Source organism: Cupriavidus sp. IDO (assembly GCF_000812465.1).
Lineage (GTDB): Bacteria > Pseudomonadota > Gammaproteobacteria > Burkholderiales > Burkholderiaceae > Cupriavidus.
In genome coordinates this window covers 113009-169776 of record NZ_JWMA01000104.1, presented here as the reverse complement: position 1 = coordinate 169776, position 56768 = coordinate 113009, and the positions used below count along the sequence as shown (strand labels likewise).

Genomic DNA, 56768 nt, shown 5'->3' with positions numbered 1-56768 from the left:
GGCCCGCATACAGTACGTGACACCCGCTTAGCGGGCAAGTCCCCGTCAACGAGAAAGCCGGCAGATCGCCCGGTTCAGGAGCAGCCATGCAACAACAGGAACTCGTCGCCGCGCAATTCGGCGCCACCGCCAGCGCCTACCTCACCAGCGCCGTGCACGCCCAGGGCGCGGACCTGGAACACCTGAAGCAAGAGCTGGCGGCGCTGATTCCCGAAGCGAAGCGAGGCCAGAGCAGCGTGCTCGACCTGGGCTGCGGCGCCGGCCACGCCAGCTTTGCGGCGGCGACGGTGGCGGCGCAGGTCACGGCCTATGACCTGTCGGAAGACATGCTCGCCGTGGTCGCCGGCGCGGCCCGGGAGCGCGGACTGGCCAATATCCGCACCCAACAAGGCGCTGCGGAGGTGCTGCCGTTCGCCGACGCAAGCTTCTGCGCCGTGGTCTCGCGCATGAGTGCCCACCACTGGCGCGACGTGCCGGCTGCCCTGCGCGAAATCCGCCGCGTGCTCAAGCCCGGCGGCAAGCTGATCCTGATCGACATTGCCGGCGCGGAAGATCCGCTGCGCGATACCTGGCTGCAATCGGTCGAGTTGTTGCGCGATCCTTCACATGTGCGCGACTACACCGGTCCGGCCTGGCGGGCAATGCTCGAAGCCGCCGGTTTCGGGGCCGATCGCATTGCCGTGTCGCCGGTATGGCGAATCGGGATCGAATTCGAGAGCTGGGTCAGGCGGATGCGCACACCCGCGTTGGCGGTCGAAGCGATTCGCCATCTTTGGCAGGTGGCGCCGACCGAAGTGCGTGAGCACTATCGTGTGCAGGCCGATGGCAGCTTCGACCTGGAAGCACTGATGGTAACGGCCGGCTGACGGGAGGCTGACCGCTCAGGCCGCTGCGTCCATCATCGGCGGCTCGGCCCGGACGGTCAGCTTGCGTACCAGGTCCCAGACCGCTGCTGCCGCCGGCGACAGCGAGCGGTCCTCACGCCGCACCATGACAATGCGGCGTTCCTCGCACGGCACCAGCGGCCGCCACACCAGCGGCGACGCGGCCGGCAGCGGCAGGGAGAACGACGGCAGCACCGACGCCCCGATCCCCGCCTCCACCATCCCGAACACGCTGGCCGAGTGGCCGAGCTCCTGCACCACCTGCGGCACCACGCCGTGCCGGCCGAACACGCGGTCGATCAGCGGCCGGCTGCCCGAGGCAAAGTCCAGCAGCACCAGCCGCATGCCGTGCAGCGCCGCCCATGGCACCGACTCGGACTGCGCGAGCGGATGGTCGCGCCGGCACACGAAGCAGAACGGATCGGTTGCCAGCGCTTCGATGGTCAGTCCGTCCTGCACCAGCGGATCGATCAGCACGCCGAAGTCCACCGCGCCGGCCCGCACCTGCTCCAGGCCGTCGGCCTGCACGTTGTCGCGCACGGTCAGGCGGATTTCGGGGTATTGCGCCGCGCAGGCCGCCACGTACATCGGCATCAGGCGTGCCGAAATGGTAGGCGCGCCGGCTATCACCACGCGTCCGCGATAGCGCTCACCAAGCTGGCGGGTTTCCTCGAGCGTATCGTCCAGCTGGCCAAGCAGCCGTTCCAGCGCGGGCGCCAGCGCATGGCCTGCATCGGTCAGCACCACTTCGCGCGTGGTGCGGTCCAGCAGGCGCACGCCAAGTGCCTCTTCCAGCTCAGCAACACCACGGCTTACCGCCGGCTGTGTCAGCCCCACCACATCGGCGGCACGGCTGAAACCGCCGCTGCCGGCCACCGCCAGGAACACCCGCAACTGCCGGAGTGTGTAATTCATGCAACGATCAGATAAATGGATTCGATAAATGAATTTGCATTCTAGACCTGGGTAACGTCCAATACTAGGCAAAACCCTAACTAGCAGCAGTCATGTCTCGTATTCTTTCGAAACTCAAGAAGCTCTATGACCTGATCGACGGCTTTGTCCTGATCATGCTGACGGCCATCGGCATCGCCCTGATTGCCCCGGAAATCGGCTCGGGAAAAGGGCCACTGCACCTTGGCCTGGTCACCAGCCTGGGCGTAGCGCTGGTCTTTTTCCTGCACGGCGCGGCGCTGTCGCGCGACAAGCTGGTGGCAGGCGCGAAGCACTGGCGGCTGCACGTGTTCGTGCAGGCGTTCACTTACGTGGTGTTCCCCGTCATCGGCCTGCTGCTGATGCTGTCGCTGCACAACACATTGCCGCCCGATCTGCTGCTCGGCGTGTTCTACCTGTGCGCGCTCCCGTCGACGGTGTCCTCTTCTGTCGCGATGACCTCGATGGCGCGCGGCAACGTACCCGGCGCGATCTTCAACGCCACCATCTCCGGGCTGATCGGCATGGCCGTCACGCCGCTGCTGATGGGGCTGGTGATCAGCGCCAGCGGCGCCTCGATGCCGCTGGGCAAGGCCCTGACCGGCGTGGCCCTGCAACTGCTGCTGCCGTTCGCACTCGGCCAGCTGCTGCGCCCGCTGATCGGCAGCTGGCTGGCCAAGCGGAAGCAGGTCACCAACAAGATCGACCGCGGCGTGATCGTGCTGATCGTTTATTCGTCGTTCTGCGATGCGACTGCCGCCGGCCTGTGGCACCAATATCAGTGGCAGACCATCGGCGCGGTGATGGGCTTGTCCGCCATGCTGCTGTTCGTGGTGCTCGGCACGACCACCTTCACGGCGCGCCGCCTGCGCTTCTCGGTTGAAGACGAGATCACGGCCGTGTTCTGCGGCTCCAAGAAGAGCCTGGCCAATGGCATTCCGATGGCCAAGATCCTGTTCGCCGGGCATCCGGCGCTGGGGCTGCTGGTGTTGCCGCTGATGGTTTATCACCAGTTGCAGTTGATTGTGTGCTCGGTGATTGCGGCGCGTTATGCGAACCGAGATGCGCTGGTGGAGGATCGGGCGGCGGCTCGGGCCTGACTACCGCGCATCGCCAAGAAAAAACGCGTTCTTTTGGTTCTTCACCGATTTGTGGGGCTGGGGTCTTTGAAGGGGCTGCTGCTGGTGAGCCTGAGGTTAGTGGCTGCAGCTGGCTGCTGTCGAGGGTCGACGGTCTCAGGTTTCGCCCCTGAAGGGGCGACCTACTTTTGGGCGCCGTCAAAAAGGAGGTCGCCGGCTACGCCGGCGAAACAGCAGCGCTTCCAAGAACCAAACCCCGCAATCCAGCGAAGCACTTTTTTTCGGCCGCGTCCCTCAAACCGACGGATTCTTAGACAACGGCGGATTCCGCGCAAAATAAGCCCGAATCCCCCGCAGGATCGCATTGGCCAACTGCTCCTGATGCGCATCGTCATTCAGCTTGCGCTCTTCCTCAGGATTGCTGATAAACGCGGTCTCGATCAGGATCGACGGAATATCCGGCGCCTTCAGCACGGCAAACCCGGCCTGTTCCACGCTGCCCTTGTGCAGCCGGTTGACGCCGCCGATCTCCGACAGCACCGCCTTGCCGACCTGCAGGCTGTCGTTGATCTGCGCGGTGGTGGACAAGTCCAGCAGCACGCGCGCGACCTGCGCATCCTTGTTGCCCATATTGGCCCCGCCGATCAGGTCAGAGGCGTTTTCCTTGTTCGCGATCCAGCGCGCCGCGGTGCTGGACGCCCCGCGCTCCGACAGCGCGAACACTGACGCACCCTTTGCCTCCGGCGACAGGAAGGCATCGGCGTGGATCGACACGAACAGGTCGGCCTGCACGCGGCGCGCCTTCTGCACGCGCACGTTCAGCGGCACGAAGAAATCCGCATCGCGCGTCATCATTGCGCGCATGTTCGGCTGCGCATCGATCTTGGCGCGCAGGCGATGCGCGATCTGCAGCACCACATCCTTTTCGCGCGAGCCCGAGACACCGATCGCACCGGGATCTTCGCCGCCGTGGCCCGGGTCGATTGCTACCGTCAGCAGGCGACGCATCTTGAAAGGCCGTTCGGCAGTGGGATTATCCCGCGCGACCGGCGGCACGACCGGGGCATTGGGCGTCGGGATGACCGGGGTCGACGGCTTCGGCTTTGAGGCAACCACCGGCGGCACCGGCGCCGTGCTCGGCGGAATCTCGCCCTTCTCGTCGAACTTGCGGACCAGCGCACCGATGGCATCTTCCTCGGCGCCGGCCGGCGCACCCGCAATGTTGTCGGAGCCCGACGACGGCGCACTGGTGGCAAAGCGGCGCTGCTTCTCTTCGGTGTCGCGCACCAGCTTCCAGAGCGGATCGGGCGGGTTGACCGGGTAGAGGTCGAATACCAGGCGGTTGCGATACGCGCCGATCGGCGCCAGCGTGAACACCTGCGGTGCGACGTTTTCCTTCAGGTCGAACACCATGCGGACCACGCGCGGGCGGTTCTGGCCGACGCGCACGGTCTGGATATAGGGGTCGTTGGGGGTGATCTTGGCGACCAGCTCGCGCAGCGTGGGCGAGAGGTCGAGGCCGTCGATGTCCACCACCAGCCGGTCCGGGTCGCGGATCATCTGATGGACGGCGGCCAGTGGCGTATCGGATTCAATCGTGACGCGCGTGTAGTCTTCGGCCGGCCAGACTCGCACCGCCACGATGCCGGCGCCAAAGACGATCTGCGGCCCGGCGAGCGTCAGCACGGCAGTGCCGGCGCCCAGCTTCAGGCATTGCGCCATCCACTTGCGGCGTGCCTGCAGCACTCCGTCGGGTCCATCGGGGCGGTCGGTGGCGAGTCGCTTGATCAGCATGCGTTAAGCAGGGTAAGTCCAGTGGGAGTATAGGCGCGCAGCGTGGCGGTGCGCCGCTCGCCGGCCTCGTCGGGGCCGGCCATGTCCGATTGGAGCAACAGGTGCAGGTCGGGTTCCCCAAGCAGGCGGCCAGCCTTTTCCGGCCACTCGACCAGGTTGAAGGCCGGCTCGGCAAAGCAGTCGCGAAATCCGGCGTCGATCCATTCCTCGGGATCGGCAAAACGATAGAGGTCGAAATGATAGACGGTGAGCGCCGAGCCGTCGGCGCGGGCCACTTCGTAAGGCTCGCACAGCGTGTAGGTCGGGCTGCGGACCTTGCCGGCGTGACCCAGCGCGCGCAGGATCGCCCGCGACAGCGTGGTCTTGCCGGCGCCGAGATCGCCGGACAGCTGCAGGTGCACGGTGCGCGGCGGCATCGTGCGCACCGTGCCGGCCAGCGCGGCGCCAAGCCGCGCGGTGGCGGCTTCGTCAGGCAGCGTCAGGGTGCGTTCTTCAAGCAAGGGCATTGCGTACAATTCAGGGATGATCGACCGAGCAGCCGAAGCGCCAGCCGCCCCCACTCCCCGTTCCGCCGGCCGCTCCGCCGGCGCTTCCACCGGACCATCCGCGGCATCTTCCAGGCCGGAAACCGCCGCGCAAGCGGCAGGCCCGGCCCCGCTGGAGACGCTTGCGGCATCGATTCGTGAATGGGGCGCCGAGCTGGGTTTCAGCTCGGTGCGCATCGCCGATGTCGATCTCAGCCATGCCGAGCCGGGACTGATGGCGTGGCTGGCGCAGGGCTACCACGGCGACATGGATTATATGGCGAACCACGGCCCGCGGCGCGCCCGTCCGGCCGAACTGGTGCCCGGCACCGTGCGTGCCATCGTTGCCCGCATGCCCTACCTGCCAGCCGGCGGCGAGGCCAACTGGCGCCGCCACGAGCTGGCGCGGCTGGGGGACCCTGCCACGGCGGTGATTTCCCTCTATGCACGTGGCCGCGACTATCACAAGGTGCTGCGCAACCGGCTGCAGCAGCTGGCCAGCCGCATCGAGACGGCCATCGGCGTCTTCGGCTATCGCGTCTTCACCGATTCCGCACCGGTGATGGAAGTGGCGCTGGCGAGCCAGGGCGGACTGGGCTGGCGCGGCAAGCATACGCTGCTGCTCGATCGCGACGGTGGCTCGATGTTCTTCCTCGGCGAGATCCTGGTGGACATTCCGCTGCCCGCCGATCCGCCCGAGGCATCCCACTGCGGCAATTGCCACCGCTGCATCGACATCTGCCCGACCGGCGCCATCCTCGCACCTTACCGGCTCGACGCACGCCGTTGTATTTCTTACCTGACCATCGAGCACAAGGGCGCGATCCCCGTGGAATTTCGCGCACCGATGGGCAATCGCGTGTACGGCTGCGATGACTGCCAGCTGGCCTGCCCGTGGAACAAGTTCGCGCACCGCGCGACGGTGCCCGACTTCGACGTGCGCAATGGCTTCGATGCGCCGGACATGATCGGACTGTTCCTGTGGACCGAGGCCGAGTTCAACCAGCGTCTGGAAGGCAGCCCGATCCGCCGTATCGGCCATGAACGCTGGCTGCGCAACCTTGCCGTGGGGCTCGGCAACAGCCTGCGCACGGCCTTGTCAGGCACTAGGCCGGAAGATGCCGCGCTGGCCACCCGCATCCGCGAGGCGCTGGAAAGCCGCCGCGAGTCGGCCTCGCCGATGGTGCGCGAGCATATCGACTGGGCGCTCGCGCAGGGCACTATCCCTGACTCACAAGCGCCAGCCATAGAGGTGTCGTGACGATGGCCGCCACGGTCATCACCGAAATCGTCGCGGCCACCATCGGCCCGTTGCCGCCCATGCGCACCGCCAGGATGTAGGCGCTTGAAGCCGTCGGCAGCGAGGCATAGAGCACCACGATCTGGTACTGCAGTTCGGTCAGCGGCAGCAGCCGGCCCACCAGCCAGGCCAGGCAGGGCATGGCGAGCAGCTTGATGCCGCTCCACCACGCGACCGGTCCGACCGTGCCGGTCGCGCCGCTCATCTGCAGCCCGGCACCGACCGTCATCAGGCCCAGCGCGGTCGAGGCCGAGCCCAGCCGGTTTAGCGTCATCGCCACCACTTCGGGCGGGTGCAACCCGATCAGGTTGGTCAGCAGCCCGCCGGCCGTGGCCAGGATCAGCGGGTTGCGCGCCAGTTCGCGCCACAGCCGCGTTTCCCCATGCCGCGCCAGCGCCCAGACCGCCGCGACGTTGCACAGCGGCACCGTGCAGCCCACGATCACCGCCATCATTGCCAGCCCCTCGCTGCCACCCAGGCGCGAGGCCAGCGCCAGCCCGATGTAGGAATTGAAGCGGAACGCGGTCTGCAGGCCCGAGGCAAAGCTGATGTCGTCCGGCCGCAGCACCCATTTGACCGCGTAGCCGCCCACCATGCCGAATGCCATCACCAGCAGCGCCAGGCCGAGCATGGCCGAGGTCGAGGAGAAATCGAACACTGCGCTGTTGGTCGATTGCAGCAGCAGCGCGGGAAACAGCACGAAGTAGACCAGTCGCTCCACCCCTCCCCAGAAGGCGCGGTCAAAGGGGGAATAGCGCACCAGCAGCCAGCCGATCAGGATCAGGCTGAAGTCCGGCACCAGCAGGAGAGCAGATGACATCTTGTCTTTATTGTTCTATTGGCAACAGCGAGGGTCGCCGTGCATGTCGGGGATAACAATCGGCACGGCCGTGAGCAATCCCCCTGGCAGAGGGATTGGTGTGAAAAATGTGCAGATTAGGGCAGATACGGATAGGTATTTTTCCAGAATTGCGCGAGCATGGCATGCCAAGTTGTATGTCTGCCCTATGTTGCCCCGCCGTACCCCTTCCCGGTCGTCGTCCCCGTCGTTGTACGCGGACACCGCCCACCGCCTCCGTCACCAGCTCGCCACGCTGTGCATAAGCGTGACGCTGGGCGCGCTGTTGCCCGCGGCTGGCGCCAGCGTGATCGAGGGCATGCGGTTCGATGACGCGGCGCGCGTGGGCGGCAAGGAATTGCAGCTCAACGGCACCGGCCTGCGCGCCGGCCTCGTGCTGAAGGGTTACGTAGCCGCGCTGTACCTGCCCGAGAAAGCGCGCAACGCCACGGTGGTGCTGGGCACGTCCGGATCCAAGCGCCTGCAGCTGCGGATGCTGCGCGAAACCGACCCGGTGACGTTCGTCAAGGCCATGCAGAAGGGCATGCGCCAGAATCACAGCGAATTGCAGCTGCAGATGCTGTCCGCCCGCCTGGTGCAGCTCGAGCAGACCATGGACCAGGTCGGCACCGCCCACAAGGGCGACGTGATCAACATCGATTTCTCGCCGGACAGCGGCACCGTGGTCGCCATCAACGGCACCCCGCGCGGCCGTCCGATCCCCGGCGAGGATTTCTATCAGGCAGTGCTGCGCATCTTCCTTGGCGATAACCCGGTCGACCGAGACGTCAAGCGCGGCCTGCTAGGTGGATGAGGCTGTTTCAGAATGATTCTGGCGTCGTTGCGCGGCCTTGCCGTACTACTTGTACTGTCTGCGGCCGCGCGCCTAGCCAGAACCGCTTCGCTTCATTCTGAAACAGCCTCACAACTACTTTGACGTTGCCGGTGCGTGGCCGCCACCTGCGGCCATGCGACGGCGTTTCTGTTTCCGGGTCCCACCCCTGCCCGGACTTTCCTGACGGGAGACATGATCTCATGCAAGCTGGCAAAACCGCCCTGACCCTGGCCCTGGCTGCCGCGGCATCGTTCGCGCACGCGCAGAGCTTTCCCTCCAAGCCGATCCGGCTGATCATTCCGTTCGCCCCCGGCGGGACCACCGACATCGTCGGCCGCGGCGCCGCCGACCAGATGAGCCGCATTCTCGGCCAGCCGGTGGTGGTGGAAAACCGCGCCGGTGGCGGCGGCTCGATTGGCGCTGACGCCATCGCGAAGTCGGCCCCGGACGGCTACACCATCGGCATCTCGACGGTGTCGACCATGGCGGTGAACCCGGCGTGCAACCCGAAGCTGTCGTACGACCCGATCAAGGACTTCAAACCCATCACCAACCTGGCCAACGTGGCCAACGTGATCGCGGTCAATCCGAACTTCCCGGCCAAGAACTACAAGGAGTTCCTGACCGTGCTGAAGGCCAACCCGGGCAAGTATTCATACGCGTCGTCGGGCACCTGCGGCTTCGGCCATATGCTGGGCGAGCAGTTCAAGGTCTCGACCAAGACCTTCATGGTGCATATCCCCTACCGCGGCGCGGGCCCGGCGCTGAACGACGTGCTGGCCGGCCAGGTGCCGATCATGGTCGACAACCTGCCGTCATCGATGCCCTACATTAAGGCCGGCAAGCTGCGTCCGCTGGTGGTGGCCTGGAACAAGCGCCTCGACTCGCTGCCCGACGTGCCGACCTTCGGCGAAATGGGCCTGAAAGAGCCGAACGATCCGGCCTGGTACGGCCTGGTGGCACCGGCGGGTACGCCTGACGAAGTCATCAGGAAGCTGAACGAAGCAGCCGTGAAGGCACTGCAGGACAAGGACTTCCAGCAACGCCTGCGCACCGCCGGCGCCGAGCCGTCGGGCAACTCGCCGGCCCAGCATGCTGCGGAAATCAAGAAGGAATACGACAAGATGAAAACGCTGGTGAAGGTGCAGAACATCAAGCTTGAGCAATAAGCTTCACGCCTGAGAAGCCTGCAGGGGCCGCCGCGAGGCGGCCCTTTTTTGTGTCCGGGCACACCTCGAGCCAATCGGCGCCCGGGCGAGAAAAAGCACTAAAATCCAGACTTCGCCCCACCACAGCCGCCATGCCAGCCAATTTCGATGCCATCCTTTCCGCCCCGTTCGGCAAGATCGGCGTGCGCACGGACGGCGCGCTGATCCGGGAGATCCAGTACCTGCCCGAGAGCACGATGAGCCGCGCGCCGGAGAACGAGGTGACGCGCCTGCTCGCCGCGCAGCTCGACGCCTACTACGCCGATCCCGACGCGCGCTTCGACCTGCCGCTCGCGCCCGCCGGCACCGCATTCCAGCGCCAGGTCTGGCAGGCCATCTGCGCTGTCCCGCGCGGCGCGGTGACGACCTACGGCGCCATCGCCAAATCCCTGGACGCAATGCCGCGGGCCGTCGGCCAGGCGTGCGGCCAGAACTGCTTCCCGATCGTGATTCCCTGCCATCGCGTTATTTCCGCCAAAGGCATTGGCGGCTTCTCGCATCATGCCGAGGACGGCTTCTTCCTCGACGTGAAACGCTGGCTGCTGCGCCATGAGGGCGCGATGCTGATATGACCGGAATCAGGAAGACCGCCGCAAGCAAGGCGAAGACCACCCGCCCCGGGGCTCGCAAGGCGGCGTTGGACGAGGCAGACGCGCAAGCCGGGAGCGCCTCTGCTTCCGATCTGGCACTGGTCGGCCGGTTCTGCGACGCGCTGTGGCTCGAAGACGGCCTCTCGCGCAACACCATCGACGCCTACCAGCGCGACCTGTCGATGCTGGCGCGCTGGCTGCCCCATGCGGGACACGGCAACCTGCTGGCGGTCGACGACGGTGCGCTGTCAGCCTACTTTTCCGCGCGCCATGCCGAGACCCGGGCCTCGTCGGCCAACCGGCGGCTGGCCGTGTTCCGGCGCTTCTACCAGTGGGCGCTGCGCGAGCGCATGATCGAAGCCGATCCCTGCATCCTGCTGCGTCCCGCCAAGCAGCCGCCGCGCTTTCCGAAGACACTCAGCGAAGCCCAGGTGGAAGCGCTGCTGGAAGCGCCCGACACCGCCACGCCGCTTGGCCTGCGCGACCGCACCATGCTGGAGCTGATGTACGCGAGCGGCCTGCGCGTGTCCGAGCTGACCCAGATGAAGACCGTCGAGATCGGACTGAACGAGGGTGTGGCGCGCGTGGTCGGCGGCAAGGGCGACAAGGAACGGCTTGTGCCGTTCGGCGCGCAGGCCGGCGACTGGCTGCGCGAATACCTCGCCAAGGCACGCCCGGCCCTGCTCGCCGGCCGCGCCTGCGACGCCCTCTTCGTTACGCAGCGCGGCGAGGGCATGACGCGCCAGGCATTCTGGCACCTCATCAAGCGCCACGCGCGCGATGCCGATATTCACGCGCCGCTGTCGCCGCACACGCTGCGGCATGCGTTCGCCACGCACCTGCTCAATCACGGCGCCGACCTGCGCGTCGTGCAGCTGCTGCTTGGCCACGCCGACATCTCCACCACCCAGATCTACACGCACGTGGCCCGCGAGCGCCTGCGTGAGCTGCACCAGCATCATCATCCGCGCGGCTGACAGACGCGCACGCACCGACATGAGCAAATCGAAACACGTCTCCGAAACTCCGGCCACGCAGTTCCTGCGCAAGCAGGGGATCGCGTTCGGCGAGCACGCCTATGAATACGTCGACCACGGCGGCACCGGCGAATCGGCGCGCCAGCTTGGCGTGCCCGAGCACGACGTGGTCAAGACCCTGATCATGGAAGACGAGCGCGCCCAGCCGCTGGTGGTGCTGATGCATGGCGACTGCTCGGTCTCGACCAAGAACCTTGCGCGCCAGATCGGCTGCAAGAGCGTACAGCCCTGCAAGCCGGAAGTGGCGCAGCGCCACAGCGGCTACATGGTCGGTGGCACTTCGCCCTTCGGCACGCGCAAGCGCATGCCCGTGTACGTGGAATCGAGCGTGCTCGAACTCGAACGGATCTATATCAACGGCGGCCGGCGCGGCTATCTCATCAGCATCGACCCGAAGGCACTGCCGGCGCTGGTTGAAGCCAAGGCGGTGCAGTGCGCGCTGCCTGAGTAGCGAAGCCGTCGCAAGGGAATTGGGGAGTTTACGGACCGGACGAGGCCTAATCGGCAACCAAGCGAAGCCGCCGCCGCGATACAATCGCGCCAGCCCGAAAACACCCCACTCCACATGGCCAACCTGCTTTTTGCCCTCGCCGCCTACCTGATCGGTTCGATTTCCTTTGCCGTCGTTGTCAGCAAGCTGATGGGCCTGCCCGACCCGCACACCTACGGATCCGGCAATCCCGGCGCCACCAATGTGCTGCGCTCGGGCAACAAGAAGGCCGCCATCCTCACGCTGATCGGCGACGGGCTCAAGGGCTGGCTCGCGGTCTGGCTGGCAGGCCGCTTCGGGCCCGCCTATGGCATGGATGACACCGGCCTCGCCATGGTTGCGCTGGCCGTCTTCCTGGGTCACCTGTTCCCGGTCTTCCACCGCTTTGCCGGCGGCAAGGGGGTTGCCACCGCGGCGGGCATCCTGCTGGCGATCGATCCGATCCTGGGGCTGGCTACGCTGGCCACCTGGCTGATCATCGCGTTCTTCTTCCGCTACTCGTCGCTGGCAGCACTGGTCTCGGCCATCTTCGCGCCGTTCTTCTATGTGCTGATGTCAGGCATCGACGTCATGGCCGGCGCGATCTTCGTCATCAGCGTGCTGCTGATTGCGCGCCATCGCCAGAACATTGCCAAGCTGCTGGCGGGCAAGGAAAGCCGGATCGGGGAAAAGAAGAAGGTCTGAGCCGGCATGCGTGGCGCCGGCTCGATGTTGATGCGCTGATGTCGATGCGCCTGATTCGACGCGCCTGGTTCGACGCGCTTACGCCGCCTGCGCCATCGCACCGAACGGAAACACCATCTCTACCCGCAGGCCGCCTTCGTTCCGGTTGACCAGCGTCAGCTTCCCGCCGGCCTGCCTCACCAGGCGATCAACAATCGCGAGCCCCAGCCCCGAATGGGCGTTGCCGCCACGGGCCGGGTCCAATCGCACGAAGGGCATGGTCACGCGATCCATGTCGCCATCCGGAATGCCAGGCCCCTCGTCCTCCACCACCATCTGATAGCCCTCTGCCGTGCGCGACGTCGCCACGCACACCGGCGGCTCGCCATACGCATAGGCGTTGTCGACCAGGTTGCCGACGATGCGGTCCAGTTGCGTGGCAATCATCCGGAAGCCCTCGCCCGCTTCCAGCGACAAGACCACCTTGCGCTCCTGCTCGGCCAGCGACGCCGCCAGTTCGGAAACGCGCTTGTCCACCGGCACCGGCCGCGCGGTGGGCTCGCTGCTCTGCGCAAAGCTCAGGAATTGCTCGACGATGGCGGACATCGAATCGACATCGCGGGTGACACCCGCCGCCGCCTTGGGATCGGCCAGCATCTCGGCGCGCAGGCGCAGCCGCGCCAGCGGCGTCTTCAGGTCGTGCGCGATGCCGGCCAGCATGGTGTTGCGTTCCTGGTCGATGCGCGTGAGGTCGGCCATCATGCGGTTGAAGCGCACGATCAGCTGGCGCAGTTCATGCGGCCCCCGTTCGCGCAGCGGCGCCACCGGGTGCTGGCGCGAGAGCTGCTCGGCCGCGGCGGCCATGTCGCGTACCGGGCGCTGGATCTGCCATGCGATCAGCAAGGCAAAGATGATCGCCACGCCCACCACCAGCATCACGCCCGGCACCAGCCGGTTGTCCGGCGGCGGGTTGTGCACCCACAGGATCGGCATGGCGATCCAGTCGGCGCGGCTTGGCAGCTTGATCCACAGCCGCGGCGTGGTTTCGTCCTCGATGCGGATCTCGGTGCCTTGCGGCAGCCTGGCGGTGAACTGCTCGACCAGCCGCCGCGAACGGCCTTTCGGCGCCGTCGTGTGCTGTTCCGCAGAGGCCGAGCTGGCCACTTCGACCAGGCTGGGCAACCTGGCAGGTGGATGCGCATCCAGTGCGCGTTCAATGCTGCCGAGCTGGAACAGCATCTGCTCGACGGAGTAGTCCACCTGCTGCTGGCGGCGGTCCATGCGCAGGATTGCCAGCCACGAGAAATGGCTGATCACCAGCACGGCCGCGATCAGCAGCGCCATGCGGCCGAACAGGGTATCGATACGCAACTTCATATATATGGGAGTCTTGTCTGGCGGCCCTCGCGTGGCCAGTTGCAGCTTACTGCGGAATTTCCTCGGCTTCGTCCGGCACGAAGGTATAACCCCGGCCGCGCACCGTCTGGATATAGCGCGGGCGCTGCGCGTCCTCGTCGAGCAGGCGACGCAGGCGCCAGATCTGCACGTCGATGCCGCGGTCGCTGATGCCGCTGGCGGTGCCGTACATCAGCTCCACGATGCGCTCGCGCGACAGCACCTCGAGCGGATGCATCAGCAGCAGCTTGAGCAGCGCGAACTCGGTATCGCTGATCGACAGCGCACTCCCCGCGCGCAGCAGCGAGCGCTGACGGAAATTGACGCGGAACGGCCCGAAGGCAATCGACTCGCGATCCTCCGGCGCCGCCGCCGGCCGTGCCAGCTTGCGCCGCAGCACGGCATTGATGCGCGCCAGCAGTTCGCGCGGCGAAAATGGCTTGCCGAGATAATCGTCGGCGCCGATCTCCAGCCCGACGATGCGGTCGATCTCGTCACTGCGCGCCGTGAGCAGGATCACCGGGATGTCGTCGTTCTTGGCGCGCAGGTTGCGCAGCGCGGTCAGGCCGTCGACCTTCGGCATCATCAGGTCGAGCACGATCAGCGCCGGCCGCTCGCGCTCCAGTCGCGCCTGCAGGCCGTCGCCGTCATGCAGCACGGAAACCGCAAAGCCCTGCTGCGTCAGGTACTCGCGCAGCAGGTCGCGCAGTTCAGGATCGTCGTCGACGACAAGGATCTGGGTAGGCTGGTTCGTTCGCATAGGCACATGATAGTCAGGCCGGCCCGCCGGGAAGCCGAAACGGACTTACGGTTTTGTTTCCGGAGGTTACACCCAGCCCGCTGGTAATCCTCTGTAATAAATAAGGGTTCTCCCGTAACACGAGGGGCCGGCGCGGCACATTATCCTTGCCACATAGCATGACCGTCGTGCCGGGATGGCCCCGGCCCCACCGGCGCCATCCCCTGCGCCAACCCCTCTGCGCAAACGGCGAGTGCCGGTTTTGTTGCGGTACATTGCTGCATCCTCGCGTCCCAGCCCGTGCGAACACTGCCGGCGCGCCTTGCGCGCGCCGCCTCCAGGATTCCGGAAATGTCCAACCCCGAACAAGGCCAACAGCTTCCTTCCCCGCCCCCCTCCCCGCCCCCCCACGCACCCAAGGGTCCCGCCCCGTCGTCCCGGCGCAAGCTGATTGCCGCGGCGCTGATCGTGCTGCTGGCCGGCGGCGGCTGGTACTGGTACAGCCACCGCGACCCGGCGTCCGGTGCGAAGACGGCTGGCGGCAAGGCCGGCGGCGCCAGCGGACCCGGCGCGCAGGGCGGCCGTGGCGGTCCCGGCGGGCCGGGCGGGCCGGGCGCTGCGCGCGCCCCGGTGGTGGTGGCAACGGTCGCCAGGCGCAATATGGACGTCATCCTGAACGGACTGGGCAACGTCACGCCGGTCGCCAACGTCACAGTGCGCGTGCAGGTCTCCGGGCCGCTGCTCAAGGTGCTGTTCAAGGAAGGCCAGATGATCAAGGCCGGCGACGTGCTGGCAGAAATCGACCCGCGCCCGTTCCAGGCGGCGCTGGACCAGGCCGTCGGCCAGCTCGCGCGCGACCAGGCGCTGCTGCAGAATGCCCGGCTGGACCAGAAGCGCTACCGCACGCTGCTGCAGCAGGACTCCATTTCCAGCCAGCAGGTCGACACCCAGGACGCGCTGGTCCGCCAGTACGAGGGCGTGGTCAAGACCGACCAGGGCAATGTGGACAATGCACGGCTGCAGCTTGGCTACACGAAGATCGTCGCGCCCGTCTCGGGCCGAATTGGCCTGCGCCAGGTCGACCCGGGCAACATCGTCAACACCAGCGACACCAACGGCATCGCGCTGATCACGCAGATCCAGCCCATCGCGGTGCTCTACACCATCCCCGAGGACAACCTCCCGGCGGTGCTGAAGAAGCTCAATGCCGGCGAAAAGCTGTCCGTGCAGGCCTGGGACCGGCAGGTGCGCAACCAGCTGGGCGAAGGCACGCTGCTGACCACCGACAACCAGATCGACACCACCACCGGCACCGTCAAGCTCAAGGCCGTGTTCCCCAACGCCGACGGCATGCTGTTCCCCAACCAGTTCGTCAACGTGCGCACTCGCGTGGACACGATGGAAGACGCCACCGTGATTCCGGTGGCGGCCATCCAGCGCGGCCAGCAAGGCACTTTCGTCTACGTGGTCGATGACGCCAGCAAGGTAAAGGTCCAGGTCGTCACGCTGGGACCGGGCGACGGCAACCGCAACGCCGTGCTCAAGGGCCTGGAACCGGGCCAGCGCGTCGTGGTGGACGGCGCCGACCGGCTCAAGGAGGGCATGACCGTCGAGGCCGTGGACCCGGCGGCGCGCGCCGCCGCGCTGGTGCCGGCCAGCCAGCCGCGCGGCCGCGGCCGCCGGCGCGAGGGTGGCGGATGGGGCGGCGCCAGCGGCGCGCAGGGCGAACAAGGCGCCAGCGGGGCCGGTGCCCCGGGCGAACATCGCCGCAACCGCAATGCAGAAGCCAGCGGCGCGCAGGCGGCGCCAGCCAGCAGTGCCGACGGACAGGCGTCCCGCCGCCAGCAGTAAGGAACCGGCATGAACCCCTCTCGCCTCTTCATCGAGCGCCCGGTAGCCACGGCGCTGCTGATGCTGGCCATCCTGCTTTCCGGGCTGGTGGCCTATCGCCTGCTGCCGCTGTCCGCGCTGCCCGAGGTGGACTACCCGACCATCCAGGTCACCACGCTTTATCCGGGCGCAAGCCCGGACGTGATGACCTCGTCGGTGACGGCGCCGCTGGAGCGCCAGTTCGGCCAGATGCCGGGGCTCAAGCAGATGTCGTCGTCCTCGTCGGGCGGCGCCTCGGTGATCACGCTGCAGTTCGAGCTGACGCTCTCGCTCGACGTGGCCGAACAGGAAGTGCAGGCCGCCATCAACGCCGGCGGCAACCTGCTGCCGTCGGACCTGCCGATGCCGCCGGTCTACAGCAAGGTCAATCCGGCCGACGCGCCGATCATGACCATCGCGATGACGTCGGACACCATGCCGCTGCCCAAGCTGCAGGACATCGTCGATACGCGCGTGGCGCAGAAGATTTCGCAGATCCAGGGCGTGGGCCTGGTGACCATCAGCGGCGGCCAGCGGCCGGCCGTGCGCATCCAGGCCAACCCGACGGCACTGGCTGCGCTGGGCATGTCGATCGACGACCTGCGCACGGCCATCGGCGCGGCCAACGTCAACGGCGCCAAGGGCAGCTTCGACGGCCCGGCGCGCGCCTCCACCATCGACGCCAACGACCAGCTCAAGTCCGCCGACGAGTACCGGCAGATCATCGTCGCCTACCAGAACGGCGCGCCGATCCGCATCACCGATGTGGCGGATATCGTCGACGGCCCGGAAAACAGCCGCCTCGCCGCATGGGCCAATGCCAGGCCGGCCATCGTCCTGAACATCCAGCGCCAGCCCGGCGCCAACGTGATCGAGGTGGTGGACCGCATCAAGACGCTGCTGCCGCAGCTGCAGAATGCGCTGCCGGCTTCCGTGCACGTGCAGCTGCTGACCGACCGCACCACCACCATCCGCGCGTCGGTGCATGACGTGGAGTTCGAACTGCTGCTGGCGATCGCGCTGGTGGTGATGGTGATCTTCGTCTTCCTGCGCAACGTGCCCGCCACCATCATCCCGGGCGTGGCGGTGCCGCTGTCGCTGGTCGGCACCTTCGGCGTGATGTACCTGGCGGGCTTCTCGATCAACAACCTGACGCTGATGGCGCTGACCATCGCCACCGGTTTCGTGGTCGACGACGCCATCGTCATGATCGAGAACATCATGCGCTACATCGAGGACGGCGATTCCCCGATGGAGGCCGCGCTCAAGGGTTCGAAGCAGATCGGCTTCACCATCATCTCGCTGACGTTCTCGCTGGTGGCCGTGCTGATCCCGCTGCTGTTCATGGGCGATGTGGTCGGGCGCCTGTTCCGCGAGTTCGCCATCACGCTGGCGGTGTCGATCCTGATTTCTGCGGTGGTCTCGCTGACGCTTACGCCGATGATGTGCGCGCGCCTGCTCAAGCACGTGCCGGAAGAGGAGCAATCGCGCTTCCACCGCGCCTCCGGCCGCTTCTTCGACAACGTGATCCACCGCTACGGCGTCGCGCTCGACTGGGTGCTGGACCGGCAGGCGGCCACGCTGATCGTGGCGGTCGCCACGCTGGTGCTGACGGTGCTGCTCTACCTGGTGGTGCCCAAGGGCTTCTTCCCGGTGCAGGACACCGGCGTGATCCAGGGCATCACCGAGGCATCGCAGACCACCTCGTTCGCGGCCATGGGCCGCAAGCAGGAGGCCGTGGCCAAGGTGGTGATGGAAGACCCGGCGGTGGAAAGCCTCTCCTCCTTCATCGGTGTCGACGGCACCAACACCACGCTCAACGCCGGGCGCCTGCTGATCAACCTGAAGCCCAAGGGCGAGCGCGATTCGATCGACGTGGTCACGCAGCGGCTGCAGCAATCGGTGGAGAAGCTCGGCGGCGTGTCGCTGTACACGCAGCCGGTCCAGGACCTGACCATCGAAGACCGTGTGTCGCGCACGCAGTACCAGTTCACCGTCGAGGACCCGGATCCCGCCACGCTGGCGACCTGGGTGCCCCGGCTGGTGGAGCGCCTGAAGCAGGAGCCCGAGCTGCGCGACGTGGCCAGCGACCAGCAGAACAACGGCCTGCGCGCCTATGTCGAGATCGACCGGGACGCCGCCGCGCGCTTCGGCATCACCACCGCGGTGATCGACAGCGCGCTGTACAGCGCCTTCGGCCAGCGCCTGGTGTCCACCATCTTCACGCAGTCCAGCCAGTACCGCGTGGTGCTGGAAACGATGCCCGGCTTCCGCACCAGCCCGCAGTCGCTGGCGGAGCTGCGCCTGCCATCGTCGTCGGGCGGGCAGGTGCCGCTGGGCGCCTTTGCGCGCATCACCGAGCGCACCGGCCCGCTGGTGATCAACCACCAGGGCCAGTTCCCGGCCGCGACCATCTCGTTCAACCTGGCGCCGGGCGAATCGCTGGGCGCGGCGGTGGACAAGATCACCAAGGTGGAACAGGAGCTGGGGCTGCCGATCTCGATGCAGACCGAGTTCCAGGGTGCCGCGCTGGCGTTCCGCGCCTCGCTGTCCAACACGCTGTGGCTGATCCTGGCCGCAGTGGTGACGATGTATATCGTGCTGGGCGTGCTGTACGAAAGCACCATCCACCCGGTGACGATCCTGTCGACGCTGCCGTCGGCTGGTGTCGGCGCGCTGCTGGCGCTGCTGGTGGCGCAGCAGGACCTGGGCATCATCGCGATCATCGGCATCATCCTGCTGATCGGTATCGTCAAGAAGAACGCGATCATGATGATCGACTTCGCGCTCGAGGCCGAGCGCGAGGGCGGCATGGCGCCGCGCGATGCGATCTTCCAGGCCTGCCTGCTGCGCTTCCGCCCGATCCTGATGACGACCATGGCGGCCCTGCTGGCGGCGCTGCCGCTGATGCTGGGCACCGGCATCGGCTCCGAGCTGCGCCGCCCGCTGGGCGTGACGATGGTGGGGGGCCTGCTGGTCAGCCAGGTGCTGACGCTGTTCACCACGCCGGTGATCTACCTCGCCTTTGACCGTATTGCCTACCGCATCAAGGACTGGCGCAAGCGCCGCTTCGGCGATCCGGAAGAAGGCGGCACCGGCGACGAGCCGCCGCCACCCACGCTGCCGCAGGAGCCGGGGGCGCGATGAACCTCTCCGCCGCCTTCATCCACCGGCCGGTCGCGACCGCGCTGCTGACCATCGGCATCCTGCTGGCGGGCCTGGCCGCGCTGCGCCTGCTGCCGGTCTCGCCGCTGCCGCAGGTGGACTTCCCGACCATCTCGGTATCGGCTTCGCTGCCCGGCGCCAGCCCGGAAACCATGGCCGCCACCGTGGCCACGCCGCTGGAGCGCGCGCTCGGCACCATTGCCGGCGTGACGGAAATCACCTCCAGCAGCTCGCTGGGCTCGACGCGCGTCACGCTGCAGTTCGACCTGTCGCGCAATATCGACGGTGCGGCGCGCGACGTGCAGGCGGCCATCAACGCCTCGCGCGCCACGCTGCCCACCAGCCTGCCCAGCAACCCGACCTATCGCAAGGTCAACCCGGCCGATGCGCCGATCATGATCATCGGGCTGACTTCGCCGACCATGACGCGCGGCCAGCTCTATGACGCGGCCTCGACCATCCTCGCGCAGAAGCTGTCACAGGTGGAAGGCGTGGGCCAGGTCACCATCGGCGGCGCATCGCTGCCGGCGGTGCGGGTGGAGCTGAACCCGACGGCGCTCAACAAGTACGGCGTCTCACTGGAAGACGTGCGAAACACCATCAGCGCGACCAACGCCAACCGGCCGCTGGGCACGCTGGAGAACAACACCAATAACTGGCAGGTCTACGCCAACGACCAGGCGATGAAGGCGGAGGACTACATGCCGCTGATCATCCGCTACGCTACGCCGGGCACATTCTCGTCGGCCTCCGCGGGTGCGCTGATCGCCAGCACGGCGAACGCCACCGCCAGCGGCGGCGTCACCACCAAGGTCGTCAACGGCGTGACGGTGACCACGCTCACCACCAGCAGCGGCACCACCACGATCACCAGCGGCGCGACCGGCGGCAAGGGCGCTACCACCGGACCCGGCTCGTTTGCCGTGCCGGTGCGTCTGTCGGATGTGGCCAACGTGATCGATTCGGTGCAGGACATCCGCAACGCCGGTTCCGCCAATGGCAAGCCGTCGGTCCTGCTGGTGCTCAACCGCTCGCCCGGCGCCAACATCATCGAGACGGTCGACCGCGTCAACGAGATGCTGCCGAATCTGCAGAAGATGATTCCGGCCACCATTTCGATGGACGTGATGATGGACCGCACGCCCACCATCCGGGCCTCGCTGCGTGAAGTCGAGCACACGCTGATGATCTCGGTGGCGCTGGTGATCATGGTGGTGTTCCTGTTCCTGCGCAACGTGCGCGCCACCTTCATCCCCAGCGTGGCGGTGCCGGTTTCGCTGATCGGCACGTTCTCGGTGATGTACCTGGCGGGGTTCTCGCTGAACAACCTGTCGCTGATGGCGCTGACCATCGCCACCGGCTTCGTGGTGGACGATGCCATCGTGGTGCTCGAAAACATCTCGCGCCATATCGAGGAAGGCATGAAGCCGCTCGCGGCCGCGCTGCGCGGGGCGCGTGAAGTGGGCTTCACGGTGCTGTCGATGAGCCTGTCGCTGATTGCCGTGTTCATCCCGCTGCTGATGATGGGTGGCATCGTGGGACGCCTGTTCCAGGAGTTTGCGATCACGCTGTCGGTAGCCATCCTGGTCTCGCTGGTAGTGTCGCTGACCACCACGCCGATGATGTGCGCACGCTTGCTGCGCCCCATCGAGCCCGAGAAGGAAAGCCGCTTTTTCCGCGCCAGCGAACGCGTCTTCAAACGGCTGCACGACGGCTATGCCCGCACGCTGGATGTGGCGCTTCGCTACAGCGCGGTGGTGTGGCTGGTGCTGCTGGCCACCATCGCACTCAACGTCTGGCTGTACGTGATCGTGCCCAAGGGCTTCTTCCCGCAGCAGGACACCGGGCGACTGATCGGCTTTATCCGCGCCGACCAGGCGACCTCGTTCCAGGCCATGCGCGGCAAGCTCGACAGTTTTATCAAGATCGTCCAGTCCGATCCGGCCGTGGTCAATGTCACCGGATTCACCGGTGGCTCGCAGCGCAATACCGGGCAGATGTTCGTCACGCTCAAGCCGCTGACGGAGCGCAAGGAGACGGCCGACGCCATCATCGCGCGGCTGCGCGTGAAGCTGGCCAAGGAACCCGGTGCGAGCCTGTTCCTGCAATCGGTGCAGGACATCCGCGTGGGCGGCCGCCAGAGCAGCTCGCAGTACCAGTTCACGCTGCAGTCCGATGACCTCAATGTGTTGCGCGAGTGGGAGCCCAAGGTACGGGCCGCAATTTCCAACCTGAAGGGGCTGGAGGACGTCGATACCGACACCAACGACAAGGGCCTGCAGACCTCGGTCATCATCGACCGCGATACGGCGTCGAAGCTGGGTGTCACCGCGCAGCAGATCGATGCGGTGCTCAACGATGCCTTCGGCCAGCGGCTGGTGTCCACCATCTACCATCCGCTCAACCAGTACCGCGTGGTGATGGAGCTGAGCCCGGAATACCTGCAGGGGCCGCACGCGCTGCAGGATATCTACGTGGTCACCGGCAACGGCCGCCGCGTGCCGCTGTCGGCCTTTGCGAAGGTGGTGCCGACCAGCACGCCGCTGGGCGTCAACCACCAGGGGCAGTTCGCGGCGTCGACCATTTCGTTCAACCTGGCCGAGGGCTATTCGCTGTCGCAGGCGACCGATGCGGTCAAGGCGGAGATGGCGCGCATCGGCGTGCCGGAGACGCTCCAGGCCAATTTCCAGGGCGGCGCCAAGGCGTTCCAGGATTCGCTCAAGAGCCAGCCGATCCTGATCCTGGCGGCGCTGATCACGATCTACATCGTGCTGGGCGTGCTGTATGAGAGCTATGTGCACCCGCTGACGATCCTGTCGACGCTTCCCTCCGCCGGCGTCGGCGCGCTGCTGGCACTGCTGGCCACGAAGACCGATTTCAGCATCATTGCGCTGATCGGCGTGATCCTGCTGATCGGCATCGTAAAGAAGAACGCGATCATGATGATCGACTTCGCCATCGACGCCGAACGGCGCGAGGGCCTCTCGCCGCGTGATGCGATCCACCGCGCCTGCCTGCTGCGCTTCCGCCCGATCCTGATGACGACCATGGCTGCGCTGCTGGGCGCGGTGCCGCTGGCCATCGGCCATGGCGACGGCGCGGAGCTGCGCGCGCCGCTGGGCATTTCGATCGTCGGCGGCCTGGCGGTAAGCCAGCTGCTGACCCTGTACACCACACCGGTGGTCTACCTGACGCTGGACCGCTGGCGCCTGAAGGTCAAGGCATGGCGCCAGCGCCGCCGCGGCGCGCCCGGCCAGACAGCGAGCGGCCTAGAATCCTGATACACGACCATGAACGCTTTCTCCCGACTCCTTACCCTGGGCGCACCGATCCCGCTGGCGTGCGCGCTGCTGCTCGCCGGCTGCGCGGTCGGCCCCGACTACAAGCGGCCCGACGCGCCGGTCTCGGCCACCTTCAAGGAAGCCCCTGCCGACGCCGAGGCCTGGACCGGCGAGTGGAAGACCGCCGAGCCGCAGGACGCCAACGCGCGCGCGCAGTGGTGGCAACTGTTCGGCGACAGCCAGCTCGACGCGCTGATGTCGCAGGTGCAGGTCTCCAACCAGAACATCAAGGCGGCTGAAGCGCGCTACCGGCAGGCGCTGGCATCGCTGCAGGCTGCGCGTGCCGGCTTCTTCCCGACGCTCGACGCACAGGCCGGCGTGTCACGCGCACGCGGCGCCAGCGGCAATACGCTCAACGGACAGAGCGCCACGCTGTCTGCCAGCTGGGAAATCGACGTGTGGGGCCGCGTCCGCCGCCAGGTCGAAAGCAGCGAAGCGAGCGCACAAGCCAGCCAGGCCGACCTGGCGTCGACACTGCTGTCGACCCAATCCACGCTGGCGCAGAGCTATTTCCTGCTGCGCATCGCCGATGCACAGAAGGCGCTGCTCGATCGCACGGTGGCCGACTATGCCAGGTCCCTGCAACTGGTGCAGAACCAGTACAAGGCAGGCACCGCGCAACGCTCCGACGTGCTGCAGTCCGAAACGCAGCTCAAGAGCGCGCAGGCGCAGCAGATCGATATCCAGATCACGCGCTCGCAGCTTGAGCATGCCATTGCCATCCTGATCGGCAAGCCGCCGGCCGAAGTCGCGCTCGGCGAGACGGAATTCACCAACACGCTGCCGCGCGTGCCGGTGGCGGTGCCGTCGCAACTGCTCGAGCGCCGTCCCGATATCGGTGCCGCCGAGCGCCGCATGGCGGCGGCCAACGCGCAGATCGGCGTGGCGCAGGCGGCCTACTACCCCACCCTGTCGCTGTCAGCCAGCGGTGGCCTGACCGCCAGTACGCTGGCGCGCTGGATATCGCTGCCGGACCGCATCTGGTCGATCGGCGGCAGCCTGGCCGGCACGCTGTTCGACGGCGGCCTGCGCAGCGCAGTCAAGGCACAGGCGGTGGCAGCCTACGACGAGACCGTGGCCAGCTACCGGCAGACCGTGCTGACGGCCTTCCAGGAAGTCGAAGACAACCTCGCTTCGCAACGGCTGCTGGAGCAGGAAGCCACGGTGCAGAACGACGCGCTGCGTTCGGCGCGCGACGCGCTCGCGCTGGTCAACAACCGCTATCGCGCCGGCACGGCCAGCCTGCTCGACGTGCTGGTCGCACAAACCACGGCGTACACGGCAGAACGCACGGCGCTGACCATCACCGGCCGGCAGTACACGGCCAGCGTGGTGCTGGTGAAGGCGCTGGGCGGCGGATGGCATCCGGGTCCACTGACGCCGGAGGGCGGGGATACGCTGGGGCAGCGGTAGCTAGGACGCCGCAGGCGCCCGCGGCAGCGGCTGGCTGCGGATGCGCTCGCGCAGCCAGGTGGCGGCCTTGCCGAGCGGCCGCTGCTTGTGCCAGACGATTTCCATCGCCACCGGCCAGTCCTGGTCCTGGAACGCCAGCGGCGGCGACACCAGTTGCGCGGCCGCCGGCGAATTCGCCACCACGTGCCAGGGCACGAAGGCCCAGCCGAGCCTGCGCTTGATCAGCTCGACGATGACCCACTGGCTTTCCACCCACCAGACGTCGGCCGCCACGCGCAGGCGCATCTTCTCCTCGCTGTCGGTGCGGGTCGCCACCATCAGCTGGCGATAGCGCTTGAGCTCTTCCCAGTCCACCCGCTGCGCGGCCAGCGGATGGTCGGGCGCGCACAGGATCTGCATCGGCACCCAGCCGAGCGCGTGGAAGGCCAGCTCGGGCGGCAACACCTCCTGCCGCCACATGATGCCGAGATCCGCTCCGCCCTCGAGCACCAGCCGGCTCACGTCCTCCATCAGCGGGAACAGCAGCTCCAGCTCCACCGCGGGGAAGCGGCTGGAGAACTCCTCCAGCAGCATGCCGAGCGTTTCCTCGGGGTAAAGCTCGTCCACGGCCAGCACCAGCCGGGTTTCGACGCCCTCGCCCAGGCTCTTGGCCACGCCGCGGAAGTGCTCGCAGCGCTCCAGGATCACGCGCGCTTCCGCCAGCAGGCGCTCGCCGGCCGCAGTCGGGACTGGGTAGCGGCCGGAGCGGTCGAACAGCGCGTTGCCGAGATCGATTTCCAGGTTGGCCACGGCCGCGCTGACGACCGATTGCGCCTTGCCCAGCCGGCGCGCCGCCGCCGAAAAGGAGCCCGTCTCAGCGGCGGCGACGAAGGCCTGCAGTTGTTCCAGAGAGAGACTCATGATTGGTCTGGCCCTTTCGTCTATCTGTTTTGGCGATACTACCTAACTTGGCAATCCCTGCAAACCAGATAGACTCGGTCCCATCGTTTTGCCGTGCCCCCAAGGGCAATCAAGCAGGAGAATCCAATGCGCAACACCCGGGACCGTATCCGCCACGCCGTCGGCTTTGAAGTGATCGGGCTGCTGGCCTTCGCCCCGCTCGCGAGCTGGGTATTCGGCTACGAGCTGCACCAGATGGGCCTGATCGGCGCGGTCGCCTCGCTGATCGCCGCCGGCTGGAACTACGTGTACAACGTGATGTTCGACAAGGCCATGCTCCGGTTTACCGGCCAGCTGCGCAAATCGGTCTTCGTGCGCGTGCTGCACGCCATCCTGTTCGAACTGGGGCTGCTGATCGTCTTCCTGCCGTCGGTGGCGTGGTACCTCGATATCAGCCTGCTCGACGCCCTGATCATGGATATCGCCGTGGCCGGCTTCTACATGGTCTATGCGCTGATCTACAACTGGCTCTACGACATCGTCTTCCCCATCCCTGCGCTCAAGGCCGGGACCAAGCCAGAGAGCGGCACCGCGCTCGGCTGACGCGCCCCGTACACCACGCGGCCACCAACGGCCGCGGGTTTTTCCCGACGTCTTCGCGCCTTGCCGCGCCGGAACGGATTGTTATACTCAATAACAAATTCCGATTCGACCGGCAGGCGGCGCGCAGGTGCGTCCCGCAAGACTGGGGGAGACCACATGAAGATCGCAATCGCCGGCGGCGGCATCGGCGGCCTGACGCTGGCGCTGCTGTGCCACCGTCACGGCATCGAAACCGAAATCTGGGAAGCCAGCGAATCGCTGCGCCCGCTGGGCGTGGGCATCAACCTGCTGCCGCACGCCGTGCGCGAACTGTACGAGCTGGGGCTGCGCGATGCGCTGGCCGAGATCGCCGTCGAAACCTCATCACTGTCCTACTACAACAAGCTGGGCCAGCGCATCTGGCACGAGCCGCGCGGCCTGGCCGCCGGCTATGACTGGCCGCAGTTCTCGATCCATCGCGGCGAATTCCAGATGCTGCTGCACCGCACCGTGGTGGAACGGCTCGGCGCGGACCGGGTGCATACCGGGCATGCGTTCGAGACGGTGCTCGGCACCGGCGCACGCGCGGGCGAACCGGTCACCTTCCGGCTTCGCCGCCGGCACGACCAGGCAGAGGTGGAAGCCAGCGCCGACATCCTGGTCGGCGCCGACGGCATCCACTCGGCCGTGCGCCGGCATTTCTACCCGAGCGGCGACGCGCCGCGCTTCTCGCGCCGCATGCTGTGGCGTGCTGTCACCGAAGCACCGCCCTACCTCGACGGCCGCTCGATGTTCATGGCCGGCCACCAGGACCAGAAATTCGTCGCCTACCCGATCTCGGAGCCATTGCGCCGGCAAGGCCGCTCGCTGGTCAACTGGATCGCCGAGCTGCGCGTGCCGGACCATGTGTCCGACACGCCACCGCGCAGCGACTGGAACCGCCAGGTCGACAAATCTGTGTTCCGCGAAGCCTTCGCCGGCTGGCAATGGGACTGGATCGATATTCCGGGCCTGATCGACGGCGCCGAAGCCATCTACGAATTCCCGCTGGTCGACAAGGATCCGCTGCCGCGCTGGACTTTCGACCGGGTGACCCTGCTGGGCGACGCCGCGCATCCGATGTATCCGATCGGCTCCAACGGCAGCGCGCAGGCCATCCTCGATGCGCGCTACCTGGTCGACAGCCTGCTCGGCACCCGCGACAGCGCCTACGCGCTGCGCGAGTACGAAGCCGAACGCCTGCCGCGCACCGCCGGCATCGTGCTGCGCAACCGCATGAACGGGCCGGAGCAGGTCATGCAGCTGGCCGAGGAACGCGCGCCGCAGGGCTTCGCCGATATCGGCCAGGTGATTCCGCATGCGGAGCTCGAAGCGATTGCGCTGCGCTACAAGCAGCTGGCCGGCTTCGACCGGCAATCGCTGCAGCCGGCGCGGCGCTGACACTTCGCCAATACAAGAACAAGACAAAAAACGAATGAGAGGAGACAACATGAAGCCCCTGAATGCATCGCTCCGTAGCGTGGCAGCGGCGGTTCTGGCCTGTACCGCCGGCGCCGCACTGGCCGATGTCACGGTAGGCGTCAGCCTGTCCACCACCGGCCCCTCAGCCTCGCTCGGCATTCCGCAGAAGAACTCGATGCCGTACCTGCCCGAACGGATCGGCGGCGAGGCCGTCCGCTATATCGTGCTGGACGACGCCTCGGACCCGACCCAGGGCGCGAAGGTGGCGCGCCGCTTTGTCTCGGAAGAGAAGGTCGACATCATCCTCGGTTCGTCCGCCGTGGCACCTTCCATCGCGATCGCGGAAGTGGCGGACGAAACCCAGACCGTGCAGCTGGCGTTCTCGCCGATCGAGCTGAAGCCGGGACGCGGCGAGTGGACCTTCCGGCTCGCGCAGCCGGTGCGGCTGATGGCCGAGGCGGTGGCCACCACCGCGCGCGCCAACGGTGTCAGGACCATCGGCTTCATTGGCTTTGCCGACGCCTACGGTGAAACCTGGCTGAGGGAGTTCACCACTGCCGCTACCGCCAACGGCATCAGGCTGATCGCCACCGAGCGCTATGGCCGCGCCGACACCAGCGTGACCGCGCAGGCTATCAAGCTGATGGCTGCCAGGCCCGATGCGATCCTGATCGCGGGCGCCGGCACCGGTGCGGCGCTGCCGCATACCACGCTGCGCGAGCGCGGCTACACGGGGCCGGTCTATCACACGCACGGCGCGGCCACCAAGGACCTTATCCGCATCGGCGGGCGCGCGGTCAACGGCGCCATCCTGCCCGCAGGGCCTGTGATCGTGCCGGAGCAGCTGGCCGACGGCAATCCGGTGCGCAAGCCGGGGCTGGATTACGTGGGCCGCTACGAGAAGCAGTTCGGCGCCGAGAGCCGTACGCAGTTTGGCGCGCACGCATATGACGCCGGCCTGGTGCTGCAGCGGATCGTGCCGGTGGCGCTGAAATCGGGCAAACCCGGCACGCCGGCATTCCGCAAGGCGCTGCGCTCGGCGCTGGAAAGCGAGCGCGATATCGTCGTATCACATGGCGTGCTGAATTACAGCCCGCAGGATCACTATGGCTTTGACCAGCGTGGGCGCGTTATGCTGACGATTGAGAACGGCAACTGGAAATTGCTCAAATGAGTTCCGACGCCCCCGTCGTACCCCCTGCTCCGGCCCGCGCGGCCAACGGCGGAGGCACCCGGCGCAAGCCCCGCGACCCGCTTGCCCCCGATCCGGCCAGCGCCGGCGCGGGACTGGAAAGCGGTTTCGATCCGCATGTGCCGAATATCGACTACGGCGTGCTCGACAGCCTGATCGGCTACGCCATCCGGCGCGCCCAGATCCGCATCTACGAAGACTTCGTGGCGTCGCTCGCGCAGTGGCAGATCACGCCGCCGCGCTTTTCGGCGCTGGTGATCATCTCCCGCAATCCGCACCTGAAGCTGACCGAGCTGGCGCGTATCCTCGGTATCGCCCGCTCGGGCGCCGTGCTGCTGGTGGACGCCCTGCAGGAGATGAACCTGGTGGCACGCCGGCCGGCGGCTGGAGACCGCCGCGCCTACAGCCTGGTGCTGACAGCAGCGGGCCGGCGTACGCTGGAAGCTGCAACACAGGCCGTCATCCGGCACGATGCGCATGTCGGATCGGTCTTATCGGAAGACGAGCAGGCCACGCTGAAGGCGCTGCTGGCAAGGCTGGCACCGCCGCGCACGGACTAGGCGCGGCTGCATATTCGCGTCATCCGATTGACCCGGGCCATGCGTTAACATGGCCGCCATGCCAAAAAGAATCAGAATCACCCGAATTATCCGCAGCCTGCTGCCGCTCTGTGCAGCCGCCCTGCTGCTCGCCGCCGCTCCGCCCGCCGCAATCGCCAAACCGCCCGCGGCAAGGGCAGCCAAGGCTTCCGCCAGCGCCGATGCCGGCATTGTCCGTGCCGGCGTACCCGTCCAGGTTGCCGCCGCACTGCGCAAGGCCCATGTCCCCGCCTCGGCCGCCAGCTTCTACGTGATCAAGGTCGGGGCACCCGCGCCACGTGCCAGCTGGAATGCGCAGGCACCGATGAATCCGGCGTCGACCATGAAGCTGGTCACGACCTTTGCCGGGCTGCAGCTGCTGGGTCCCGACTACCGCTGGCAGACCTCGCTATACGCCGACAACCAGCCGGCCGGCGACGGCACCGTCAACGGCAATGTCTACCTGCGCGGACGCGGCGATCCCAAGCTGGTGCCGGAGGAGATGGCCAAGCTGGTGGCCAGCGCGCGCGTTGCCGGCGCCACCACCATCAACGGCGACCTGGTACTGGACCGCAGCTACTTTGCCGACGGGCTGGAGGGCAACGGCACCATCGACGGCGAAGTGCAGCGCGCCTACAACGTGAACCCCGACGCGCTGCTGTACGCCTTCAAGACGCTGTCGTTCACGTTCACGCCCGATCCGGCCAGCCAGACGGTATCCGTCGCGGTCACGCCGGCGCTGGCGCAACTGAAGCTGGACAACCGGCTGGCGCTGACCAACGGCCGCTGCGGCGACTGGCAGGCGCACGCCACCCCGAGCGTGGCCGCGCAGCCGGACGGCACCGTGCTGGCATCGTTCGCCGGCGACTACGCTGCCGACTGCGGCGAGCACGTGCTCAATATCGCCACGCTCTCGCATGCCGAATTCACCTGGGGCGGCTTCGTTGCCGAATGGCAGAACGCCGGGGGACGCTTCACGCACCTGCCGGCCCTGCGCAGTGGCAAGGTGCCGCGCGGCGCGGTGCTGCTGGCGCGGCATTACGGGCAGCCGCTGGGCGAGATCGTGCGCGACATCAACAAGTATTCGAATAACGTCATGGCGCGCCAGCTGTTCCTGACCATCGGCGCGGAGATCGACCGCAGCGGCCCGGCCAGCACCGAACGCTCGGCCCGCGTGGTGCAGCGCTGGCTGAGCCGCCAGGGACTGGACATGCCCGGACTGGTGCTCGACAACGGCTCGGGCCTGTCGCGCGAGGAGCGCATCAGCGCCTACGACATGGCGCGCCTGCTGCAGCAGGCACAGGCCAGCAGCGTTGGCCCGGCGCTGGTCGATTCGCTGCCCATCCTGGGCGTGGACGGCACGCTGCGCAACCGGCTCACGCGCGCCAACGCCGCCGGCAATGCCTACCTGAAGACCGGCACGCTGCAGGACGTGCGCGCGCTGGCCGGCTTTGTCGATTCGCTCAACGGCGAGCGCTACGTGGTGGTGAGCTATATCAACCACCCCAATGCATCGCAGGCGCAGGAAGCCCACGACGCGCTGATGCAGTGGGTGTATCGCGGCGCACCCTAAGAACCCGTTTCACAATGAAGAAGGGGCGCGAAAGCTGCTGCCGGGGGGGCGTAGGGCCAAACCAACGCTGCCAGCCATTTTGTTAAGCGCTCGCTTACCAGATGGCGATCCGCCCCTATAATGGCTGCTTGCCGCCGCCACAAGACGGCCGGCACATTCTCCCAGGCCCGATCCGGGCCTCGCATCGCCCCCGAGTCCACCGCTGACATGACATCCCGACAACCATCGGTCTGGTTGCGCTTCTGGCATCGCTTCGCACCCGCCGAACGCGCCGGCTTTATCGAAGGCGCACGCTACTTCGCCCCCTCCCTGCCCGCCGTGTTTTCCTGGGGCCTGGTGACGGGCGTGGCGATGAGCAAGTCGGTCATGACGGTACCCGAGGCCATCGGCATGTCGCTGCTGGTCTACGCCGGCTCGGCACAGCTGTCAGTGCTGCCGCTGTTCGCCGCCGGCCTGCCGCTGTGGACGATCTGGCTGACCGCGGCCATCGTCAACCTGCGCTTCGTCATCTTCAGCGCCGCGCTGCAGCCGCATTTCAGCTACATGCCGCTGCTGCGGCGCACGCTGCTGGGCTCGTTCAACGGCGACCTGCATTTCGTCTACTTCATGCAGCGCTACAGCGCGCCGGGCTACGAGCCGGGCAAGGAAGGCTATTTCTGGGGCATGGCGCTGACCAACTTCGCGATGTGGCAGGTCTCGTCGATCCTCGGCATCGTGCTCGCCAGCGTGTTCCCCGACAGCTGGGGCCTGGGCCTGGCCGGCACCATGGCGCTGATCCCGGTGATGATCGCGACCATCAATTCGCGCTCGACGCTGCTGGCGGTGGTGGTCTCGGCAATCCTGGCGTTGCTGTGCTTCGACCTGCCCTACCGCCTGAGCCTGGTCGTGGCCGTGGTGGGCGCCATCGCGGCCGGCATGGCCAGCGATGACCTGGCCGCGCGCGCCACGCTGCGCGGCATCCGGCGCCGCAAGATCGCCACGGCTACGGCGGCCGAAACGCGGCCGGGAGACCAGCCATGAGCCATCTCGAAATCTGGATCGCCCTGTTCGGCATGGCCGTGGTCACCATCGTGACGCGGGCGCTGTTCCTGATGGCCGGCGAGCACGTGACCGTGCCGGACCGCATCCAGCGCGCGTTGCGCTATGCGCCGGCCGCGGCGCTGGCCGCCATCATCCTACCGGACCTGATGACCTGGAATGGGCATTTCACCCTGTCGGTGTCCAACTACAAGCTGGTGGCCGGGATCAGCGCGGCGATGTTCTACCTGCTGACGCGGCGCATGGTGGGGATGATCCTGGTCGGGATGGCGGTCTATACGGCGCTGAGGCTGATAGGTTGATGGGCTGAGGCGCTGGTCCGCCTAGCCCAGCCCCAACCCCACCCCCAGGCGCGTCAGCAGATGCGCGAGTTGCGCCTGCGTTGCCGTCCCGGTCTTGGTAAAGATCGCCTTCAGCTGCGTCCGGCTGGTCTCGCGCCGGATGCCGAGCTGCTCGCACGCTTCCGGCAGGCCGATCCCGGTGGTCAGCAGCATGGCCAGCCGGGTCTCGGCCGGCGTCAGCGCGTACAGCTCGCGCAATACTGCCTGCACGCCAGGCGAAGCCCGGCCGGCCTCATGCACGGCCACCAGTACGGTTGGCCGTTGCCAGTCGATGGCCAGATGATGCGCGGCCGGCAGTGGCAGCAAGACAACTTCGGCCTGCCGGCCTTCCGCGTCGGTCGCCCGCAAGGCTTGCGCGGGCTGGAGGCTGGCAGGGTCGCAGGCAGTGCGCAGCGCCTCGGCAAACGGGCGCGACAGGCGCCATTCGTCCGAGCGGCCCAGCACTGGCGCAACCAGCGTGCCGCTGGCACCGCCCACGCCGGAGGTGCCGGCCGGCGCCAGCCGCCGCACCCACGGCTCGCCGGCGCGGTTGGTCAGCAGCGCCTTGCCGTCCGCGTTGAACACGATCACGCCAAACGGCAGGCGCTCCAGCAACTCCGACGACACGTGGGCGAGCGCCGAAACCCGATGGGTCCGTTCGCGCAGCGCCATCGCGTGGCGCACGTGGGGGATGGCCCAGTCGAGGGCCCGCGCGTCGTCCGGCGAATAGCTCTCTCGCCCCTGCGGCCGCTGCAGCGACAGGAAGACCTCGCAGTGCGGCTGGCGTTCGACCAGGCAGGCCATCAGCGACGACAGGCCGAACTGCCGGAAGAACTCGCCATAGAACGGCAGGCGGCGCATGGCCTGCTCGCCGAGTTCGCGGGAATCGATGTACCAGCTCCCCACCGCCATCTGTGACGCAAACGGCAGGCCCGGGTCGAGGGACTCATAGTATTCGCGATAGGCCGCCACTTGTTCGGGCACGGGATTGACCACCTGGTTGACCAGCACCCGCTCGCGCACGGTATCGAGCACCACAAGCGAGGCGTGGACGCTGCCGCTGGCCCGGCACAGCGCCCCCAGGCTGCGTTGCCAAGCGTCGGCATCGAAAATCCCCTGGTACAGCGCGCGAATGGTGTCGTGTATCTCCGTCTCCTTCATTGCCTTCCCTTTCTGTACTGCCCGCCTGTGCCGGCGTGGCAATGACATCGCGCCGCCTTCGTGGGGCGGCGAAACAAACGCTGGTTCAGGCGCCTTCCAGCGCGGTAGCAAGGCGGGACAGCAGGTGCGTAAGCTGCGCCTGGCTGGCGGTGCCGGTCTTGTGGAAGACGGCCTTGAGCTGGGTGCGGGCGGTTTCGTGCCGGATATGCAGCTGCTGGCTGACCTCCGGCAGGCCCTGTCCGCCGGACAGCTGGACGGAGAGCCGGATCTCCGCGGGCGTCAGGCCATAAAGCTCGCGCAACACCGGCGCCAGCAGAAGCGGCGCGGTGCCTGCCTCATGGACGATCACCAGCGCCGCCGGCTGCTGCCAGTCGCCGGCAAAGACATGCGAAGGCGGCAACGGCAGCACGATCACCTGCGCGGTGGCGCCCTCGCTGTCCGTGGCGCGGGCCGCTTGGGCGGCAACGGCGCGCTGCGGATCGCAGGCGGCCTGCAGCATGTCGCCGAACGGCCGCGACAGCGTCCAGTCCGACACCTTGCCGGCCGGAACCAGCCGGCGCGCCCAGCGCTCGCCCTTGCTGTTGCTCAGCAGCACCTGGCGCTGCGGCGAGAACACCAGCAAGGCGAAAGCCAGCCGCTCGACCAGCTGCGCCGACAGGCGCGCCAGCATCGACAGGCCCAGCGTGCGGTCGCGCATCGCCATCGCGCTGCGCATATGAGGGATCACCCAGCTCAGCCCGCTGGTGTCGTCCGGCGAAAAGACCGGCTGCGACATCGCGCGCTGCATCGAAAAATAGACCTCGTAGTGCGGCCGCCGCTCGACCAGGCAGGCCATGTATGAGCGCAGGTCGAAACGCTCGAGGAAATCGCGATAGAAAGGATGGCGCGCCATGGCGCCTTCACCCAGCTCGCGCGCATCGATATACCATTCGCCCGGCTTCATGCGCGGCGCGAATTGCTTGGCCGGATCGATGGTCTGGTAGCTGGATTCGTACTGCGTGAACAGCTCCGCCACCGGATTGACGATCTCGTTGACGGTGATCTGGTCACGCACGGTGTCCCAGACCAACATCGATGCGTGGGCCGTGCCGGCCAGCTCCGTCAGGGTGTGCAAGCTCTGCTGCCACGCTTCGGGATCAAGAATGCCCTCATACAAGCCACGGATCGCTCCGTGCATGTCGGCTTTGTTCATCTGACTTCCCCTGCATTCGCGACAATTCCCGCTGCCGGCCATGCATTCCACGCCGGCATGCTTGTTCTTATGGCCGGTAGCGCCGGCTCTGGCGTTGCTACGTGTCTGTCTTTGCAGACTTTGCAAACATTAACCCAGTCTTAAGAGATTGGGGGAGATACCGGTGACCCCGCTTTGGTAGGGGAAGGTTGTGCTCCGCAGGGCATGTGGCCAATGCCTTGTGCGCCACAGCGCACAAGGCGGGTGTGCGAATGGCCCCAAATCGGCAAAGCGTTGACCGCGATCAGGTAAAATGCGTGATTCCCCCGATTTTTCAGCGAAATCTCGCGCCATCACACCGCCATGACCTCAGTCCTGCGTCTTTCCGATCTCATTTCCCAAGGCAAAATCTCCGGCAAGCGTGTGTTCATCCGCGCCGACCTGAACGTGCCGCAGGATGACGCAGGCAACATCACCGAAGACACCCGCATCCGCGCCTCGGTGCCCGCCATCGAGGCCTGCCTGGCCGCCGGCGCCGCCGTGATGGTCACGTCGCACCTGGGCCGCCCGACCGAGGGCGAGTTCAAGCCCGCCGATTCGCTGGCCCCGATCGCCGCGCGCTTGTCCGAGCTGCTGGGCAAGCCGGTGAAGCTGGTGCAGAACTGGGTCGATGGCGTGCAAGTGGCGCCCGGCCAGGTCGTGCTGCTGGAAAACTGTCGTGTCAACAAGGGCGAGAAGAAGAACAGCGACGAGCTGGCCCAGAAGATGGCGAAGCTGTGCGACGTCTATGTGAATGACGCCTTCGGCACCGCCCACCGCGCCGAAGCGACCACCCATGGCATCGCCAAATACGCCCCGATCGCCTGCGCCGGCCCGCTGCTGGCCGCCGAGATCGATGCGCTGGGCAAGGCCCTGGGCCAGCCGGCACGTCCGCTGGTAGCCATCGTGGCCGGCTCCAAGGTGTCGACCAAGCTGACCATCCTGAAGTCGCTGGCCGACAAGGTGGACAACCTGATCGTCGGCGGCGGCATCGCCAACACCTTTATGCTGGCCGCCGGCCTGAAGATCGGCAAGTCGCTGGCCGAGGCCGACCTTGTCTCCGACGCCAAGGCCATCATCGACATCATGGCCGCCCGCGGCGCTTCGGTGCCCATCCCCGTCGACGTGGTGTGCGCCAAGGAATTCAGCGCCAACGCCGCCGCCGCCGTCAAGGATGTGAAGGACGTGGCCGACGACGACATGATCCTCGACATCGGCCCGAAGACCGCGGCCATGCTGGCCGGGCAACTCAAGGCCGCCGGCACCATCGTCTGGAACGGCCCGGTCGGCGTATTCGAATTCGACCAGTTCGGCAATGGCACCAAGGTTCTCGCCGAGGCAATTGCCGACTCGAAGGCCTTCTCGATCGCCGGCGGTGGCGACACGCTGGCCGCCATCGCCAAGTACGGCATTGCCGACCGCATTGGCTATATCTCGACCGGCGGCGGCGCCTTCCTGGAATTCCTGGAAGGCAAGAAGCTGCCCGCATTCGAAGTGCTGGAACAGCGCGCCGCAGGCTAAGGTATCCGCAGGGCCCGCGGCGCCGCCGGGGCCCGAACCAGGGAATCCCAAGCACATGACCCGTTCTACCAAGATCGTCGCCACCATCGGCCCCGCCTCCAGCTCGCTGGAAATCCTCACACGCATGATTGCGGCCGGGGTCGACGTGATCCGGCTGAACTTCTCGCACGGCACCGCCGACGATCACATCGAACGGGCCCGCCTGGTCCGCGAGGCCGCGCGGGCGTGCGGGCGCGAGGTCGCCATCATGGCCGACCTGCAGGGCCCCAAGATCCGCGTCGGCAAGTTTGAAAACGGCAAGATCACGCTCAAGGCGGGCGACCCCTTCATCCTCGATTCGGCCTGCCAGCTCGGCAACCAGGAGCGCGCCGGACTGGACTACCAGGACCTGCCGCGCGACGTCGGGCCGGGCGACCTGCTGCTGCTCAACGACGGCCTGATCGTGCTGGTGGTGGACCGCGTGCTGGGCACCGAGATCTTCACCACCGTGCGCGTGGGCGGGGACCTGTCCAACAACAAGGGCATCAACCGCCAGGGCGGCGGCCTGTCGGCGCCGGCACTGACGGCCAAGGACATGGAGGACATCAAGACCGCCATGGCCCTGGGCGCCGACTACGTGGCGGTGAGCTTCCCCAAGAACGCCACCGATATGGAAATGGCACGCCAGCTGGCCGCGGTGGCAGGCCAGCCGCACGGGATCAGGGCCCGCATGATCGCCAAGATCGAGCGCGCCGAAGCTATTCGCCCGGGCGTGCTCGAAGAAATCCTGCAAGCCTCCGACGGCATCATGGTGGCCCGTGGCGACCTGGCCGTGGAAGTGGGCAATGCCGCGGTGCCGGCGCTGCAAAAGCGCATGATCCGGCTCGCCCGCGAGGCCAACAAGCTGACCATCACGGCCACGCAGATGATGGAAAGCATGATCGTCAACCCGGTGCCGACGCGCGCCGAGGTGTCCGACGTGGCCAACGCCGTGCTGGACGGCACCGACGCCGTGATGCTGTCGGCCGAAACCGCCGCCGGCCGCTACCCGGTGGAAACCGTCGAAGCCATGGCCGCCGTCTGCGTCGAGGCCGAGAAGTCCGAGGTGGTGCAGCTCGACACCGACTTCCTCAACCAGACCTTCTCCCGCATCGACCAGTCCGTGGCCATGGGTGCGCTGTTCACGGCCTATCATTTGCAGGTGAAGGCAATTGCCGCGCTGACCGATTCCGGCGCCACCGCGCTGTGGATGAGCCGTCACCGCATCCATGTGCCGATCTACGCGATGACGCCGAACCTCGCCTCGCAGCGCAAGATGCAGCTGTACCGCAACGTAGTGCCGCTGCCGCTGCAGTCCAGCGCCGACCGCGATACCGCGCTGGAGCAGGCCGAAGAGCTGCTGCTCGCGCAAGGCGTGGTGCAGCGCGGCGATTTCATCGTGCTGACCATCGGCGAGCCGATGGGCCAGCCTGGCGGCACCAACACCCTGAAGATCGTCAGGGTCGGCAGCTAATGCTGAGTGTGCCGCGCCGGACAGTGGCGTCCGCAGTGACGCGTGAACATGCTGCCACCGGCTGGCAGGGCGATGACCGCCGACGGAAGAATACGTAGAGACATCCCATTTTTATTTAGGAGTTAGACATGCCACTCGTATCGATGCGCCAGCTGCTGGACCACGCAGCCGAGAACAGCTACGGCCTGCCGGCCTTCAACGTCAATAACCTCGAACAGGTCCAGGCCATCATGCAGGCCGCCGACGAGGTCAACGCTCCGGTGATCATGCAAGCCTCGGCCGGTGCGCGCAAATACGCCGGCGAGCACTTCCTGCGCCACCTGATCGAAGCCGCGGTGGAAGCCTACCCGCACATCCCGGTGGTGATGCACCAGGACCACGGCCAGTCGCCGGCCATCTGCCAGGGCGCGATCGACCTGGGCTTCTCGTCGGTGATGATGGACGGCTCGCTGCGCGAAGACGGCAAGACCCCGGCCGAGTACGACTACAACATCGACGTGACCCGCAAGGTGGTGCAGCTGGCCCACGCCGTCGGCGTGACCGTGGAAGGCGAACTGGGTTGCCTGGGCTCGCTGGAAACCGGTGAAGCCGGCGAAGAAGACGGCATCGGCGCCGCAGGCGTGCTGGACCACTCGATGCTGCTGACCGATCCCGAGCAGGCCGCCGACTTCGTCAAGGCCACCCAGCTCGACGCGCTGGCCATCGCCATCGGCACCTCGCACGGCGCCTACAAGTTCACCCGCAAGCCGACCGGCGACATCCTGGCAATCAGCCGCATCAAGGAAATCCACGCCCGCATCCCCAACACGCACCTCGTGATGCACGGCTCGTCGTCGGTGCCGCAGGAACTGCTGGAAGAGATCCGCAAGTTCGGCGGCGACATGAAGGAAACCTACGGCGTGCCAGTCGAGGAAATCCAGGAAGCCATCAAGTACGGCGTGCGCAAGATCAACATCGATACCGACATCCGCCTGGCCATGACCGGCGCGATCCGCCGCTTCTTCGCCGAGAACCCGAGCAAGTTCGACCCGCGCGAATACCTGAAGCCGGCACGCGAAGCCGCCAAGCAGGTCTGCAAGGCACGCTATATCGCCTTCGGCTGCGAAGGCCAGGCCAGCAAGATCAAGTCGGTCAGCCTGGTCGACGTCGCCCAGCAGTACAAGGCGGGCAAGCTGGCGCAGGTCGTGCAGTAATGTCTCTTGTCCGCCATCCACGCAAACGGATGGCGGATCGCAGTTCCGGCCGCCGCGGCACGCTTCCAGCGCCCGGCGGCTTCGCCGTTTTATTGGAACCACCATGTCAAACGCTCTCTACCAGTCCTCCATCACTTCGCTGCCGCTGCTGGGCCACGGCAAAGTCCGCGACAACTACGCCGTCGGCGACGACAAGCTGCTGATCGTCACCACCGACCGCCTGTCGGCCTTCGACGTCATCCTGGGCGAACCGATTCCGGCCAAGGGCCGCGTGCTGAACCAGATGGCGAACTTCTGGTTCAGGAAGCTCGCGCACATCGTGCCGAACCACGAGACCGGCATTGCCCCGGAAACCGTGGTCAGCCCGTCGGAAGTGGAGCAGGTGAAGGGCCGCGCCGTGGTGGTCAAACGCCTCAAGCCGATCCTGGTGGAAGCCGTGGTGCGCGGCTACCTGGCCGGCAGCGGCTGGAAGGACTACCAGGCGACCGGCAAGGTCTGCGGCATCGAACTGCCCGCCGGCCTGCAGAACGCACAGAAGCTGCCCGAGCCGATCTTCACGCCGGCCGCCAAGGCCGAAATGGGCGAGCACGACGAGAATATCTCGTTCGGCGAAGTCGAAACCCGCATCGGCGTGGCCCTGGCGCGCCAGATGCGCGATATTTCGATCCGCCTGTACAAGGAAGCCGCCGAGTTCGCCGCCACGCGCGGCATCATCATCGCCGACACCAAGTTCGAATTCGGCCTGGACGAGAACGGTACGCTGACCCTGATGGACGAAGTGCTGACGGCCGATTCCTCGCGCTTCTGGCCCGCGGATTCTTACCAGGTCGGCACCAACCCGCCGTCGTTCGACAAGCAGTTCGTGCGCGACTGGCTCGAAGCCGTGCGCATCGACGGCAAGCCGTGGCCCAAGACCGCGCCGGCGCCGAAGCTGCCGGACGACGTGGTCGAGAAGACCGCGGCCAAGTATCGTGAGGCGCTGACGCGGCTGACGGGCGAGGAATTGCAGTAAGACTATTTCGTCATTCCCGCGAAGGCGGGAATCCAGCGTCTTTTGCGCTGCGTTGAAGCCAAAGACAAAGTCACTGGGTTCCCGCCTTCGCGGGAACGACAACAGAAGGAACAGATAACGTGAGCAAGCAAGACAAGCCAGTGGTCGGCGTAGTCATGGGCAGCAGTTCCGACTGGGACGTGATGCAGCACGCCGTGGCCATGCTGAAGGATTTCGGCGTCCCGTTCGAAGCACAGGTGGTCTCGGCGCACCGCATGGCCGACGACATGTTCCGCTACGCCGAAACCGCGCGCAGCCGCGGCATCCGCGCCATCATCGCCGGCGCCGGCGGTGCGGCCCACCTGCCGGGCATGATCGCCGCCAAGACCATCGTGCCGGTGTTCGGCGTGCCGGTGCCGTCCAAATACCTGCGCGGCGAGGATTCGCTGCTGTCGATCGTGCAGATGCCCAAGGGCGTGCCGGTTGCCACCTTCGCCATCGGCGAGGCCGGCGCCGCCAACGCTGCGCTGCACGCGATCGCCACGCTGGCCACCACCGACGAGGCGCTGGCCGGCGCGCTGGAAGCGTTCCGCGCGAAGCAGACCGAAGCCGCGCGCGCGATGACGCTGCCGGTCTGACGCGATCCACTCCAAGCCATAACTGATACCCAAACCCGCTGCCGGAAGCCACGAGCATGCCAACCGATATCCATCCCTACCTGGTCGAAGCCCATACGCCGGAGTCGCGCGCCGAATTCGGCGTGGACAACCCCAGCGCGCCCATCCTGCCCGGCGCCTGGCTCGGCATGCTGGGCGGCGGCCAGCTCGGCCGCATGTTCACGCATGCTGCACAGGCCATGGGTTATCGCGTTTGCGTGCTCGACCCGGACCAGGACAGTCCGGCGGGCGCCGTGGCCGACAAGCACATCTGTGCCGCGTACACCGACGAAGCCGCGCTGACGGAAATGGCCAGACTGTGCCCGGCCGTCAGCACCGAATTCGAGAACGTGCCCTCGCTCTCGCTCGACCGGCTCGAACAGCTCGGCTCCTTCGTGGCGCCGCGCGGCTACTGCGTGTCGATCGCGCAGAACCGCATCGGCGAGAAGAAGTTCTTTGCCTCGTGTGCAGAACGCACCGGCGTACCGACCGCGCCGCACTGGGTGATCCAGCATGACGCTGACGTGGATCAACTGCCCGACCACGTGCTGCCCGGCATCCTGAAGACCGCCCGCATGGGCTACGACGGCAAGGGCCAGGCCCGCGTGAAGACGCGCGAGGACGTGCGTGCGGCCTGGAAGGCCATGCAGCACGTGCCGTGCGTGCTGGAACAGATGCTGCCGCTGGCCTATGAAGTGTCGGTACTGGCCGCGCGCGCCGCGGACGGCACCACCGCCACCTGGCCGCTGGCCGAAAACGTGCATCGTGACGGCATCCTGTTCTCGACGGTGATGCCGTCGATCAGCGTATCCGCCGACATCGCCGATCGCGCCCGCGCGGCTGCCGCCACCATCGCTACCGAGATGGGTTACGTCGGCGTGCTCTGCATCGAATTCTTCGTGCTGACCGATGGCTCGCTGGTCGCCAACGAAATGGCGCCGCGCCCGCACAACTCCGGCCACATCACGATGGACGCCTGCGAAACCAGCCAGTTCGAGCAGCAGGTGCGCGCCATGGCCCGCCTGCCGCTGGGCAATACGCGCCAGCATTCAGCCGGCAAGATGCTGAACCTGCTCGGCGACGTGTGGTTCGAGTTCGGCCTGGAGCGCACGCCGGCCTGGGACGAAGTGGTGGCCCAGCCCGGCGCCAAGCTGCACCTGTACGGCAAGAACGACGCGCGCCCCTCGCGCAAGATGGGGCACGTCAACTGCGTCGGCGAACATGCGGAAGCGGCCGAAGCCGCCTTCGCCGCCGCCGTGCAGGCGCTGCATATCGCGCCCTGAACACCCCGCTCCAACGCTCCGCCTGCCACACCTGAGGAAACCGATGTCGTCGCGCATGCCCACGGCCGCCGAACTGGACGAAGCCGTCCGCCTGCTGGAGGCCGGCCAGCTGGTCGCCTTCCCCACCGAGACCGTCTATGGCCTCGGCGCCGACGCCGAGAACCCCGAAGCCGTGGCGCGCATTTTCGCGCTCAAGGGCCGGCCGTCGAGCCACCCGATCATCGTCCACGTGGTGGATGGCGCCGATATCGGCTACTGGGTCGACGAAGTCCCCGAAGCCGCGCAGAAGCTCATCGACGCCTTCTGGCCCGGCCCGCTCACGCTGATCCTCAAGCGTGCCGCGCATATCCACGCCGCGGTAGCCGGCGGCCAGGACAGCATTGGCCTGCGCTGCCCCTCTCACCCGGTCGCACAAGCCCTGCTGGCGCGCTTCAAGCGCGGCCGCGGCGGCATCGCGGCGCCCTCGGCCAACAAGTTCGGCCAGGTCAGCCCGACCACGGCGCAGCATGTGCGCGACGAGTTTGGCGATGCGGTCTATGTGCTGGAAGGCGATGGCGTGGAAGTTGGCATCGAATCGACCATCGTCGATTTGTCTCGCCTCGACCAGGGTATCGGTCCTGTCCTGTTGCGCCCCGGTGCGATCACCCCGGCGATGATGGCCAAGGTGCTGGGCGAAGCCCCGTTGCCGCCGGATGCGGCGGCTCCGCGTGCGTCAGGTACGCTGAAGGCTCACTACGCACCGCATACGCCGTTGGAACTGGCTGACGCCGCGTCCCTGACCGCCCGGCTGGCCACCCTCCCCGCCGATGCCCGCGTGGCATGGGTGGCACGCGCGCCGCTGGAGGATTCGCGTTGTACGTGGGTGCAGGCGCCGGCCGATGCCACGGCTTATGCGAGGGAGCTTTACCGGTTGCTGCGCAAGCTGGACAAGCAGGGATTCACGCGGCTGGTGTTTGAGCCGCTGCCCGAGGGGCATGAATGGGCCGGGGTTCGGGATCGGTTGCAGAGGGCTGCGGCGGCGTTTGGTGGTTAAGCGGTCAGGGGCTTGGCTCCCCGATTGGTGATGGGACTGAGGGTAGTGGCTGCGGTTGGGCGTTGTCGGAGGTCGACGGCCCCGTTTCGCCCTGCCGGGCGACCTACTTTTGGGCGCCGTCAAAAAGGACGGTCGCCGGCTACGCCGGCGAAACAGCGCATCCAAGAACCCCGACCTGCAATCCACCGAAGAACAAAAACCCTAGCCGTGCCGATCCCTCAATCGATCGAAGCCCCTACCGTCTTCACCACCCCCGCCCATTTCTGCCGATCCGCCTTCACCGTCGCCTTGAACTGATCCACAGTCTCGATCCGAGGCGAGTTGCCAGCGTCAATCAGCTTCTGACGGATCGCCGGCGTTTCCAGCGCAACCTTCACCGCATCATTGAGCTTGCGGGTCACCTTCGGATCAAGTCCTTTCGGCCCGAAGAAGCCAAACCAGATCGTGCTGTTGAACCCCGGCAACCCGCTTTCCCCGATGGTCGGGACTTCCGGGATGACCTGCACGCGCTGCTTCGTGGTCACGCCCAGCAGCCGCACCTTGCCTGCACGATATTGCGGCAGCACGCTCTGGACCTGGTTGAAGATGCAGCAGACCTCGCCCTTGAGCACAGCCTGCAGGGCGTCAGGACCACCCTTGTATGGCACGTGGACCATATCGAGGCCGGCGCGTGCATTGAATTCCGCGAATGCCAGGTGCGTGCCAGTGCCATTGCCGGTGGACGCGAAGTTGTACTTGCCGGGATTGGCCTTGACCTTCTCGATGAACTCCTTGACCGACTTCACGTCGATCACGACCGGGTTGATGGTCAGGACGTTGGAAACCTCCACCAGCGGCGCGACCGGCGTGAAATCTGCGTCGGCATCGAACGGCAGCGACTTGTACAACGCTGGATTGATGCCATGTGTGGCTGCGGTGCCCAGCAGCAGCGTGTAGCCGTCCGGCTTGGCGTGCGCGACGACTTCCGAGGCGACGTTGCCGCCGGCGCCCGGGCGGTAGTCGTAGATGATGGTGGTCTTGAGCGACTTCTGCAGCGATTCCTGCAGCGTACGGCCCACCATGTCGACGCCCGAGCCGGCGGTGAAGCCCATCAGGATCGTCACCGGCTGGGTCGGCCATTCCGCGCCCTGCGGGCCTTGTGCGTGGGCCGGCGCGGCGAGCGCGCACAGGGCGGCCAGGCTGGCGGTCAGGCGGGACGCGGAGCGGAAGGACAAGCGCGGGAGCGATCGAGACATGGGGGCACCGTCGAAAGTAGTGAATGACGAAGATGCAGATGCTGCGTTGCCATGCGGCACCTGCACGGCCGGGATCTGATTGCCCCGGGCCAAGGCCACACGATAGCAAGGTTCCCGCCAATTCCCAACGACCCAGTTCGCTTGAGGGTATGCCGTGCTGGCATATCGCAACACTGCTCAGCGGCGCAGCAGGCCGACCAGTTCGTCCACATCCGGCAGCGGCGCGCCCAGCCCGGCCGTGGCCTCGTCATCGGCTTCGAGCAAGCCGTCGGCCAGCGCGCGCTTGTCGTTGTGCAGTTCGACGATGCGCTCCTCGATGGTGCCGGCACTGATCAGCCGGTACACGGTGACCGGGCGCTGCTGGCCGATGCGGTGCGCGCGGCCCATCGCCTGGTCCTCGGCGGCGGGGTTCCACCAGGGGTCGGCGATGATGACGTAGTCGGCCGCGGTCAGGTTCAGGCCGAAGCCACCGGCCTTCAGGCTGATCAGGAAGACGTCGCCCTCGCCGGCCTGGAAGGCCGCCACGCGGCGCGTGCGTTCGGCTGCTGGCGTTGCGCCGTCGAGGTACTGCATCGCCAGGCCGGCACGCTCCAGGCCCGCCTTCAGCAACTGCAGGAAATCCACGAACTGGCTGAACACCAGCGTCTTGTGCCCGTTGGCGGCCAGTTCGCTGGCGAGCTCGACGAAGGCGCGCACCTTGGCGCCCTCGTGCCCGACCTCGGGCGTGACCAGCCGCGCGTCGCACGCGGCGCGGCGCAGCCGCATCAGCTGCGCCAGCACGTGGATGCGCGCCTGCTGCTGGAACTGTGCCTGCGCGATGGCCCGGGCGCGGGCGCCGGCCGGAGCGCCGCGCGTTGCCTTGCGCGCGGCCTCGATGCGCGCCAGCGCCGCCTCGGCCTGGGTCTGGGCCTGGCGGCGCAGGGCCTCGTAGTGCGCGGCCTCCACCGGTTCCGGCTCCACGCGGATCACCAGCTCCGTGCGCGGCGGCAGTTCGTCCAGCACCTGCGCCTTGGTACGCCGCAGCACGAACGGCACAATCATCCGGCGCAGGCGCTGCCGGGCTTCGCGCACGCCGCCGCGCTCGATCGGGTTGGCGAAATGCTCGTTGAAACGCGCCAGCGAGCCGAGCAGCCCCGGATTGCAGAAGCGCATCACCGACCAGAGCTCCGCCAGCCGGTTCTCCACGGGCGTGCCGGACAACGCCATGCGGAATCCCGACGGCAGGTCGAACATGGCGCGCGCGCGCTGCGACGCGGCGTTCTTGAAAGCCTGGGCCTCATCAGCCACCACGGTATGCCACTCGCGCGCGCTGAACGCCTTGCGCGCCTGCTGCAGCAGCGTGTACGAGACGATCACGAGGTCATGCGGCCCCGCCTGCGCCAGCAGCGTTTCGCGGTCGCCTTCGGCATAGACATGGACGTTCAGCGTCGGCGCGAAGCGGCGCGCCTCGGCCGCCCAGTTGCCGCAGACCGAAGTCGGCGCGATGACGAGCCCGGCACCTTCGCCCGAGCGGGCCAGCAGCACCGCCAGTGCCTGCAGGGTCTTGCCCAGGCCCATGTCGTCGGCCAGGCAGGCGCCCAGGCCGGAAGCCGCCAGCGTCATCGCCCAGCGGTAGCCCTCTTCCTGGTATGGACGAAGCTGCGCTGCCAGCGTCGCGGGCACGACCACTTCCGTGGTGCGCGCGGCGCGCAGGCGGGCCAGCCGCTGGCGAAAATGCGCGTCCGGATCGACGCCCGCGCCGGCCAGCACATCGTCCAGCCACGGCGTGGCCATGAGCGGCACGCGAATGCCGTCCGGCACGCTGTCGGCAACGCCGGCCAGGTCGCGCAGCCGGCCGCGCAGCGCGCGCGTCAGCGCGACGTAGACGCCCTGCCCCATCGGGACGAAGCGGCCGGCGTGGCTGCCCGTCCAGGAAATCAGGCGGCCAAGCTCCAGCACCAGGCCTTCGGCCACGCGCAGCTCGCCCACCAGCCGGTACCACTCGTTGCCGGTCTCGATGCTGACCGCCAGCTGCGGCACATCGGCCCCGACGACGCGGATCTCCTTGCCGCGCGGCCACTCGACGGCCTGCACGGCGGCCAGTTCCGGCAGGGCTTCCAGCACGCTCAGGGCATCCTCGGGGTTGTCGAGCGTCCAGCTATATTCGCCGCTGCCCGGCGCCTGCTGGACCAGAAAGGGCAGCGCGGCGAAGACTTCGGCCACGTGGGCCAGTTCGGCATCGAGATCGCGCCGCGTCGCCAGCGTCTCGCCACGCACCGCGGCCATCAGCCGCTCGCGTCCGCTGCCGGGAGCGAGCCGGGGGCCGAGCGGCCCGAGCGGCGTCACCACCAGCCGCAGCGAGATGCCTTTGCCGAGCGGCGCCACCTCGGCCCGCAGACGGGATTCGGTGTCGAGCTCGCGCGCCTGGCCGGTGTGGTCGGACTGGATCTGGAAGTGCCCGGCGAGCGCGCGCAGCGTGCTGTCGAGCTGCGCGTGGGCTTCGGCGGGCACCGCCAGGCCCTCGGCAATCAGGCGGGCGGCGCCGAGCTGGGCGGGCGTGAAGCGGATTACGCGCAGGCGCTGGGGGCCATCGCGCAGCACCGTGATCTGGCGCAGGGCCTCGGCATCCTGCCGCGCCGCGGCAGGCAGGTAGGCATCCATGGCCGGCGCTTCGCGCACCGGCGGCCAGACGCGCAGCACGTAGCGGTCGCCGCTGCGCACCGCTTCCAGTGCCGGGGCGCCCTCCACCACTTCCAGCGTCTGCGTGGGCGCATGGGCCAGCACCACGGCGGGATGGCCGACCAGCGCCATCACCGCGGCGGCGCGGTCGAGCACATAGCGGCGGTTGTGGGACTGGTCGCGGCGGATGGCGCGGGCGACGCGGGCGTCCCACGGTTCGAGCCGGTTGTCTTCGGCGACCCGGGCCAGCGGCACGGGACGCGGCTTGTTCCAGCCACGCGCGCTGCGGGTCTGTTCGAGCGGCTCGACCGTGCCGACCACGCCATCGGCATCCAGGCTCAGCGCCCACAGCAGGCGCCGGGCCGTCTCGCCGCCGGCCGACTCCGCGCCGCCGGCCAGTGCCTGCAGCGCTTCGAGCGCCAGCTGCCAGCTGGCAGGGGCCGGCTGATCGGAAGGCTGGGGGCCGGTGGCGTCGGAATCCGGCGCAGGGCCTGGATGTGTGGCTGAGGGCACGGGAAGGGGAAGCGGCGCACGGAAAAGGGGATTTTAGACCGCCGCGGGCCGGCCTCCGCGTTGGCACCCTCGGCCCCGGGGCTTACAATGTTGTTTTTGCAACTTTTTCGTGTTCAGGGAGATGACGATGTCGATGGCGGATCGCGACGGCAAAATCTGGATGGATGGCAAGCTGATCGAATGGCGCGACGCCAAGATTCACGTCCTGACCCATACCCTGCACTACGGCATGGGCGTTTTCGAAGGCGTGCGCGCCTACAAGACGCCGGCCGGCACCGCCATCTTCCGCCTGCACGAGCACACTCGCCGCCTGTTCAATTCCGCCAAGATCTTCCAGATGGAGATGCCGTTCGACGAGGCCACGCTGGAAGCCGCGCAGCGCGAAGTGGTGCGGGCCAATAACCTGGAATCCTGCTACATCCGCCCGATCGTGTGGATCGGCTCGGAGAAGCTGGGCGTGTCGGCCAAGGGCAACACCATCCACGTGGCCATCGCCGCCTGGCCGTGGGGCGCCTACCTGGGCGAGGAAGGCATGCAGCGCGGCATCCGCGTGAAGACCTCTTCGTTCACCCGCCATCACGTCAACGTATCGCTGGTGCGCGCCAAGGCAAGCGGCTATTACATCAACTCGATCCTGGCCAACCAGGAAGCCACCGGCCTGGGCTACGACGAAGCCCTGCTGCTCGACACCGAAGGCTACGTCAGCGAAGGCTCGGGCGAGAACGTGTTTATCGTGCGCAACGGCGTGATCTACACGCCGGACCTGGCTTCCTGCCTGGACGGCATCACCCGCGACGCGACGCTGACCATTGCGCGCGACCTGGGCATCGAAGTGCGCGAAAAGCGCATCACCCGTGACGAGATGTACTGCGCCGACGAAGCCTTCTTCACCGGCACCGCAGCCGAAGTCACGCCGATCCGCGAACTGGACGACCGCGTCATTGGCGAAGGCCGCCGCGGCCCGGTGACCAAGCGCATCCAGGATGCGTTCTTTGCCGCCGTGGGCGGTGAAGACGAGAAGTACAAGAAGTGGCTGACGCTGGTCTGAGCGCGGCCCCGCACATTCCGATTCCGAACAATAAGCTTCACACCCCGCAACACCATGACCCAAACCGCCACCATCATCGAAATCGGCGCTGAAGATATTCCGCTGCATTGCCCCACCGCCGGCACGCCCGCGTGGAACTACCACCCGCGCGTGTTCCTGGACGTGGTGGATACCGGCGAGGCCAAGTGCCCTTATTGCGGCACGGTTTACAAGCTCAAGCCGGGCACCGTGCTGAAGGGCCACCACTGACACGCCCCTCTTTCATCCGCATGACCCCGACGCTCCGGCGCGCAGCAACGCGCACCGGAGTGTTGGCGTTCCCGGCGCCCGCGTTGGGGCGCCCATGCGGAAAAGCAGCGCCCCGCCCATGAAAAAAGCCCTCGTCATCGCCCCCAACTGGATCGGCGACGCGCTGATGGCGCAGCCGCTGTTCGCGCTGCTCAAGGCGCGCCATCCGCGCCTGGTCATCGACGCCCTCGCCCCCAAATGGGTCGCCCCCGTGCTCGCGCGCATGCCCGAGATCGGCCGCGTCTTCCCCAGCGACCTGGCGCACGGCAAGCTGCAGCTGTCGGCACGGCTGATGTTCGCGCAGCAGCTCAAGAACGAAGGCTACGACATCGCCTACGTGCTGCCGAATTCGCTCAAGTCGGCGCTGATTCCGTGGCTGGCGGGCATTCCGCTGCGCATCGGCTATCGCGGCGAAGCGCGCTTCGGCATGCTCAATGTGCGCCATGCCAACCCGCCGCGCGACCAGCGCCCGCCGATGGTGGAGCACTACGCCCGGCTCGCGCTGAAACCGGGCGCCCGCCTGCCGGAACACCTGCCCGATCCGCGCCTGCGCACCGACCCGGCCCGCATGGCCGCGACTGCCGAGCGTTTCGGCATCGCCCCGCAGACACGCGTCATTGCGTTCTGCCCGGGCGCGGAATTCGGCCCGGCCAAGCGCTGGCCGGCAGACCATTTCGCGAAGCTGGCGCAGATGCTGCGCCGGTCCTTCCCGTATGCCCAGATGATCACGCTGGGCTCCGGCAAGGATGCCGAAATCGCCGACGAGATCGTCAAGGGCGCGCCGTTCGTGCGCAATCTGTGCGGCCAGACTTCGCTGGACGACGCGGTCGACCTGCTGGCGCTGTCCGAAGCCGCGGTCTGCAACGACTCGGGCCTGATGCATGTCACGGCGGCCCTGAATCGCCCGCAGGTGGCCGTGTTTGGCTCCAGCGATCCGCGCCATACGCCTCCGCTGTCACAGGCAGCGAGTATCATGTGGCTGCAACTCGAATGCAGCCCGTGCTTCAAGCGGGAGTGCCCGCTAGGCCACCTGCGCTGCCTGAAGGACATCGAACCTGAAATGGTGTTCGTGGAACTGCGCAAGTTGCTGCACCGGCCGTGAACCCCTGACAACGCCACCATGCCCCGTTTTGCCCGCCTGTTCGATTCCGCGGAAGACATCGTCGAAGCCTTCCGCGAGGCCATGAAGCTGCGCGATGCCGACGGCGCCCTGCGGCTCTGGCTCGACGAAGACTCCGTCACCTGCGTGCTGCCCGACGGCCAGCGCCTGATCGGCCATGAGCACCTGCGCCAGGCGTTTTCGCAACTGCTGGAAGAACAGCCGGTGCTGATCGACGCGATCGAGACCAGCAGCCACGCCTCGCTGGGCGTTTCGATCTTCGACGTGACCGAGGCGCTGCGCTTTGGCGCCGACCGCGTCGAGGCCGACCTGTATGTGCACACTACCTATGTGCTGATGCAGAACCATGAAGGCTGGCGGCTGGCGCACATCCATTGCAGCCCCGCCAACGCGGTGCAGGTCGCCGCCGTGGCCGCAGCGCCGGGCCAGGCGCTGCACTGAAGGACAACCGGCCACGCCCAAGGCGTGGCCCGATGCAATACCCAACGGCATGACGCAGCTTCCGCACCACCGCCTGCCGTCCGCCGCGCAGCCGGCGCCGTCCAGCACGCCGGGCACCGGGTTCGGCGACGGCCTCGCCATGCCCTGGTGGCTACGTAGCGGCCACGCGCAGACCATCATCCCCGCCCGCTTCACGCAGCGCCCGCCACGCGTGAGCTTCCGCCGCGAACGCTGGGATACTCCCGACCAGGACTTCATCGACCTCGACTGGACCACCCACGCGGTCCGCCCCGGCACCCCGCTGCTGGTGATGTTCCACGGCCTCGAAGGCGATTCCGGCAGCCACTACGCGCAGACGCTGATGCATGCGCTGGGCGAGCGCGGCTGGCAGGGCGTGGTCCCGCATTTCCGCGGCTGCTCGGGCGAACTCAACCGTGCGCCGCGCTTCTACCATTCGGGCGACTCGGCCGAGATCCGCTGGGTGCTGGAACGGCTGCGCCGGACGCACTGCGCCGATGGCCGTGGCATGCTTGCCGTGGGCATCTCGCTGGGGGGCAATGCGCTGCTGCGCTATCTCGGCGAGGAAGGCAGCGGCGCCAGCTTCCTGTCGGCCGCCGCGGCGATCTCGGCACCGCTGGATCTGGCGGCCGGCGGCGCCGCGCTCTCGGTGGGATTCAACATGCTCTACACGCGCATGTTCCTGCAGACGCTCAAGCGCAAGTCGCTGGCCAAGCTCGATCAGTTCCCGGGCCTGTTCGACCGCGACACGATGCTGGCCAGCCGCGACCTGTACGCCTTCGACAACGTGGTCACCGCGCCGCTGCATGGCTTTCGCGATACCGACGACTACTGGGCGCGCGCCGCCAGCAAACCCATCCTCGGTGAAATCGCCGTGCCCACGCTGGTGCTCAACGCCCGCAACGATCCTTTCCTGCCTGCCCGGCACCTGCCTGGCCCGGCAGACGTCAGCCCGCAGGTCTGGCTCGAGCAGCCCGAGCACGGCGGCCACGTCGGCTTCATGATGCCGCGCACCGGACCGCTGCGCCATCTGCCGCTGCTGCCGTTCGTCGGCCACATCGAATGGCTGCCGGCGCGCATCCTGCGCTTCTTTGACAGCATGACCTGAGGCGCGCCGAGACACAGGCTGCACGCGCGCGAAGAGGAGACACAGCAATGGACGAGACCGTCAGACAAGCCATGGCCCGCTGGCCCAATGTGCCGAACTGCTACGGCTGGTTGGCGCTGGACCGGCGCGGACAATGGCGCATTCGCAACGAGTTTGCCCAGCAGCACGGCCTCTCGGGCGATCCGATCCGCCATGAGGCGCTGATCGCTTTTATCGAACGCAACTACCTGCACGACGAGCGCGGCGCGTGGTACTTCCAGAACGGGCCGCAGAGGGTGTTCGTCTCGCTGGCCTATGCGCCGTGGATCGTGCGCCTGCACGAAGGCCGGCTGCGCACGACGACGCACCGCGACTTCACGCTGCAGGCCTGCTACGCCGATGAGCACGGCAACGTGCTGCTTGCCGGTGAAGTGGATGGCGAACCGCCCGGTACGACGCACGCCGCGGTGCTGCATGATCACGACCTCGACCTGTTCAGCAGCACCTCCACCTGGCACGCCGAAGCCTGCGGTGCCGAGCTCGGCGTCTTCCATCACACCGGCCGCGATATTCCCGTCGAACCGATCAGCGAGGACGAGGTGCCGAAGCGGTTCGGCTTCGTCAGGCAACCGGCCGCTGCCCAGGCCTGACCCGCACGGTGCAGGTCAGTTGGGCATGCCCTTGTTGTCCTGCTTCTCCTCGCGGTACTGGCGTTCGAGCTGGTGCAGCCGCGCATCGACCTCGGACAGCGTGTAGAAGTCACCGTCGCCCGCCTTGCGCGCGATCTGCAGCTGTTCGATGGCGGCCTGGTAGGCGCCGTCCATGGCGTACTTCTCGGCCAGCGCCTGGTGCTGCTGCACGCGCTTGCCCTGCCCCGCATAGGCGCGTGCCAGCAGGTCCCACCATTCGCTGCGCGCGGTTTCCTCGCGCGTGCGCTCGCGCAGGAAACTGACCGCCGCATCGAGCCTGCCTGACCCCAGCAGCGTGTCGGCATAGGCCAGCGCCACCGCATGCGACAACGGGAATGCCTTCATCGATGCCGTTGCCTGGCTCAGGGCCTCCGGCACGCGCCCTTGCGCGCGCGCCAGTTCGATCGCCATCACATCCAGCATCGGGCTGCCCGAGGTGGCGCCGGGAATGTTGCCGTAGAGCCGGCGCGCCTCGCCCAGCGCCTGCTCGGCGGCGGCGTAACGTCCAAGGCGCTGTTCGGTGAAGGCGATGCCGTAGTACAGCGCCGGCAGGCGCATGGCCGATGCACCGGCTAGCTGCGACTGCAGCGCGGTGCGCAGGTTCTGCAGGTCGCTCGGCGTGCCTTCCTGGATCACGCGGGACCGCACGCGCGCGAATTCGTACTCCGGCGTATTGGGCACCTTGTGTGCGGCAACGTGCCTGACCCGATCCTGCATGTCGGCGATCCGCTCCGAGGTCAGCGGGTGGGTCCGCACATAGGACGGCACCGAATTCTCCGCGGTCCCGGCGGCACGCTGCAGGCGCATGAAGAAGTCAGGCATGCCCTGCGGATCGAAGCCCGCCGCGGTCATGATCTGGAAGCCGACCCGATCGGCCTCGCGCTCGGCGCCGCGCGAGAACGAAAGCTGGTTGGCAACGGCGGCGCCCTGCCCGCCCAGCGCCAGCGCGGCGGCGGCATCGGGGCTGCGCGTGGCGGCCAGTCCGGCCAGCACCATCGAGGCCAGCGCGATCCACATCGACTGGTCCTGCGAGGTGATGCCGCGCGCGATATGCCGCTGCATGACGTGGCCGATTTCGTGGCCGAGCACGGAAGCCAGCTCGGACTCGGTATCGGACTGCACCAGCAGGCCCGTATGCACGCCGATATAGCCGCCGGGCAGCGCGAACGCGTTGATGCTGCGGTCACGCACGGCGAACAGGTCGAAGCCCGTGGCGAACGTGCCGGCGCCGGTCGATCCCGAGATGTTCTGCCGGCGCGCGGCCTGCACCAGCCGGTAGCCCAGCGAATTCAGGTAATCGGCTAGCAGGGGATCGGTCACGTACTGCGGATCGCGGCGGATATCGCGCATGATCCGGTCGCCCAGCCGCTTCTCCATATCGGGCGACAGCGCCGCGGTGGAGGGATCACCAAGATCGGGCAACTGCACGCCGCCGGCTTCCACCACCGGGTTGTTGGTGCGCAGCCCGAACTCCGACTTCTGGCCGGCTTTCACGCTCCGGTTCAGGTTGTCGTAGACCTGGTCGCTGGCTTCTGACGGAACGGCAGACGGCGCGGCGGGCGCAGCCTTGGCAAGCGGACTCGCGGCCGCCACCGGGCGTGAGGCCTGCGACCATGCCGGCGCCACCATGGCAAGCGCCAACAGGGCAGCCAGCGAGCGGCGCCACGGATGCATCATGGCGGCCGATCGGCCCCGTGGATGGCAATGTGATGTGCGACCGGCAGGCACAGTGTCCAGCCCGGCAGAAATGCCAGCTGCAACTGGGCTGCGAAGCGATGGATACTTGGGCATGTTGCTATGATAGCGGCCTCCGGAAGCCGTTCCCATCAGGGTTGCCGCGTGCATCCCCTACTCCACCGCGCCATGACCCAGCTCACACATTTCGACACCGCCGGCCAGGCCCACATGGTCGACGTCGGCGACAAGGCCAGCACCCATCGCGTCGCGGTGGCCACCGGCACCATCACGATGGAACCCGCCACCTTCGCGCTCGTGCGCGACGGCAACGCAAAAAAAGGCGATGTCCTGGGCATTGCGCGCGTCGCGGCCATCATGGCTACCAAGCGCACCGCCGACCTGATTCCGCTGTGCCATCCGATCGGCCTGACCAAGGTCTCGGTCGACTACGAATTGGACGAAGCCGGCAGCCGCATCACCTGCACCGTGCGCACCGAAACCCGCGGCCAGACCGGCGTGGAAATGGAAGCGCTGACGGGCGTGCAGGTCGCCCTGCTGACTATCTACGACATGTGCAAAGCGGTGGATCGGGGCATGGTAATGGGTGGCGTGCGACTGCTTGAAAAGCATGGCGGGAAATCGGGCGACTGGGTGGCGGCTACGTGACCTGTATCGCCCTGCCGCGATCGGGCCGTAATGGCCGTAATAAAGGTAACGCTGCATTACTGGCGCATCACGGCCCCTCCGTTTTCACCCGAATTGGTGTTCAATAAAGACATGACGGCGACATGACGCCGTCCATGACCGGGCGACGGGATCGGAGCAATACCCGCCATTGAATCACTGGACATCATCATGAACGGGCGCAGGATGGGCCAGCTGCTGCTGGCACTCGCGGTGGCCGTGGCGAGCGGCGCGGCGGTGGCAAGGAATGGCGGGGGTGGCTGGCACGGAGGTGGCGGCTGGCATGGCGGAGGCGGGTGGCATGGAGGCGGGTGGCACGGTGGTCACTTCCACTCGGGGGTTGTCGTGGGCGTTGGCTTCGGCCCCGGCTGGTGGGGCTATCCCGGCTATCCCTATTACCCGTACTACGGCGGCTACTACGGTGGCTACTATGGCGGCTATTACCCGCCTGCCGTGGCTGGCGTGCAACAGGCGCCGGAGTACGTCGAGCAGGGACAGGAAGGCCCCGTTTCGGCGCCCGGCCCTGACAGCGAGGCACCCCCGCCCCAGGCATTCTGGTACCACTGTGCGCGGCCGGATGGCTACTACCCGTATATCAGGGCTTGCCCAGGCGGCTGGCAACGCGTGCCGGCGCAACCGCCGGCCAATTCGTGACGGTCGCCTTCGGGCATCGTCCGGACACCGCAGACGAGGACAGCATGTCTACCTATTTCCCCCGCAGCCTGCTGGCGCTGGCCGCGCTGGCGCTGGGCGCCTGCGCCGTGGTGCCATCGGGTCCAAGCGTGATGGCGCTGCCGGGCACGGGCAAGAGCTTCGATCAGTTCCGCTCGGATGACTACAACTGCAGGCAATATGCCTTTGGACAGGTGGGCGGCGTCAGCACGCAGGAGGCGGCCAATACCAGCGCGGTCGGGAGTACCGTGCTCACGACAGCGCTGGGAGCGGCGGCCGGGGCGGCGTTTGGCGGGGGCGAAGGCGCGGCCGTGGGCGCAGGCGTGGGCCTGTTGACCGGCGCGGCGATCGGTACTGGCACGGCGCAAGCGTCAGGCTACGCCACGCAGCAGCGCTATGACGGCGCCTATGTGCAGTGCATGTACGCGAGCGGTCATAAGGTACCGGTGTACGGCAACGTGTCGTACGCCGCGCCAAGGCCGGCGGCGCGGGCGTATTACTATCCGCCGCCTCCGCCGCCTCCGGGGTACTACCGGCCGTACTGACCGTACTGATGGCAGGCGGTACCTCATTCGTCCGCATGGTTGCGCGTGCAGCGTGCCTGTCTGCGCAGCAACCCAATCGCAGAACTCACCCGTCCGAGCCAGGGCGGCTTTCCGATTGCGCAGAATCGCCATTTGCGAAGCTCATGTCCGACGCCGCCGAATCGTAGATGGATAGCGGACGGGAACTCAGCCCCTGCCCGGCTGATTCATCGGGCCATTCACTGCATTGGATATTGTTGCGGCCGGACTTCTTGGCTTCGTAGAGCAGGGCATCGGCGGCCGCGATCAGGGATTCGTCGGTCACGTTTTTCCCCGCAACCGAGAAATTGACTGCCAACACGCCAAAGCTTGCCGTGGTTGCAATGCTTCTGCCAGCCGCATCAACCGTCGGATTGCCTGCAATCGCCGCACGCAGGCGCTCCGCGACGGACAAGGCACCATCCAGGTCCGTTTGCGATAAGGTCAGAAGGAACTCCTCTCCCCCATAGCGCACAACGCTGTCAACATGCTGGCGGGTGATCGTCTGAAGCATGCTTGAAATGTTGCGAAGGACGATGTCGCCGGCCTGGTGGCCGTAGGTGTCGTTGATCAGCTTGAAGTGATCCACGTCGCAGACCACCAGCGTCAGCCATAGCTTGTGCCGCTGGGCCCTCGCGATTTCCATCGGCAGAAGCGTGTCGTGCAGATGGCGCCGGTTATAACAGCCGGTGAGATGATCGCGCACGGAAAGACCCTTGAAATCCATTAGCACCCGGTATTCGTCCCGCCACAGGCGCTGGTAGCGACGCGCCGCCACAATCCCGAAACTATTGGCCAGCAGCAAGAGCATCGACATCGTCAGTGCATCGGATGCCGTCAGATTGCCAACGCTTACCGCGATCACGATAAAAGCAGCCGTGGTGATCAGCGCGATGATCTTTGTAATGAGCAGCCGATTGGGAATAAACAGATAAACGACAATCAGCATGATGCACAGGGACATCGCATGCCACGGGATTTCGTACGGGCGAAACCAGACGATTAGCATGAAAGTCGCCATCCCGACAATTTCGGCGGCGCTCGCCGCCAACCAGAGCGCGGCGACTGATTCCGGCTGATCGCGAATCACCTGCAAGCCCAGCATTGCCGTAATGGCAACGAGCATGCGGGCCACGAACAGCAGCAAGGCGAGACGCCCGTAGCCAAGCGCGGCGACATCCGTCAAGGCAAAGGCAAGATAGAAGAAGGAACAGAAACTCAGCGTGAGGCGCAGGGACGCCTGACTGCGGGTCACATGATGGAGTTGGAAATCGCGTTCGACTTCCGGTCGGCTGAATTCCACACGCAGCGGATTCACCGAAAATTCGGGACGGCACTCCGGATTCAAGGTCTTTTTGCCCACGTATTTTTGGAGACACTTTATTACAGTCCCGCCAATGCTGCTGTGCTATGCATGCCTACCAGCGACGGCTGTCCCGGAAACGCAACATCAATGGTTCGGGATGGCGCGGGAAAGTAGTCCTGTTACCGAAATGTGCAAGGCAGTGGACCACGGCATGGTGATCCGCCCGATTACTGTATCGTCGGCAGATGCGTGGATCTTATTCCGGCATGCGCCGGGACTGCCTGTGCACCCAGTCGCAGAACGCCTTCGGACGGGCGTCATCGGCAACATTGTGGCAGTCCTGCGCAAGAGAGGCGTACTGCGCCGCCTCGTCGCCGGCATAGTAGTAGCGAAGCCGCTCGAGCCACGCCCTGCCTTGTGCGGGGTTGCCAATCAAGGCCAGCAGCCACGCCGTGCGGGCAATCATGGTCGGCGTCGGCAGCAGATGCACGGCGGCGATATGGGCTGGC

The 56768-nt window shown here is 67.0% G+C and carries 50 protein-coding genes (1 of these 50 cut by a window edge); 36 read left to right on the top strand and 14 right to left on the bottom strand.

The window, feature by feature from the left end; genetic code table 11:
* The first annotated feature begins 86 nt into the window (after nucleotides 1-86).
* Entirely contained in the window at nucleotides 87-866 is a 780-nt protein-coding gene (locus tag RM96_RS25485; protein ID WP_039014498.1) for a class I SAM-dependent methyltransferase, read from the top strand.
* Between the two features lie 15 nt (nucleotides 867-881).
* Here the strand turns inward: RM96_RS25485 and RM96_RS25480 are convergent, their stop codons facing one another.
* Nucleotides 882-1799, bottom strand: a complete 918-nt coding sequence (locus tag RM96_RS25480; RefSeq protein WP_039014497.1) for a LysR family transcriptional regulator — start codon at nucleotides 1797-1799, stop codon at nucleotides 882-884.
* A gap of 92 nt (nucleotides 1800-1891) precedes the next feature.
* On the opposite strand from RM96_RS25480, the gene RM96_RS25475 reads away from it, so the two are divergent.
* Nucleotides 1892-2917: a bile acid:sodium symporter family protein gene (locus RM96_RS25475; RefSeq protein ID WP_039014496.1), complete on the top strand. Its 1026-nt coding sequence runs from the start codon at nucleotides 1892-1894 to the stop codon at nucleotides 2915-2917.
* 273 nt (nucleotides 2918-3190) lie between these two features.
* Here RM96_RS25475 and RM96_RS25470 read toward each other — a convergent pair whose 3' ends face one another.
* Nucleotides 3191-4690, bottom strand: a complete 1500-nt coding sequence (locus tag RM96_RS25470) for an N-acetylmuramoyl-L-alanine amidase (RefSeq protein WP_039014495.1) — start codon at nucleotides 4688-4690, stop codon at nucleotides 3191-3193.
* The gene (tsaE, locus tag RM96_RS25465) at nucleotides 4684-5196 is read right to left on the bottom strand and encodes a tRNA (adenosine(37)-N6)-threonylcarbamoyltransferase complex ATPase subunit type 1 TsaE (protein WP_039014590.1); all 513 of its coding nucleotides are present in this window, start codon (nucleotides 5194-5196) and stop codon (nucleotides 4684-4686) included. The genes RM96_RS25470 and tsaE overlap by 7 nt, the downstream gene beginning before the upstream one ends.
* A gap of 16 nt (nucleotides 5197-5212) precedes the next feature.
* On the opposite strand from tsaE, the gene queG reads away from it, so the two are divergent.
* Complete coding sequence (gene queG, locus RM96_RS25460; RefSeq protein WP_082016705.1) at nucleotides 5213-6475, top strand: tRNA epoxyqueuosine(34) reductase QueG; 1263 nt, start codon at nucleotides 5213-5215, stop codon at nucleotides 6473-6475.
* Here queG and RM96_RS25455 read toward each other — a convergent pair.
* Nucleotides 6435-7334, bottom strand: a complete 900-nt coding sequence (locus RM96_RS25455) for an AEC family transporter (RefSeq protein ID WP_039014494.1) — start codon at nucleotides 7332-7334, stop codon at nucleotides 6435-6437. The genes queG and RM96_RS25455 overlap by 41 nt on opposite strands.
* A gap of 229 nt (nucleotides 7335-7563) precedes the next feature.
* Between RM96_RS25455 and RM96_RS25450 the strand changes: the two genes are divergently transcribed.
* The 6 genes from RM96_RS25450 (at nucleotide 7564) to plsY (ending at nucleotide 12196) form a co-directional block, all read left to right on the top strand.
* On the top strand, nucleotides 7564-8166 hold the full coding sequence (locus RM96_RS25450) for a chalcone isomerase family protein (RefSeq protein WP_238587403.1): 603 nt from the start codon (nucleotides 7564-7566) through the stop codon (nucleotides 8164-8166).
* Between the two features lie 221 nt (nucleotides 8167-8387).
* Nucleotides 8388-9356 carry a tripartite tricarboxylate transporter substrate binding protein BugE gene (locus RM96_RS25445; RefSeq protein ID WP_039014493.1) on the top strand — a complete coding sequence of 323 codons (969 nt, stop codon included), beginning with the start codon at nucleotides 8388-8390 and terminating at the stop codon, nucleotides 9354-9356.
* Nucleotides 9357-9487: 131 nt separating this feature from the next.
* Complete coding sequence (locus RM96_RS25440; RefSeq protein WP_039014492.1) at nucleotides 9488-9967, top strand: methylated-DNA--[protein]-cysteine S-methyltransferase; 480 nt, start codon at nucleotides 9488-9490, stop codon at nucleotides 9965-9967.
* Complete coding sequence (xerD, locus tag RM96_RS25435) at nucleotides 9964-10962, top strand: site-specific tyrosine recombinase XerD (protein WP_082016703.1); 999 nt, start codon at nucleotides 9964-9966, stop codon at nucleotides 10960-10962. Before RM96_RS25440 ends, xerD begins: the two co-directional genes overlap by 4 nt.
* Before the next feature lie 19 nt (nucleotides 10963-10981).
* Complete coding sequence (gene ybaK / locus RM96_RS25430) at nucleotides 10982-11473, top strand: Cys-tRNA(Pro) deacylase (RefSeq protein WP_039014586.1); 492 nt, start codon at nucleotides 10982-10984, stop codon at nucleotides 11471-11473.
* 114 nt (nucleotides 11474-11587) lie between these two features.
* A complete protein-coding gene (gene plsY, locus RM96_RS25425) occupies nucleotides 11588-12196 on the top strand; it encodes a glycerol-3-phosphate 1-O-acyltransferase PlsY (protein WP_039014491.1) in 609 nt (202 codons plus the stop codon).
* A gap of 78 nt (nucleotides 12197-12274) precedes the next feature.
* Here the strand turns inward: plsY and RM96_RS25420 are convergent, their stop codons facing one another.
* Nucleotides 12275-13552 (bottom strand): ATP-binding protein, encoded by a 1278-nt coding sequence (locus tag RM96_RS25420; RefSeq protein ID WP_039014490.1) that lies wholly within the window; start codon nucleotides 13550-13552, stop codon nucleotides 12275-12277.
* Between the two features lie 46 nt (nucleotides 13553-13598).
* Nucleotides 13599-14330 carry a response regulator gene (locus tag RM96_RS25415; protein WP_039014489.1) on the bottom strand — a complete coding sequence of 244 codons (732 nt, stop codon included), beginning with the start codon at nucleotides 14328-14330 and terminating at the stop codon, nucleotides 13599-13601.
* 330 nt (nucleotides 14331-14660) lie between these two features.
* Between RM96_RS25415 and RM96_RS25410 the strand changes: the two genes are divergently transcribed.
* The 4 genes from RM96_RS25410 to RM96_RS25395 are packed head-to-tail and all read left to right on the top strand — an operon-like array spanning nucleotide 14661 to nucleotide 24097.
* Entirely contained in the window at nucleotides 14661-16160 is a 1500-nt protein-coding gene (locus tag RM96_RS25410) for an MdtA/MuxA family multidrug efflux RND transporter periplasmic adaptor subunit (protein WP_039014488.1), read from the top strand.
* A 9-nt stretch (nucleotides 16161-16169) separates the two neighbouring features.
* The gene (locus RM96_RS25405; protein ID WP_039014487.1) at nucleotides 16170-19325 is read left to right on the top strand and encodes an MdtB/MuxB family multidrug efflux RND transporter permease subunit; all 3156 of its coding nucleotides are present in this window, start codon (nucleotides 16170-16172) and stop codon (nucleotides 19323-19325) included.
* Nucleotides 19322-22624 carry an efflux RND transporter permease subunit gene (locus tag RM96_RS25400; protein WP_039014486.1) on the top strand — a complete coding sequence of 1101 codons (3303 nt, stop codon included), beginning with the start codon at nucleotides 19322-19324 and terminating at the stop codon, nucleotides 22622-22624. Before RM96_RS25405 ends, RM96_RS25400 begins: the two co-directional genes overlap by 4 nt.
* Nucleotides 22625-22633: 9 nt before the next feature.
* Nucleotides 22634-24097, top strand: a complete 1464-nt coding sequence (locus RM96_RS25395; RefSeq protein ID WP_039014485.1) for an efflux transporter outer membrane subunit — start codon at nucleotides 22634-22636, stop codon at nucleotides 24095-24097.
* Here the strand turns inward: RM96_RS25395 and RM96_RS25390 are convergent, their stop codons facing one another.
* Nucleotides 24098-24997 carry a LysR family transcriptional regulator gene (locus RM96_RS25390; protein ID WP_039014484.1) on the bottom strand — a complete coding sequence of 300 codons (900 nt, stop codon included), beginning with the start codon at nucleotides 24995-24997 and terminating at the stop codon, nucleotides 24098-24100.
* Nucleotides 24998-25123: 126 nt separating this feature from the next.
* Between RM96_RS25390 and RM96_RS25385 the strand changes: the two genes are divergently transcribed.
* From RM96_RS25385 to RM96_RS25355, 7 genes are all read left to right on the top strand, one after another.
* Complete coding sequence (locus tag RM96_RS25385) at nucleotides 25124-25579, top strand: PACE efflux transporter (protein ID WP_039014483.1); 456 nt, start codon at nucleotides 25124-25126, stop codon at nucleotides 25577-25579.
* 156 nt (nucleotides 25580-25735) lie between these two features.
* A complete protein-coding gene (locus RM96_RS25380; protein ID WP_039014482.1) occupies nucleotides 25736-26998 on the top strand; it encodes a flavin-dependent oxidoreductase in 1263 nt (420 codons plus the stop codon).
* 49 nt (nucleotides 26999-27047) lie between these two features.
* The gene (locus tag RM96_RS25375) at nucleotides 27048-28193 is read left to right on the top strand and encodes an ABC transporter substrate-binding protein (protein WP_039014481.1); all 1146 of its coding nucleotides are present in this window, start codon (nucleotides 27048-27050) and stop codon (nucleotides 28191-28193) included.
* Nucleotides 28190-28771 (top strand): MarR family winged helix-turn-helix transcriptional regulator, encoded by a 582-nt coding sequence (locus RM96_RS25370; protein WP_039014480.1) that lies wholly within the window; start codon nucleotides 28190-28192, stop codon nucleotides 28769-28771. Before RM96_RS25375 ends, RM96_RS25370 begins: the two co-directional genes overlap by 4 nt.
* A 49-nt stretch (nucleotides 28772-28820) precedes the next feature.
* On the top strand, nucleotides 28821-30362 hold the full coding sequence (dacB, locus tag RM96_RS25365; RefSeq protein WP_039014479.1) for a D-alanyl-D-alanine carboxypeptidase/D-alanyl-D-alanine endopeptidase: 1542 nt from the start codon (nucleotides 28821-28823) through the stop codon (nucleotides 30360-30362).
* Between the two features lie 207 nt (nucleotides 30363-30569).
* Entirely contained in the window at nucleotides 30570-31382 is an 813-nt protein-coding gene (locus RM96_RS25360) for an AzlC family ABC transporter permease (protein WP_039014478.1), read from the top strand.
* The gene (locus RM96_RS25355; RefSeq protein ID WP_039014477.1) at nucleotides 31379-31702 is read left to right on the top strand and encodes an AzlD domain-containing protein; all 324 of its coding nucleotides are present in this window, start codon (nucleotides 31379-31381) and stop codon (nucleotides 31700-31702) included. The genes RM96_RS25360 and RM96_RS25355 overlap by 4 nt, the downstream gene beginning before the upstream one ends.
* 21 nt (nucleotides 31703-31723) lie before the next feature.
* On the opposite strand, the gene RM96_RS25350 is transcribed toward RM96_RS25355, so the two are convergent.
* Together RM96_RS25350 and RM96_RS25345 are read right to left on the bottom strand one after the other, a co-directional pair.
* A complete protein-coding gene (locus RM96_RS25350) occupies nucleotides 31724-32881 on the bottom strand; it encodes a helix-turn-helix transcriptional regulator (RefSeq protein ID WP_039014476.1) in 1158 nt (385 codons plus the stop codon).
* Nucleotides 32882-32966: 85 nt separating this feature from the next.
* The gene (locus RM96_RS25345) at nucleotides 32967-34073 is read right to left on the bottom strand and encodes a helix-turn-helix transcriptional regulator (protein ID WP_039014475.1); all 1107 of its coding nucleotides are present in this window, start codon (nucleotides 34071-34073) and stop codon (nucleotides 32967-32969) included.
* Nucleotides 34074-34415: 342 nt separating this feature from the next.
* Between RM96_RS25345 and RM96_RS25340 the strand changes: the two genes are divergently transcribed.
* The 7 genes from RM96_RS25340 to RM96_RS25310 all read left to right on the top strand — a co-directional run bounded on the left by RM96_RS25340 (nucleotide 34416) and on the right by RM96_RS25310 (nucleotide 42260).
* Nucleotides 34416-35612: a phosphoglycerate kinase gene (locus RM96_RS25340; RefSeq protein WP_039014474.1), complete on the top strand. Its 1197-nt coding sequence runs from the start codon at nucleotides 34416-34418 to the stop codon at nucleotides 35610-35612.
* 55 nt (nucleotides 35613-35667) lie between these two features.
* Nucleotides 35668-37104 carry a pyruvate kinase gene (gene pyk, locus RM96_RS25335; RefSeq protein WP_039014473.1) on the top strand — a complete coding sequence of 479 codons (1437 nt, stop codon included), beginning with the start codon at nucleotides 35668-35670 and terminating at the stop codon, nucleotides 37102-37104.
* A gap of 128 nt (nucleotides 37105-37232) precedes the next feature.
* Entirely contained in the window at nucleotides 37233-38297 is a 1065-nt protein-coding gene (gene fba / locus RM96_RS25330; protein ID WP_039014472.1) for a class II fructose-bisphosphate aldolase, read from the top strand.
* A 103-nt stretch (nucleotides 38298-38400) separates the two neighbouring features.
* Complete coding sequence (locus tag RM96_RS25325) at nucleotides 38401-39309, top strand: phosphoribosylaminoimidazolesuccinocarboxamide synthase (protein ID WP_039014471.1); 909 nt, start codon at nucleotides 38401-38403, stop codon at nucleotides 39307-39309.
* A gap of 119 nt (nucleotides 39310-39428) precedes the next feature.
* A complete protein-coding gene (purE, locus tag RM96_RS25320; protein ID WP_039014470.1) occupies nucleotides 39429-39926 on the top strand; it encodes a 5-(carboxyamino)imidazole ribonucleotide mutase in 498 nt (165 codons plus the stop codon).
* Between the two features lie 56 nt (nucleotides 39927-39982).
* On the top strand, nucleotides 39983-41227 hold the full coding sequence (locus RM96_RS25315) for a 5-(carboxyamino)imidazole ribonucleotide synthase (protein ID WP_039014469.1): 1245 nt from the start codon (nucleotides 39983-39985) through the stop codon (nucleotides 41225-41227).
* Nucleotides 41228-41270: 43 nt separating this feature from the next.
* The gene (locus RM96_RS25310) at nucleotides 41271-42260 is read left to right on the top strand and encodes an L-threonylcarbamoyladenylate synthase (protein ID WP_039014468.1); all 990 of its coding nucleotides are present in this window, start codon (nucleotides 41271-41273) and stop codon (nucleotides 42258-42260) included.
* A 218-nt stretch (nucleotides 42261-42478) separates the two neighbouring features.
* On the opposite strand, the gene RM96_RS25305 is transcribed toward RM96_RS25310, so the two are convergent.
* Complete coding sequence (locus RM96_RS25305; RefSeq protein ID WP_039014585.1) at nucleotides 42479-43495, bottom strand: Bug family tripartite tricarboxylate transporter substrate binding protein; 1017 nt, start codon at nucleotides 43493-43495, stop codon at nucleotides 42479-42481.
* 177 nt (nucleotides 43496-43672) lie between these two features.
* Nucleotides 43673-46666, bottom strand: a complete 2994-nt coding sequence (locus RM96_RS25300) for a DEAD/DEAH box helicase (RefSeq protein WP_052279734.1) — start codon at nucleotides 46664-46666, stop codon at nucleotides 43673-43675.
* A gap of 127 nt (nucleotides 46667-46793) precedes the next feature.
* On the opposite strand from RM96_RS25300, the gene RM96_RS25295 reads away from it, so the two are divergent.
* The 6 genes from RM96_RS25295 to RM96_RS25270 all read left to right on the top strand — a co-directional run bounded on the left by RM96_RS25295 (nucleotide 46794) and on the right by RM96_RS25270 (nucleotide 51318).
* The gene (locus RM96_RS25295; protein ID WP_039014467.1) at nucleotides 46794-47714 is read left to right on the top strand and encodes a branched-chain amino acid transaminase; all 921 of its coding nucleotides are present in this window, start codon (nucleotides 46794-46796) and stop codon (nucleotides 47712-47714) included.
* 54 nt (nucleotides 47715-47768) lie between these two features.
* A complete protein-coding gene (locus tag RM96_RS25290) occupies nucleotides 47769-47963 on the top strand; it encodes a zinc-finger domain-containing protein (RefSeq protein ID WP_039014466.1) in 195 nt (64 codons plus the stop codon).
* 118 nt (nucleotides 47964-48081) lie between these two features.
* Nucleotides 48082-49104 carry a lipopolysaccharide heptosyltransferase II gene (waaF, locus tag RM96_RS25285; RefSeq protein WP_039014465.1) on the top strand — a complete coding sequence of 341 codons (1023 nt, stop codon included), beginning with the start codon at nucleotides 48082-48084 and terminating at the stop codon, nucleotides 49102-49104.
* 18 nt (nucleotides 49105-49122) lie between these two features.
* Nucleotides 49123-49563 (top strand): YybH family protein, encoded by a 441-nt coding sequence (locus RM96_RS25280; protein WP_039014464.1) that lies wholly within the window; start codon nucleotides 49123-49125, stop codon nucleotides 49561-49563.
* A gap of 49 nt (nucleotides 49564-49612) precedes the next feature.
* Nucleotides 49613-50689: a YheT family hydrolase gene (locus tag RM96_RS25275; RefSeq protein ID WP_039014463.1), complete on the top strand. Its 1077-nt coding sequence runs from the start codon at nucleotides 49613-49615 to the stop codon at nucleotides 50687-50689.
* 47 nt (nucleotides 50690-50736) lie between these two features.
* Nucleotides 50737-51318: a DUF2946 family protein gene (locus RM96_RS25270; RefSeq protein ID WP_039014462.1), complete on the top strand. Its 582-nt coding sequence runs from the start codon at nucleotides 50737-50739 to the stop codon at nucleotides 51316-51318.
* A gap of 15 nt (nucleotides 51319-51333) precedes the next feature.
* On the opposite strand, the gene RM96_RS25265 is transcribed toward RM96_RS25270, so the two are convergent.
* Nucleotides 51334-53148 (bottom strand): beta-barrel assembly-enhancing protease, encoded by a 1815-nt coding sequence (locus tag RM96_RS25265; protein ID WP_039014583.1) that lies wholly within the window; start codon nucleotides 53146-53148, stop codon nucleotides 51334-51336.
* A gap of 72 nt (nucleotides 53149-53220) precedes the next feature.
* On the opposite strand from RM96_RS25265, the gene moaC reads away from it, so the two are divergent.
* The 3 genes from moaC to RM96_RS25250 all read left to right on the top strand — a co-directional run bounded on the left by moaC (nucleotide 53221) and on the right by RM96_RS25250 (nucleotide 54935).
* Nucleotides 53221-53700, top strand: coding sequence for a cyclic pyranopterin monophosphate synthase MoaC (gene moaC, locus RM96_RS25260; RefSeq protein ID WP_039014461.1), 480 nt, complete (start codon nucleotides 53221-53223; stop codon nucleotides 53698-53700).
* 189 nt (nucleotides 53701-53889) lie between these two features.
* Nucleotides 53890-54372, top strand: a complete 483-nt coding sequence (locus RM96_RS25255; protein ID WP_039014460.1) for a hypothetical protein — start codon at nucleotides 53890-53892, stop codon at nucleotides 54370-54372.
* A 44-nt stretch (nucleotides 54373-54416) separates the two neighbouring features.
* The gene (locus tag RM96_RS25250; RefSeq protein ID WP_039014582.1) at nucleotides 54417-54935 is read left to right on the top strand and encodes a glycine zipper family protein; all 519 of its coding nucleotides are present in this window, start codon (nucleotides 54417-54419) and stop codon (nucleotides 54933-54935) included.
* An 85-nt stretch (nucleotides 54936-55020) separates the two neighbouring features.
* On the opposite strand, the gene RM96_RS25245 is transcribed toward RM96_RS25250, so the two are convergent.
* Nucleotides 55021-56316 carry a GGDEF domain-containing protein gene (locus tag RM96_RS25245; RefSeq protein WP_063926015.1) on the bottom strand — a complete coding sequence of 432 codons (1296 nt, stop codon included), beginning with the start codon at nucleotides 56314-56316 and terminating at the stop codon, nucleotides 55021-55023.
* Between the two features lie 199 nt (nucleotides 56317-56515).
* A protein-coding gene (locus tag RM96_RS25240) for a PglL family O-oligosaccharyltransferase (protein WP_039014459.1) crosses the window boundary here: on the bottom strand, nucleotides 56516-56768 show its end. It continues 1544 nt past the right edge of the window; the window shows 253 of its 1797 coding nt (coding positions 1545-1797); its start codon lies beyond the right edge, outside the window — the gene reads right to left on this strand; its stop codon occupies nucleotides 56516-56518.

What these genes read in the sequence shown, in the direction of transcription:
- RM96_RS25485 (WP_039014498.1), top strand. Translation starts at nt 87, where the DNA reads ATGCAACAACAGGAACTCGTCGCCGCGCAATTCGGCGCCACCGCCAGC.
- RM96_RS25480 (WP_039014497.1), bottom strand. Translation starts at nt 1,799, where the DNA reads ATGAATTACACACTCCGGCAGTTGCGGGTGTTCCTGGCGGTGGCCGGC.
- RM96_RS25475 (WP_039014496.1), top strand. Translation starts at nt 1,892, where the DNA reads ATGTCTCGTATTCTTTCGAAACTCAAGAAGCTCTATGACCTGATCGAC.
- RM96_RS25470 (WP_039014495.1), bottom strand. Translation starts at nt 4,690, where the DNA reads ATGCTGATCAAGCGACTCGCCACCGACCGCCCCGATGGACCCGACGGA.
- tsaE (WP_039014590.1), bottom strand. Translation starts at nt 5,196, where the DNA reads ATGCCCTTGCTTGAAGAACGCACCCTGACGCTGCCTGACGAAGCCGCC.
- queG (WP_082016705.1), top strand. Translation starts at nt 5,213, where the DNA reads ATGATCGACCGAGCAGCCGAAGCGCCAGCCGCCCCCACTCCCCGTTCC.
- RM96_RS25455 (WP_039014494.1), bottom strand. Translation starts at nt 7,334, where the DNA reads ATGTCATCTGCTCTCCTGCTGGTGCCGGACTTCAGCCTGATCCTGATC.
- RM96_RS25445 (WP_039014493.1), top strand. Translation starts at nt 8,388, where the DNA reads ATGCAAGCTGGCAAAACCGCCCTGACCCTGGCCCTGGCTGCCGCGGCA.
- RM96_RS25440 (WP_039014492.1), top strand. Translation starts at nt 9,488, where the DNA reads ATGCCAGCCAATTTCGATGCCATCCTTTCCGCCCCGTTCGGCAAGATC.
- xerD (WP_082016703.1), top strand. Translation starts at nt 9,964, where the DNA reads ATGACCGGAATCAGGAAGACCGCCGCAAGCAAGGCGAAGACCACCCGC.
- ybaK (WP_039014586.1), top strand. Translation starts at nt 10,982, where the DNA reads ATGAGCAAATCGAAACACGTCTCCGAAACTCCGGCCACGCAGTTCCTG.
- plsY (WP_039014491.1), top strand. Translation starts at nt 11,588, where the DNA reads ATGGCCAACCTGCTTTTTGCCCTCGCCGCCTACCTGATCGGTTCGATT.
- RM96_RS25420 (WP_039014490.1), bottom strand. Translation starts at nt 13,552, where the DNA reads ATGAAGTTGCGTATCGATACCCTGTTCGGCCGCATGGCGCTGCTGATC.
- RM96_RS25415 (WP_039014489.1), bottom strand. Translation starts at nt 14,330, where the DNA reads ATGCGAACGAACCAGCCTACCCAGATCCTTGTCGTCGACGACGATCCT.
- RM96_RS25410 (WP_039014488.1), top strand. Translation starts at nt 14,661, where the DNA reads ATGTCCAACCCCGAACAAGGCCAACAGCTTCCTTCCCCGCCCCCCTCC.
- RM96_RS25405 (WP_039014487.1), top strand. Translation starts at nt 16,170, where the DNA reads ATGAACCCCTCTCGCCTCTTCATCGAGCGCCCGGTAGCCACGGCGCTG.
- RM96_RS25400 (WP_039014486.1), top strand. Translation starts at nt 19,322, where the DNA reads ATGAACCTCTCCGCCGCCTTCATCCACCGGCCGGTCGCGACCGCGCTG.
- RM96_RS25395 (WP_039014485.1), top strand. Translation starts at nt 22,634, where the DNA reads ATGAACGCTTTCTCCCGACTCCTTACCCTGGGCGCACCGATCCCGCTG.
- RM96_RS25390 (WP_039014484.1), bottom strand. Translation starts at nt 24,997, where the DNA reads ATGAGTCTCTCTCTGGAACAACTGCAGGCCTTCGTCGCCGCCGCTGAG.
- RM96_RS25385 (WP_039014483.1), top strand. Translation starts at nt 25,124, where the DNA reads ATGCGCAACACCCGGGACCGTATCCGCCACGCCGTCGGCTTTGAAGTG.
- RM96_RS25380 (WP_039014482.1), top strand. Translation starts at nt 25,736, where the DNA reads ATGAAGATCGCAATCGCCGGCGGCGGCATCGGCGGCCTGACGCTGGCG.
- RM96_RS25375 (WP_039014481.1), top strand. Translation starts at nt 27,048, where the DNA reads ATGAAGCCCCTGAATGCATCGCTCCGTAGCGTGGCAGCGGCGGTTCTG.
- RM96_RS25370 (WP_039014480.1), top strand. Translation starts at nt 28,190, where the DNA reads ATGAGTTCCGACGCCCCCGTCGTACCCCCTGCTCCGGCCCGCGCGGCC.
- dacB (WP_039014479.1), top strand. Translation starts at nt 28,821, where the DNA reads ATGGCCGCCATGCCAAAAAGAATCAGAATCACCCGAATTATCCGCAGC.
- RM96_RS25360 (WP_039014478.1), top strand. Translation starts at nt 30,570, where the DNA reads ATGACATCCCGACAACCATCGGTCTGGTTGCGCTTCTGGCATCGCTTC.
- RM96_RS25355 (WP_039014477.1), top strand. Translation starts at nt 31,379, where the DNA reads ATGAGCCATCTCGAAATCTGGATCGCCCTGTTCGGCATGGCCGTGGTC.
- RM96_RS25350 (WP_039014476.1), bottom strand. Translation starts at nt 32,881, where the DNA reads ATGAAGGAGACGGAGATACACGACACCATTCGCGCGCTGTACCAGGGG.
- RM96_RS25345 (WP_039014475.1), bottom strand. Translation starts at nt 34,073, where the DNA reads ATGAACAAAGCCGACATGCACGGAGCGATCCGTGGCTTGTATGAGGGC.
- RM96_RS25340 (WP_039014474.1), top strand. Translation starts at nt 34,416, where the DNA reads ATGACCTCAGTCCTGCGTCTTTCCGATCTCATTTCCCAAGGCAAAATC.
- pyk (WP_039014473.1), top strand. Translation starts at nt 35,668, where the DNA reads ATGACCCGTTCTACCAAGATCGTCGCCACCATCGGCCCCGCCTCCAGC.
- fba (WP_039014472.1), top strand. Translation starts at nt 37,233, where the DNA reads ATGCCACTCGTATCGATGCGCCAGCTGCTGGACCACGCAGCCGAGAAC.
- RM96_RS25325 (WP_039014471.1), top strand. Translation starts at nt 38,401, where the DNA reads ATGTCAAACGCTCTCTACCAGTCCTCCATCACTTCGCTGCCGCTGCTG.
- RM96_RS25315 (WP_039014469.1), top strand. Translation starts at nt 39,983, where the DNA reads ATGCCAACCGATATCCATCCCTACCTGGTCGAAGCCCATACGCCGGAG.
- RM96_RS25310 (WP_039014468.1), top strand. Translation starts at nt 41,271, where the DNA reads ATGTCGTCGCGCATGCCCACGGCCGCCGAACTGGACGAAGCCGTCCGC.
- RM96_RS25305 (WP_039014585.1), bottom strand. Translation starts at nt 43,495, where the DNA reads ATGTCTCGATCGCTCCCGCGCTTGTCCTTCCGCTCCGCGTCCCGCCTG.
- RM96_RS25295 (WP_039014467.1), top strand. Translation starts at nt 46,794, where the DNA reads ATGTCGATGGCGGATCGCGACGGCAAAATCTGGATGGATGGCAAGCTG.
- RM96_RS25290 (WP_039014466.1), top strand. Translation starts at nt 47,769, where the DNA reads ATGACCCAAACCGCCACCATCATCGAAATCGGCGCTGAAGATATTCCG.
- waaF (WP_039014465.1), top strand. Translation starts at nt 48,082, where the DNA reads ATGAAAAAAGCCCTCGTCATCGCCCCCAACTGGATCGGCGACGCGCTG.
- RM96_RS25280 (WP_039014464.1), top strand. Translation starts at nt 49,123, where the DNA reads ATGCCCCGTTTTGCCCGCCTGTTCGATTCCGCGGAAGACATCGTCGAA.
- RM96_RS25275 (WP_039014463.1), top strand. Translation starts at nt 49,613, where the DNA reads ATGACGCAGCTTCCGCACCACCGCCTGCCGTCCGCCGCGCAGCCGGCG.
- RM96_RS25270 (WP_039014462.1), top strand. Translation starts at nt 50,737, where the DNA reads ATGGACGAGACCGTCAGACAAGCCATGGCCCGCTGGCCCAATGTGCCG.
- RM96_RS25265 (WP_039014583.1), bottom strand. Translation starts at nt 53,148, where the DNA reads ATGCCCAAGTATCCATCGCTTCGCAGCCCAGTTGCAGCTGGCATTTCT.
- moaC (WP_039014461.1), top strand. Translation starts at nt 53,221, where the DNA reads ATGACCCAGCTCACACATTTCGACACCGCCGGCCAGGCCCACATGGTC.
- RM96_RS25255 (WP_039014460.1), top strand. Translation starts at nt 53,890, where the DNA reads ATGAACGGGCGCAGGATGGGCCAGCTGCTGCTGGCACTCGCGGTGGCC.
- RM96_RS25250 (WP_039014582.1), top strand. Translation starts at nt 54,417, where the DNA reads ATGTCTACCTATTTCCCCCGCAGCCTGCTGGCGCTGGCCGCGCTGGCG.